This is a genomic window from Bradyrhizobium sp. USDA3010 (assembly GCF_056429065.1).
Window position 1 is genome coordinate 187,501 of record NZ_JBWJZD010000001.1, and the last position, 57,492, is coordinate 244,992.

Genomic DNA, 57,492 nt, shown 5'->3' on the forward strand with positions numbered 1-57,492 from the left:
GTTTGGTTGGGTTTGGTAAGACGGTAAGTCCCCCTAGCCCATCCAGTGCTCTACCCCCTGAGGTATTCATCCGAGGCGATACCTAAATATCTTTCGCGGAGAACCAGCTATTTCCCAGTTTGATTGGCCTTTCACCCCTAACCACAAGTCATCGGAGTCTTTTTCAACAGACACCCGTTCGGTCCTCCAGTGAGTGTTACCTCACCTTCAACCTGCTCATGGCTAGATCACTAGGTTTCGGGTCTAATACAACGAACTTGACGCCCTATTCAGACTCGCTTTCGCTGCGCCTTCGCCTATCGGCTTAAGCTTGCTCGTTAAATTAAGTCGCTGGCCCATAATACAAAAGGTACGACGTCACCCAGAACGTATCTTGGGCTCCGTCTGTTTGTAGGTGTCCGGTTTCAGGTCTATTTCACTCCCCTCGTCGGGGTGCTTTTCACCTTTCCCTCACGGTACTGGTTCACTATCGGTCGCTGAGGAGTACTTAGGCTTGGAGGGTGGTCCCCCCGTGTTCAGACAGGATTACACGTGTCCCGCCTTACTCGTGGATACATCATCGCATTACTCGTACGGGGCTATCACCCTCTGAGGCCCTGCTTTCCTGACAGGTTCCGATTGTCTTTGATGTATCACTGGCCTGGTCCGCGTTCGCTCGCCACTACTAACGGAGTCTCGATTGATGTCCTTTCCTCCAGGTACTTAGATGTTTCAGTTCCCTGGGTTCGCTTAAAACCTCCTATTTTATTCGGAAGTCTCATACCTTCTCTTGATAACCGGAAATCCAAAACCTCGCGGTCTGATTTCTTCCATTTCTGGTCGAACCCCAAAACACAAGGTCTTGGAGTTCCGGCTATCGAAGGTGGGTTTCCCCATTCGGAAATCCGTGGATCAAAGCTTCTTCGCAGCTCCCCACGGCTTATCGCAGCGTAGCACGTCCTTCATCGCCTCTCAGCGCCAAGGCATCCACCGAACACCCTTAAGGCACTTGATTGCTCTCATTATCAATGTCCACACACTCGGCAGAATGTTGTCTGCACAACTGCCATTGAAGGCGCGCATCCTCGATGAATGCGATTGCGCAGCCGGACATTGACTAGAAAGACCAGCTTGCTTCGTAAGATCGGCCCGATAGCGAGGCGGTCAAGCTTCGCTACAAAGATCGTTTTACAACTCGCTCATCTCTCACTCATCTTGCGATGGGCTGCGATGCGCGAGCGCCGAAAACGATCTGGAGATTAGGAATGGTACCCGCGAATTGCTTCGCAGATCCAAACTCGGATCGATCTCCTCTTTACGATGTCAGAAAACACGCACGTCACCGTCCATCCGGACCAATGAGTGCGAAGTGATGTTTCGCGGACGATATGAACAGAGCTTCTTGCACCAAGTGCATTGTCGAGCCTCAATTCCATCTGGTGGAGCCAGACGGGATCGAACCGACGACCTCATGCTTGCAAAGCACGCGCTCTCCCAGCTGAGCTATGGCCCCGTACCAGAAGACGAATGCTCTGCACTCGATCAAAATGGTGGGCCTGGGAAGACTTGAACTTCCGACCTCACGCTTATCAAGCGCGCGCTCTAACCAACTGAGCTACAAGCCCCTAACACGAGGGACATGCCGGCGCGCACACGACTTGTCGTCGATGCATCGCACAGCGCTCAGCCCTGGCGCGTGTTCGTCCGCGAAGAAAGAGAAACGAAGACGGCGAAATCCCGCCAATGGAGCTCAACAATCCTGAAACTGTTGGCCCCTGAATGTTTCTAAAACGGTTCGATAGTGAGCGTGAGCTCGCTGAAGAACCATCCTTAGAAAGGAGGTGATCCAGCCGCAGGTTCCCCTACGGCTACCTTGTTACGACTTCACCCCAGTCGCTGACCCTACCGTGGCCGGCTGCCTCCCTTGCGGGTTAGCGCACCGTCTTCAGGTAAAACCAACTCCCATGGTGTGACGGGCGGTGTGTACAAGGCCCGGGAACGTATTCACCGTGGCGTGCTGATCCACGATTACTAGCGATTCCAACTTCATGGGCTCGAGTTGCAGAGCCCAATCCGAACTGAGACGGCTTTTTGAGATTTGCGAAGGGTCGCCCCTTAGCATCCCATTGTCACCGCCATTGTAGCACGTGTGTAGCCCAGCCCGTAAGGGCCATGAGGACTTGACGTCATCCCCACCTTCCTCGCGGCTTATCACCGGCAGTCTCCTTAGAGTGCTCAACTAAATGGTAGCAACTAAGGACGGGGGTTGCGCTCGTTGCGGGACTTAACCCAACATCTCACGACACGAGCTGACGACAGCCATGCAGCACCTGTCTCCGGTCCAGCCGAACTGAAGAACTCCGTCTCTGGAGTCCGCGACCGGGATGTCAAGGGCTGGTAAGGTTCTGCGCGTTGCGTCGAATTAAACCACATGCTCCACCGCTTGTGCGGGCCCCCGTCAATTCCTTTGAGTTTTAATCTTGCGACCGTACTCCCCAGGCGGAATGCTTAAAGCGTTAGCTGCGCCACTAGTGAGTAAACCCACTAACGGCTGGCATTCATCGTTTACGGCGTGGACTACCAGGGTATCTAATCCTGTTTGCTCCCCACGCTTTCGTGCCTCAGCGTCAGTATCGGGCCAGTGAGCCGCCTTCGCCACTGGTGTTCTTGCGAATATCTACGAATTTCACCTCTACACTCGCAGTTCCACTCACCTCTCCCGAACTCAAGATCTTCAGTATCAAAGGCAGTTCTGGAGTTGAGCTCCAGGATTTCACCCCTGACTTAAAGACCCGCCTACGCACCCTTTACGCCCAGTGATTCCGAGCAACGCTAGCCCCCTTCGTATTACCGCGGCTGCTGGCACGAAGTTAGCCGGGGCTTATTCTTGCGGTACCGTCATTATCTTCCCGCACAAAAGAGCTTTACAACCCTAGGGCCTTCATCACTCACGCGGCATGGCTGGATCAGGCTTGCGCCCATTGTCCAATATTCCCCACTGCTGCCTCCCGTAGGAGTTTGGGCCGTGTCTCAGTCCCAATGTGGCTGATCATCCTCTCAGACCAGCTACTGATCGTCGCCTTGGTGAGCCATTACCTCACCAACTAGCTAATCAGACGCGGGCCGATCTTTCGGCGATAAATCTTTCCCCGTAAGGGCTTATCCGGTATTAGCACAAGTTTCCCTGTGTTGTTCCGAACCAAAAGGTACGTTCCCACGCGTTACTCACCCGTCTGCCGCTGACATATTGCTATGCCCGCTCGACTTGCATGTGTTAAGCCTGCCGCCAGCGTTCGCTCTGAGCCAGGATCAAACTCTCAAGTTGGACTTGAACTTTGAACCGGCTGATCACAACGTTTGACGAGGTCCCACCATTCTTCGCCGACCGAAGTCTGCGAGCTGCCTACGATTCACATCGCTGGCAACGATGGTGTAACCTTTAAACGTGTACCGCCGAAGTCTTTCGTCCACCCTCAGAAAGTCAAAAGCCGAAGCTTTCAAGTATTCCGAGAGACGCAAGGACTCCGCCGTCCACGTTTCTCTTTCTTCATCTTCACTTGTCAAACAGCCCGGGATCCAATGACCCCACACCCTTAGAGGGTGGTTCTACCCTTCAGCGACGAACAGTGAACCTCAACCGATTTATGTCGGCTGCTGTGTCACTCATCGAAGTGAGGAGCATCAGTGGCGCGTTCGCTCGCCTTGGTCAGTGACCCGGCGGCGCCGCGCTCAGTGGTTGGTTTATAGTCCCCACCCCTCGGGATTGTCAACGACCATTGTCAACAAATCGTCGCACGCCCAAATCGCGTGTGCAGTGCGAAAAAGCTCTCGTGTTTTCTATGACTTAGATCGGAGGTAAAAATTCGCAACCCAACGCGCGCCGCAAAAAACTTCAAAAAAAGTTTGTCGCCGAAGGGCTCGTGAGGCCCTCCGGAACGGGTTCCCCGGCGCTCCAGAGCGGGCGGCGGCATCGACCTGCTTCAGGAAACTTTTCCATCTCAAATGCCGCACTTGAGCCACAATCCTGCGACGTTCTGGCTATATGACATGCATTGAACCGCTCGAAACCTGTGGGGGCTCGGGTGGTTTTTCTGAGGGACCAGGCGATTTTCTCCAAGAACCCGTCGCCTCTTCCCTTCGCGGCCGAGCAACATCGAGAGATCTGCACACCATTGACGTTCGAGAGTGCGGCTAGCTAATGGCCTTCGTCTTCTCGACTTCGATGCGTGTGGCTCGCCACACTGCCGAGATTCCTCTTCAGGGGATCGAGGTGGGGACGAGGACGAGCAGAGGTCGATCGCAGTTGCTGGAATTTGGGGGGATATCGGGTTGAGCCAACGGGCGTCACGCGGAAGCGGCATTGGGCGCGAGACCGGGATGATCGATCTCGGTCACGAACCGCCGCTTTCAGTCGACGGCACCGAGGCTGCGGTGATCGATCGCCGCCGTGTCTCCGTACAATGGTTCAGCGGCACCATTCTGACCGGACTATGTGGCGCGGCCCTGATCGGCGGCGCCGTTTTTGCGTCGCTCGATGGCGAGATGACCTTCGCCAAGGTGCCGGAGCGCGTCGAAGGCGCGCTGCGCGGCGCCTTCACCGGCAATGATCGCGTCGTCAGCCTGCACAAGGGCGACCGCCTGCCGCCGCCGAGCGAATCCTCCGCCTCCCGCAGCCTGGTGCGCGTGTCGACCGTGACCCGCGTCGGCAATCGCGACGTGATGCGGGTGCGGCCCTTCATCCGGATTTCCGGCAATCTCTCGATGACCACGAGCGATCTGTCGTCCAAGATACCGGCGTTCAACGCGCAGCGTCTGTTGACCGATGTCGGCTCTGACACGCCCGCTGCGGCCGAGGATCCGAATGCGGCCGACGCCGCCGAGCCCGACGCCGAGGTCTCTTTCGTCACCAAGGATCTCGGATCCGTGCTGCCGAAAGCCAAGCTCGCCGCCGTTGTCGCGCTCGACGACGTGCTGATGCGGGTCCGCGACGCTGCCAACTGGCGCGGCTCCGGCGGTTCGGTGCGCTACGCGTCACTCGCCAATGCCGCGGCCGATGCCACCGGCGCCGGTCCCGATATCAGGATGGCCTACGCCACCGAGGGCAACACCTCCGACCCCTATGCAGGCTTCGAGACGCGCGTGGTGCCGGAGAACGTCACCCTGCTGCCGAAGACCAAGGAGCAGGTCACCGGCGGCAATCCGGTCGGCGAACGGGTTCACCTCGTCAAGAAGGGCGACAGCATCACCTCGATCCTGCGCGATCAGGGCGCAACGCCCGACGAGGCGAAGGCGATTGCCGCAACGCTCGGCCCGCGCGGCCGCGACGGCGGCCTGAAGGAAGGCCAAAAGGTGCGGATCCTGATGGCGCCGTCAGCACCGGGCGCCCGGCTGCAACCCTATCGGGTGATCGTCGCCAACGACTCCGTCGTCGAAGCGGTCGCCGCACTGTCCGATATCGGCAAATACGTTGCCGTCGACGTGCAGAGCATGAACACCACGACCGATACCGCCGACAATTCCAGCGACGATGAAGAGGATGATGGCAGCGGCGTGCGGCTCTATCAGAGCATTTACGAGACCGCGCTGCGCAACAAGGTGCCCGCGACCGTCATCGACGATATGGTCAAGATCTACTCCTATGACGTCGATTTCCAGCGCAAGGTCCAGCCCGGCGACTCGTTCGACGTGTTCTATGCCGGCGAGGATGAGGGCGTCACCAGCACCGAAAAGACCGAAGTGCTCTACGCCGCGCTGACCGTCGGCGGCGAAACCAAGAAATACTACCGCTTCCAGAGCTCCGACGACGGCGTCGTCGACTACTATGACGAGACCGGCAAGAGCGCGAAGAAGTTCCTGGTCCGCAAGCCGGTCAACAACGCGATCATGCGTTCGGGCTTCGGCGGCCGCCGCCATCCGATCCTCGGCTACGTGAAGATGCACACCGGCGTCGACTGGGCCACCGCCTACGGAACGCCGATCTTCGCCTCCGGCAACGGCATGCTCGAGAAGGTCGGGTACGAGGGCGGTTACGGCAAATATATCCGCATCAAGCATTCCAATGGCTACGAGACGGCTTACGGCCATATGTCGGCCTTCGCCAAGGGCATGGAGATCGGCAAGAAGGTGCGGCAGGGCCAGGTGATCGGGTTTGTCGGCTCGACCGGCCAGTCGACCGGCCCGCACGTCCACTACGAAATCCTGGTCAACGGCCGATTCGTCGACCCGATGCGCGTGAAACTGCCGCGCGGCCGCTCGCTCGAAGGCCCGATGCTGACGGGCTTCGAGAAGGAGCGCGACCGGATCGAAGCCCAGATGTCCAGCCGCGGCAGCTCGCGCATCGTCTCGGATGCCACCGGCAGCGCGCCGATGACGCGGACCATCAGCAACCGCTGATGATGCAAAAGGCCGGCCCGTCCGGCCGCGCAGATCCCAGGAAACGCTGCAGGCGCAGATCAGATGCGATGCCGTTTCGAGGCCATGACGCCGGCAGTTTCAACAAATTTCGGGCCCGAGGACGGGAACCCGAACGGCGATCATCCAGTTGATTCAGCAGTAAAAACCTCCAATGGAGGGTGTCATGGAGAACTGGACCAACGCAAAACTGTGCGACGTCGCAAACCTGATCCTCGGCGCGATTCTCTTCCTGTCGCCGTGGCTGCTCAAGTTCGACGCCGGCACGGTTTCCACCAACGCCCACATCGTCGGCCTCGTGATGGCGGTCCTTGCGATCGCCGCGCTCGCGGCATTCGCGGTCTGGGAAGAATGGCTGAACCTCGTCGTCGGGCTTTGGGCAATGGTCTCACCCTGGGTCCTCGGGTTCCAGGCAATGACCACCGCGACGACCGTGCACGTGGTGATCGGCATCGCCGTCGCCGTCCTTGCCGCGATCGAACTCTGGGCGATGTCCCAGCATCCGCCTCGGCTCACAACGCACAGCTGAGGCCTTGAAACGATGCGTCCCTACCCGCTGGCGCGGATCGCCGGCGGGCGGGGGTTTGGTCGTGCTCAACGAAGATATCCACAAGGATTTGCGCCATGACCCAGCTCACCCGCGACGATGTGCTTAAAGCCGTCGGCCACGCCGACGATGTCACCATCGCCAGGATCATCGCATCCGGCGCCACGATCACCGAGCTTGCGGAAGCCCAGGCCTGGCTTGCCAATGACGAGCCGCTGATGAACGCCGGCAGGCCGCTGGCCACAGGCCGCACCCGCGAGCTGGTCGATATCCTGTCCGAACTCGAACCCGCCGATGACGACGAGCCCGGTCAGCTCAGTCCACCGATCGTTCCGCAGGACTAGCCTGGACAACGAAGCCCTCCCCGCGACCGCGGGGAGGGCTTTTGCATGCGCGTGTCAGTTCAGCTTGCGTTTCGAGACCGGGGTCTCGAACTGCACGATTTCGGCGGTTTTGGGCACCTGACCGTTGAAGGTCAGCACGTTGCCCTTCTCCGAGATCACCACGCGATCGCCGTCCTTGACGTCGCCGGCGAGGATCATCTCGGCCAGTGGGTCATGCACGCTGCGCTGGATCACCCGCTTCAACGGGCGGGCGCCATAAGCCGGATCCCAGCCCTTTTCCGCGAGCCAATTCCGCGCCTTCGCGTCGAGCGTGAGCTCGATCTTGCGATCCTCGAGCAGCTTGGTCAGCCGCGCGAACTGGATCTCGACGATGCGGCCCATCTCGTTCCGCTGCAGCCGGTGGAACAGGATGATCTCGTCGATGCGGTTCAGGAATTCCGGCCTGAAATGCGCCCGCACCACGCCCATCACCTGATCGCGGACCGCCGCGGTGTCCTCGCCTTCCGGCTGATTCACCAGGAATTCCGAACCGAGGTTCGAAGTCATGATGATCAGCGTGTTGCGGAAGTCGACGGTGCGGCCCTGACCATCGGTCAGGCGGCCGTCATCGAGCACCTGCAACAACACGTTGAAGACGTCGGGATGCGCCTTCTCGATCTCGTCGAACAGCACGACCTGGTAGGGCCGGCGCCGCACGGCTTCGGTCAGTGCGCCGCCCTCGTCGTAGCCGACATAGCCCGGAGGCGCGCCGATCAGCCGCGAGACCGAGTGCTTCTCCATGAACTCGGACATGTCGAGGCGAACCATCGCGGTCTCATCGTTGAACAGGTCAGCGGCGAGCGCCTTGGTCAGCTCGGTCTTGCCGACGCCGGTGGGGCCCAAGAACATGAACGAGCCGGTCGGCCGGTTCGGATCCTGCAGGCCTGCGCGGGCACGGCGCACCGCGGTTGCCACCGCACGCACCGCTTCGGCCTGGCCGACGACGCGCTTGGCGAGTGCGTCCTCCATTTTCAGGAGCTTGTCCTTTTCGCCCTCGAGCATCTTGTCGACCGGCACGCCGGTCCAGCGCGAGACGACCTGCGCGATGTGGTTGGCGGTGACCGCCTCCTCCATCATCTCACTGCCGTTCTGCTTACCGCTTTCGCTGGCCTCGATCTCGGCGAGCTTCTTTTCCAGCTCGGGAATCCGGCCGTAGGCCAGCTCGCCCGCCTTCTGGAATTCGCCGCGACGCTGCGCATTGGCAAGCTCGACGCGGAGCGCATCGAGTTCGCTCTTCAGCTTCTGGGCATTGGAGAGCTTGTTCTTCTCCGCGCTCCAGCGCGCCGTCAGCGCCGCCGACCTCTCCTCGAGCCCGGCGAGCTCCTTCTCCAGGGTCTGCAAGCGGCTCTTCGAGCCGGCATCGTTCTCCTTCTTCAGCGCCTCCTGCTCGATCTTCAGGCGGATGATGTCGCGATCCAGCGAATCGAGCTCTTCCGGTTTGGAATCGACCTGCATCTTCAGCCGCGCCGCCGCCTCGTCCATCAGGTCGATGGCCTTGTCGGGCAGGAAGCGGTCGGTGATGTAGCGGTTCGACAGCGTGGTCGCGGCCACCAACGCGGAGTCGGTGATGCGCACGCCGTGATGCTGCTCGTATTTGTCCTTGAGGCCGCGCAGGATCGAGATGGTATCCTCGACCGTCGGCTCGCTGACATAGATCGGCTGAAACCGGCGGGCCAGCGCCGCATCCTTTTCGACATGCTTGCGGTACTCGTCGAGCGTGGTCGCACCGATACAATGCAGCTCACCGCGCGCGAGCGCAGGCTTCAGGAGGTTGGACGCGTCCATCGCGCCGTCGGTCTTGCCGGCGCCGATCAGGGTGTGCATCTCGTCGATGAACAGGATGATGCCGCCCTCCGCGGACGAGACCTCCTGCAGGACGGACTTCAGCCGCTCCTCGAACTCGCCGCGATATTTCGCGCCGGCGATCAAGGCGCCCATGTCGAGCGACAAGAGCTTCTTGTCCTTCAGGCTCTCCGGCACGTCGCCGTTCAGAATGCGCAGCGCCAGCCCCTCGACTATCGCGGTCTTGCCGACGCCGGGTTCGCCGATCAGGACGGGATTGTTCTTGGTCCGCCGCGACAGCACCTGGATGGTACGGCGGATCTCCTCGTCACGGCCGATCACCGGGTCGAGCTTGCCGTCGCGCGCAGCCTGGGTCAGGTCGCGGGCATATTTCTTCAGCGCGTCGTAGGCGTTTTCGGCCGTCGCGGAATCAGCGGTGCGGCCCTTGCGCAGCGCTTCGATCGCCGCATTCAGGTTCTGCGCCGTGACGCCGCCCTTGCTCAGGATGGAGGCCGCCTCGCTGCCCTTCTCGAGCGTGAGCCCGAGCAGCAGCCGCTCGACGGTGACAAAGCTGTCGCCGGTCTTGTCGGCGGCCTTTTCCGCCGCATCGAAGGCGCGCGCCAGCTCCGGCGACAGGTAGACCTGTCCGGCACCATTGCCCGAGACCTTCGGCAGCTTGTTCAGCGCCTCTTCGGTCGCTTTCAGGATCGCCCTGGAATTGCCGCCTGCACGGTCGATCAGACCGCCGGCGAGCCCCTCATTGTCGTCCAGCAGCACCTTCAACAGATGCAAGGGCGAGAACTGCTGGTGACCGTCGCGCATTGCGAGCGACTGGGCAGACTGGATGAATCCGCGCGAGCGCTCGGTGTACTTCTCAATGTTCATTCGTTTTCCCTCGGCCTGCCATTGTCACCCATTCAGGCATGACAACGGCATCTTCATTGGGTTTCCGCGGGCCGCGTTGACGTTCCTCAACCAGCCTCTGGTCGTCGCCATCATTTTTCAGGCTTGCCGCAGATGTGGGCACTTGGTTCCAAAACGGAAGAGCCACAGTCGGCGATTTCACCCGACGAATCTCAGCGCCGCACAATGGCGACAAGGTAGCGGCAGGGCTGAGCAGTTTCGTTACGGAAGACGATGTCGGACGGCGGCCCTAGCTCGATGCGGTCACCCGCGGCGAGCTCGTGGCGCTCCGCCCCTTCCATCAAGGTGAGGCGGCCGCTGATGACCCAGACCACCTGACGGACTAGGTGATAGGCGCTGGCCGGGAAGCCGGCTTCCTGCCCGGCAGGCAGCTCGACCTCCACCAGCTCCAGCGGATTGGCCGGATGCAGGAACACCTGCCGCCGCAGATAGGCCGCCTTCGGGTCGCGCCACACCGGCTGATCCTTGGCCCGCTGCAGGCGGGAACTGTGTGAGGCAACCTCGAACAGCGCGGCCATGGTCAGGCCATAGGCCGTGGCAATCCGCGACAGCGTCGCCGCTGTCGGGCTGGCCTCCGCCCGCTCGATCTTGCTCAGCATGGCCTTGGACACGCCGGCCCGCCCGGCGAGTTCCGCCAGCGACCAGCCGCGGCCCTCCCGCTCGGCGCGAACCCGCCGCCCGAGAGCCTCATCCGCGTTGTCTTCTATAATTGACATTACGTCTTATATAGTGGACGATCGGGTTTGTGCAAGAGGCCCGTCGAGGAACGACCGAATGATGATCCGCCCCGCCACCGAGCAGGACATCCCTGCGATCACCGCGATCTTCAACGAGGCGGTCGCCAACTCGAACGCGATCTGGACCGAGAAGCAGGATTCCGACGCCGAACGGCTGACCTGGATGCAGGCCCGGCTGGCACTGGGCTACCCGGTGCTGGTCGCAGCCGAAGGGCCGGTGGTGCTTGGGTATGGCGCGTTCGGCGATTTCCGCGCCTTCCCGGGTTACCGCTACAGCGTCGAGCACAGCGTCTACATCCATGCCGACCATCGCGGCCGCGGCCTTGGCCGTGTCATCGTCGATGAGCTCGTGTCCACGGCAACGGCGCTCGGCAAGCACGTCATGATCGCCGGCATCGACGGCGGCAATCCCGCTTCGCTGCGGCTGCACGCGCGGGCCGGCTTTGTCGAGGTCGCGCGGATGCCGGAGGTCGGGCGCAAGTTCGGCCGCTGGCTCGATCTCGTGTTCATGCAGCGCCTGCTGGATGCCGCAGGCGCGGCGCGGCCCGACTAGCTGCCTTACTCTCGGCGGCGGTTCTCCTCGCGCGCCAAACAGGCTAGAGCGGGAGCATGGACAGCACGCACACCTCCTCCGCCCGGATCACCGGCATCTACCGCTATCCCGTCAAGGGTCTGACGCCCGAGCCCCTGCCCCGCGCCGAGCTCAAGGTCGGCGAGACGCTCCGCTCCGATCGCCGCTACGCGATCGAGAACGGTCCGAGCGGTTTCGATCCCTCGGCGCCGAAATGGCTGCCGAAGCCGCATTTCCTGATGCTGCAGCGGGACGAGTGGCTGGCGCCGCTGCGCGCCCATTTCGACGATGACAGCCATGTGCTGACCTTGCGCCGGGACGGCGCGATGGTGGCCCAGGGCGATCTCGAGACGGCAGCCGGGCGCGCGGCGATCGAGCGCTATTTCGCCGATCGTCATGCCGGCCAGATCAAGGGACCGCCCAAGGTGCTGGTGAGTCCCGGGCACAGTTTTTCCGACGTGCCGCGCAAGGTGGTCTCGATCATCAATCTGGCGAGCCTGCGGGCGATCGAGGACATGGTGCAGGCGCCGGTCCATCCGTTGCGCTTCCGCGCCAATCTCTATGTCGAGGGTTGGCCGGCCTGGCATGAGGCCAGCCTGCTCGACCAGACCATTGCGATCGGCAGCGCACGGGCCAAGGTGGTGAAGCGCATCACCCGCTGCGCCGCGGTCAATGTCGATCCCGACACCGGCGCGCGCAACCTCTCGGTCCCGAACACGCTGATGCAGCGCTTCGGCAACAACGAATGCGGCATCTACGCCGAGATCATCAGCGACGGCGGCGCGGCCGTCGGCGACACGATTGCCGCCGAATAGCCTGTAGTGTCGCAAGCGGGCAAGACGCGCGTGCGCCCTGCCCAGCTTTCGACAGCTCAGTTCGTCGGCATCACATAGGCATAGATCCGGCCGCGCGAGACCGGGGTCTCGCGGACGCGATGACCGCTATTGCCCGAGATCATGATCGGATTGCCCTTGGCGTCGACGCCGGTGATGATCCCGACATGACCGCCGCCGCGACGGCCCATCACGGCGATGGCGCCGACCTGCGGCCCGGAGACGCGCTGGCCGTATTTGGCGAACGAACTCGCCATGTCGGAGCCGGTGCCGCGATGGCCGGTCTGCTGCAGCACCATGTTCATGAAGCGCGCGCACCACAGGCTGGAGCGGCCGGTCGGGTTGCCGCCGAGATAGCGGCGCGCCGTGTCGACGATGCCGGAGGAGCCGAAGCCACCTGCCGCGTTCACATCGGTGTTGGACGCGGCCTCAGCGCTGCCCGGTAACACGGCCGCATTGGCCTCGCCAAAGCCGCCCGCCTGCATCTGGGCGCGACGCTCGGTGCGAGACGGCCGCGCTGCGTGCCGATGGTGATGATGGGAATAGTGCCGCGCGTGATGGCCGACATGGGCCGAATGCGCGTGACGCGAATGATGCGGACGGGCGGACGCCGGAGCGGCGGAGATCACGGCGAGCGTGAGCGAACACAGAGCCAACGCCAAAACTCGAAGCGACCGGCGAAACGCAAGCAACTGAACCATACTTCACGAGATCCTCTGAAACGCCCCCCAACTCCCCGTCGCATTCCCTCGGAAACGCGGCGGTGGTTTTGAAGATCGGGATGTGGCGAGAGGAAGATTTCATGCGGCGTTGCGAAAACGATTTCGGGGTCATTCCGCGCAAATTCCTTGACGAAAATAGCCAGAATAGCCGCATTGCAGCCGCGGAAATTAATTGCAAATCTGGGAGCGGCCAACGAGAGGAGAATTTCAATGCCCCATGCCATCACGAAAGATAATGTCCGCCTCCATTTCGAAGAGGCGGGCAGTGGCACCCCGATCATCTTTCTGCACGAATTCGCAGCTGATCACACCAACTGGGAACCGCAGATGCGCTACTTCTCGCGCGGACACCGCTGCATCGCCTATTCCGCGCGCGGCTACACGCCGTCGGACGTGCCGCCGAGCGCCGACGTCTACACCTACACGCATTTCTACACCGACGCGCTCGCGGTGCTCGACCACCTCGGCATCGCGAAGGCCCACTTCATCGGGCTCTCGATGGGCTCCTATTCCTCGCTGCAGGTCGCGCTCAACGCGCCGGAGCGCGCGCTGTCGATGACACTGGCCGCTGTCGGCTCCGGCTCAAGCCTCGAGCATCTCGATGCCTTCCGCGCGCAGTGCCGCGCCAATGCCGAGCAGCTCGAGTCCATCGGCTCCGCCGAGGTCGCCAAGGTGACGCGCGAGGCGCCGAGCCGGATTCCGTTCCTGGTCAAGGACCCGCGCGGCCATGCCGATTTCTACGCCGCGCTCGCCCGCCACGACGCCAAGGGCTCAGCCAACACGATGCGCAGCTTCCAGGGCGGCAGGCCCTCGATCTACACCATGACCGACGCCATCAAGCGCGCGGCGACGCCGGCGCTGATCCTGTGCGGCGACGAGGACGACAATTGCATCGCGCCGAGCATGTTCCTGAAGCAGCATCTGCCGGCCGCCGGCCTTTCCTTCTTCCCGAAATCGGGTCACGTGCTCAATCTCGAGGAGCCGGCGCTGTTCAACGAGATGGTCGAGCGCTTCATCGCGCTGGTGGAAGCCGGCCGCTGGCCGGCGCGCGATCCGAAGTCGCTGGTGGCGGCGCCGGTGTGACCCGTCATTCCGGGGCTCGCGAAGCGAGAACCCGGCATCCATTGGGCCGCAGGCTTCGTGGACTAAATGGATTCCGGGCTCGATGCTGCGCATCGCCCCGGAATGACGAGCGTACATTGCTGCGCAGCTACTACTTCCCCTTCCCACCCCGGCTGAGCAGGAACACGCCTTGCTCGCCGAACATGTTCCACACCCACCAGGGCAGGTTGAGCGGCACCGGGCGACCGTAGAGATCGAGCGCCACCGCGCGCTCCATCTTGACGTTGATCTCCTCGCAGAGCTGCACGAAATCCTTGATGGTGCAGAAATGGATGTTCGCGGTGTCGTACCAGCTCGCCGGCAGATTCTCGGTGCGCGGCATGTGACCGCCGACCAGCAGCTGCAGCCGCATCTTCCAGAACCCGAAATTCGGGAACGAGACGATCGCGCGATGGCCGATCCGCAGCAGGTTCTCCAGCACCACTTTGGGCTGCCGCGTCGCCTGCAAGGTCTGCGACAGGATCACATAGTCGAACGCATCATCGGGATAGTTGACGAGGTCGGTGTCGGCGTCGCCCTGCACCACCGCGAGGCCCTTGGCGACGCAGCCATTGACGCCCTCGCGCGACAGCTCGATGCCGCGGCCGTCGATGCCGCGGCTCTCCAGCAATTGCAGCAGTTCGCCGTCGCCGCAGCCGACGTCGAGCACGCGCGAGCCCGGCCGCACCATGTCGGCGACCAGCAGATGATCGGTGCGATAGCCGCCGGTCCGCTCCGGCGCGACGCCCGGCAAGGGCAATGTCTGCTGCATGCTCATGACTGGCCGTCGTCCTTCAGTCCGCGCGCCTTGCCCGCGGCCTGCAGGAAGGCGCGGGAGATCTCCAGGAATTCCGGCACGTCGAGCAGGAACGCGTCATGGCCGCGATCGGTCTCGATCTCGGCGAACGACACCCGTGCGCTCGACGCGTTCAGTGCATGCACCAAGGCACGCGATTCCGAGGTCGGAAACAGCCAGTCGCTGGTGAACGACACCACGCAGAACCGCGTCTTGATGCCGGTGAACGCTTTCGCAAGTACGCCGTTGTGGTCGGCGGCGATGTCGAAATAGTCCATCGCGCGCGTGAGATACAGATAGCTGTTGGCGTCGAAGCGCTCGACAAAGGACGAGCCCTGGTAGCGCAGATAGCTCTCGACCTGGAAATCCGCATCGAACGAGAAGGTCGGCAGCTCGCGATCCTGCATCCGCCGTCCGAACTTGCGGTGCAGCGCGGCGTCCGAGAGATAGGTGATGTGCGCCGCCATCCGCGCCACCGCCAGTCCGCGATGCGGATGGGTGTCCTCGTCGACATAGCGGCCGCCGCGCCAGTCCGGATCGGCCATCACCGCCTGACGGCCGAGCTCGTGGAACGCGATGTTCTGCGCCGAGTGGCGCGTCGAGCACGCGATCGCGAGCGTCGAGAACACGCGCTCGGGATAGGCCGCGGTCCATTGCAGCACCTGCATGCCGCCCATCGAGCCGCCGACCACGCAGAACAGTGTCGCAATGCCGAGGCGATCGATCAGCATCGCCTGCGCGCGCACCATGTCGGGGATCGTAATGATCGGGAAATCGAGCCCCCATACCTTGCCGGTCGCAGGGTTCAGCGACGCCGGGCCAGTCGAGCCCATGCAGCCGCCGATCACGTTGGAGCAGATGATGAAATATTGTTCGGGATCGATCGGCTTGCCGGCGCCGACCATGGTGTCCCACCAGCCGGGCTTGCCGGTGACGGGATGGATGTTGTTGACGTGCTGATCGCCGGTCAGCGCGTGGCAGATCAGGATCGCGTTGGACCTGTCAGCATTGAGCTGGCCATAGGTCTGATAGGCGATCTGGAACGGCGCGAGATCGACGCCGCAATCGAGCTTGAGCGGCTGATCCATGCCGAACTTCGCCACCAATGACGACGGGTGATCGGCCTCATGGGCGCGATCATCGCTCTGAGTTTGCGGGCTCGGTATCGGACGCACGTTGCTCATCTAGGCGACCCTGCCCTCGCACGGGAGGGCTCGAACAGAAATCAGGCCATAAAAAACCCGGCCTGAACAAGGTTCGGCCGGGAGCTGATCTGTCCCCGGCCTGTTTAGCGAGTTGTTTAACGTGGCTGCAAGCCGGCCGGCTCAAATGACCACGGAGTGCAGCGAACCTAGTCCTCAGGCCTGCCGTCGTCAAGGCGGCCAGCGAACCTCCCCTTGCCGGGCGCCGATGGTTAACCGAATGCGCAAGGCACGCCTGCGACGTTTCTCTTTGCTTTCGCTGGCCGTCTTTCCTAATCAGGGACCCTGTCCGGCACGGCATCGGGCCGCCCGGACGACAAGGTTTGAGAGCATGTCCAACCCACCCCCGTCGCCGCCCTCGCTGCAGGAGCTGCGCAAGGAAATCGATGCGATCGACGAGCAGGTTCACCGCCTGCTGATGGCGCGCGGCGACATCATCGACCGCCTGATCCAGGTCAAGAAGACCCAGGAGGTCGGCTCGGCGTTCCGCCCGGCGCGCGAGGCCAGCATGATGCGCGAGCTGGTGAGGCGCCATCGCGGCATCCTGCCGCTCGACACCATCGAGAGCATCTGGCGCGTCATCATCTCGACCTTCACCTATGTGCAGGCGCCGTTCGCCGTGCATGCCGATGTTTCCGTGGGCGAGTCCGCCATGCGCGACTCGGCGCGGTTTCACTTCGGCTTCGTGGTGCCTTACGTGTCGCATTTCAGCGCCCAGGCCGCGGTCGAGGCGGCGGCGAAGTCGAAGGGCGACCTCGCGCTGGTCTCCGCGATCGCGAGCCGCACGCCGTGGTGGAATGCGCTCGAAGCCGATGGCGCGCCGAAGATCATCGCACGGCTGCCGTTCCTCGAACGCGCCGACCATCCCGCCGCGCTGCCGGTGTTCGTGATCTCGCGGGTCGCCGACGACGCCATGGTGACCGAGGTGCAGACCTGGAGCGTGCGCGTCTCCGGCTGGAACGCCGATGTCGCCCGCGCGCTGGCCCCGCTCGCCGAGATCGTCGCGGTCCCCGACACCGCGTTCGACGGCGCGGCGCTCTTGGTCTCGGTCACCGGGCAAGACCTGACCAACAAGGGTTTCGAGAAGATCAAGCTCGCCTTGATCGAGGCCGGCGCCTCGGTGCGCTCTTCGGCCCTCGTCGGCAGCCACGCAACGCGCTATACGGTGCCCTCTAACGGATCGGCCAAGAGCTAGAATAAGAGCCAGGCTAAGCCCATCCGCCCATCGGAGTTGATGATGTCCCGCCCCGTGCCGAATCCCGGCATCCTCGATATTGCGCCCTACACGCCCGGCAAGAGCCCGGTGCCGGAACCGGGCCGCAAGGTGTTCAAGCTGTCCGCCAACGAGACGCCGTTCGGTCCGTCGCCGAAGGCGATCGCGGCCTACAAGGCCGCGGCTGACCATCTCGAGGACTATCCGGAAGGCACCTCGCGGGTGCTGCGCGAGGCGATCGGCCGCGCCTATGGGCTCGACCCCGACCGCATCATCTGCGGCGCCGGCTCCGATGAGATCCTCAATCTCCTGGCGCACACCTATCTCGCGCCGGGCGACGAGGCGATCTCGACCACCCATGGCTTCCTGGTCTACCCGATCGCCACCATGGCGAACGGCGCCAAGAACGTCATCGCGGCCGAGACCGACTTCACCGCTGACGTCGACGCCATCCTCAAGGTGGTGACGCCGCGCACGAAACTGGTCTGGCTCGCCAACCCGAACAATCCGACCGGCACCTATATCCCGTTCGACGAGGTCAAGCGGCTGCGCGCCGAACTCCCGTCGCATGTGCTGCTGGTGCTCGACGCCGCCTATGCCGACTACGTCTCGCGCAACGACTACGAGCTCGGCATCGAGCTGGTCGCGACCACGGACAACACGGTGGTGACGCACACCTTCTCGAAGATCCACGGCCTTGCCGCGCTGCGGGTCGGCTGGATGTTCGGGCCGGCGCATATCGTCGATGCCTGCAACCGCATCCGCGGTCCGTTCAACGTCACGACGCCGGCGATGCTGGCGGCGGTGGCGGCGATCGAGGACTCTGCCCATGTGCAGATGTCGCGGACGCACACCGAACAGTGGCGCAACTGGCTGACCGAGGAGATCCGCAAGCTCGGGCTCAAGGTGACGCCGAGCGTCGCCAACTTCGTGCTGATCCACTTCCCGGTCGACAAGGGCAAGACCGCGGCGGAAGCCGACGCCTATCTCACGCGGCGCGGCCTCGTGCTGCGCGCGCTCAACAATTACAAGCTGCCGCATGCGCTGCGCATGACCATTGGCACCGAGGAAGCCAACCGCCTCGTGGTCGAGGGCCTGCGCGACTTCCTGGCCGGAAAGTGAAAACCGACGTGACCACGGCTCCGCTCTTCAATCGCATCGCGCTGATCGGCTTCGGCCTGATCGGCGGCTCGATCGCGCGCGGCGCGCGCGCGCAAGGCCTGGTCGGCGAGATCGTGACCACCGCGCGCTCGGAGAAGACGCGCGCGCGCGTCGCCGAGCTCGGCATCGTCGATCGCGTCGTCGAGACCAATATCGAGGCGGTGAAGGATGCCGATCTCGTCATCCTCTGTATTCCCGTCGGCGCCTGCGGCCCGGTCGCGGCCGAGATCGCGGCCCACCTCAAGCCCGGCGCGATCATCTCCGACGTCGGCTCGGTGAAGGGCGCCGTCGTCAAGGACATGGCGCCGCATCTGCCCGACGGCGTGCACTTCGTGCCGGCGCATCCGGTGGCCGGCACCGAGCATTCGGGACCGGATTCCGGCTTCGCCGAGCTCTTCATCAACCGCTGGTGCATCCTGACGCCGCCCGAAGGCACCGATCCTGCGGCGACCGACCGGCTGCGCGCGTTCTGGGCCGCGCTCGGCGCCAAGGTCGAGATCATGACGCCGGATCATCATGACCTCGTGCTCGCGATCACCAGCCATCTGCCGCATCTGATCGCCTACACCATCGTCGGCACCGCCGACGAGCTGGCGCAGGTGACGGAATCCGAGGTCATCAAATTCTCCGCCGGCGGCTTCCGCGACTTCACCAGGATCGCGGCGTCCGACCCGACGATGTGGCGCGACGTGTTCCTCGCCAACAAGGACGCCGTGCTCGAAATGCTCGGCACATTCACCGAGGATCTGTCGAAGCTCACCCGCGCGATCCGGCGCGGCGACGGCGAAGCGCTGTTCGACCACTTCACCCGCACCCGCGCCATCCGCCGCGGCATCGTCGAGATCGGCCAGGATTCGGCTGCGCCCGATTTCGGCCGGCCGCATGCGAATTTGAAGAAGTAGCCGGGGCTCGGTCCACACACTCTCCGTCGTCCCTGCGAAAGCAGGGCCATACTCCGCGGCGGATATTGCGGAAGGGACTCGTCAACCCAGTATCGCTATGACAAACTGGCATTCGTGGTTATGGGTCCCTGCTTTCGCAGGGACGACACTGGGTGTGTCGCGCTGTTTGCGGTCATAACTTCGTATTCTCGCGACACGATTTGCCCGAGCTTTGCCCTTCGTTTCGCGGCCCTGAGATCAGAGGGCGCAGGGAAAGCCGGGTGCCGATAGGCAGCGCCGCTTCATCGCGTCTGGTCAAGGTAGCGACCGAAGCAACACGCCATCGATCTTTCCGTCGGATGCCAAAATGATCCGCCATTCCATGTCGACATTGGCGAAGTTGACGTCATAGACATCCCAACCGTCTCGCCCGACGCCCTTGAAGCGAATCGTTTGCATGCTCCCGGCCAGATCCAGCGCGGCGATGATCGCCGGAGCCTGCTCGCGGGCCACTGCCGCCATGAGGTCGCTCATGCCGGCGTAGTCGACGGCACCTTGCTGGTGCTGGACGATCAGGCGGCGGATCGCCTCCTCGGTTCCCGGCGACGGCGTCTTGTTATCTATCTTCTTTGCCAACGCGGCCGCCGCATCTTGGGCCTGCCGGTCGTCGATCCGGGTCGCATTATGCTTCAACCCGCCTTGATGAAGCGTGAGGGCGTTCGCGATTCCATCCGGCTCGACGGCGAAGGTAATCTGCGCCGCCGTGGTCTTGAGAAAAAACGTGTGCTCGCTTTCGGGATATATTTCCGAGGCGAACTGTCCGAGCGGCTTCGCGAACAGATGACCGCCATCGCGCGTGATCGTCACCACCTGCCCGCCGGTCTGAAACCGAAAATGACCGACGTAGCGCTCCATCACGCCGGGATCGATCTGAATCGCAGCGCGGGGCCGGGCCTGTTCGTAGCGCCGTTGCGCGACGGCATCGAACGATGCTTCGGCCATGTTGGTCTCTTTGGCCAGCGCAATGAGGTCGGCGATCGAGAGCGATCCGCCGGCAGAAAGCTTCAAACGCGCCACATTCACCAGCGCAAGGCCTTCATCGGCGCGGTTGCGCAGTTGAAGGATCGACGATTGTTGCATGGCCAGGATTCGGTCGAGGTCGATCGCGCGGCCTTCGAGAAGCTTGGCGATCTGCGCCAGGCTGAGCCCCATTCGCTTTAGCGCGAGGATCTCGTGCAGCCGGCTGATCTCCGCAGCCCCATAGAGCCGCCAACTCTTCGCCGTGCGGCGCGGCGAAATCAGGCCGCGGCTCTCATAGAGCCGAAGTCCGCGTACCGTGAGACCGATGCGGGCGGCGCACTCTGCCGCGGTCAGCAAAACGTCCTTGTCGGCTTTGTCTCTCGGCTCGTTCATCGACGGAGGCCCTTTCGCCCGTACCTTACGGTGTGACCTTAGGTCCGGCTCAAGGCCTTTTTCGGCGCGGCTGGCGATAAACCGCTTGAGCCGGCCCCAAGGTCATAGGTCAGAAGCGGGGCAGGACGACCCTTCAATGCGCAAGTCGCCCACAAGACACGCGCGCATGAACGACGGTCCACCGGATTCGCCACACAACCACAACAACGAGAAACCAACCTCATGAAAAAGCTTCTGCTCGGTGCGGTCGCTGGTATCGCCTGCGCGGCTCCCGCGTTCGCGGCCGATCTTCCGGCGCGAACCTATCCGAAGGCGCCGGCCTATACGGCGCCGGAGGCGGTCTATAACTGGACCGGCTTCTATATCGGCGGCCACGTCGGTGGTGCCTTCGCGGGCAACAACAGCTTGGACGGGGACAAGGTCCGGTTCCTGGGCGGCTTGCAGGGTGGCTTCGACTACCAGTTCGCATCGAACTGGGTGATCGGTGCCGAGGTTCAGTTTAGCGGGCTCACCGGCAACGGTGGCAAAGGCTCGACCCTTCCGGCAGGCACCCTGGTAACGAGCAATCAGCTTGGCTCGATCACCGGCCGGCTCGGCTACGCCTGGGGCCCGGCGCTCCTCTACACCAAGGGCGGTTACGCCGTCCGCGACAACCTCAATATCGGCGCCGGCTCCAGCGGAATTCCGGTGGTCGTTGCAACCAATGGCAGTCACCGGAGCGGCTTCACCCTCGGCGGCGGTCTCGAATACATGTTCGCGCGGAACTGGTCCGCGAAGGCCGAATATCAGTACTACAACTTCGGCAACACCACCTTCGCCGGCGGCCCCGCCACGATCGTCGGCGTCCGGTTCAGGGACGACGAGCATACCGTCAAGGTGGGCTTCAACTACCGCTTCGGCTGGGGCGGCTAGAGCGTTTTCGATTCCTGGCCGTCATGGCCGGGCTTAGCCGTTCGAAGAACAGCGTCGCTTCCGCTCGCCTATGCCCGGCCATCCACGTCTTTCTTCACGTTGGAAACCCAAGACGTGGATGCCCGGGACAAGCCCGGGCATGACGATCAAACAACCACCGCGCCGAACCTCACCGTCGCAACCGTTGATCCCGGATCGGCCCCGCCGCCGATATCGGCGCAATCTTCTGGGTCAGCCGCTGGCGGCCGACGAGGCCGGCGGTTGCCAGCATGACGTCGCCGCCGAACCACCACGAGCCGATCACGAACTCCCAGGCGCGCGGCGGAATCTCGTCGAATACGATGCCATAGACCGACACCAGCGCAGCCAGCGCGGCGAGGAAGACGCCGCCGGCGCTCATGACCTCGACGGCATCGATGCGCCCCGTGGCGCGCAAGGCCGGCCTTGGAATATCGATGCCGAGATAGAAGCCGACGGCACCGATCACGATCGTCGTCACGATGAAGGCAAGTGTACCGAAGAAAGCGATGTGCCCCTTCGCGAGCTGGGCGGCGACGAAGGTGCCGGCCATCGCACCGGCCATCGCCAGACCGGTTCGCTGCAACACATGCGCGGCGCGGCTGACCATCATCAGTTCGCGGGCGATCACGGCCCTCTCCTTTCTGCTCACGATCCTCATTTGTAGTGTCCTTTCCAGCTCGATGGCCCGAGGCGCTCCAGAACGTGATGAGATTAGGTCGAATAGCGACGGCGCTACGCTCCGCCCCCTCTCCCCGTTCTTGCGGGGAGAGGGTTGCGGTAAGGGGCCGTCACCGCACATACGGTGATAGCTGCGCTTGCGGAGGCTCCCCCTCACCTGGATTGCATCGCCGATGCAATCCGACCTCTCCCCGCACGCGGGGCGAGGTGGAACGGCGTCCGCGGCTCGACCCGGAGTAAAGTCACATCACATCCTAGAACGGGTAGTAGCGGATCTGGGTCATGATGATGTGGTCGTCGGTCTTCGGCGCGCCGCCGACACCTTGGAAGGCGAAGCGCTGGTTATAGGAATACTGCACGCCGGCCTTGATCGCTCCGTAATCACCCTTGAAGATCGTGTCGTAGAAGCCGGCGGTGTACTGCCTGACCTCCGAGGTGTTGCCGTTGCAGGTCGCCGCCGGCGAGTTCTCGATGTTGCAGCCGAGATTGTTGTAGAGCGGGTTGCCGTAGCCGAACGGCACCGTGCCGACATTGGAGAACGTCGCCTTGGTCTTCTCGAGGCCGGCATAGGCATAGAGATCGAGCGACGGCGTCGTGTGCCAGACCGTGCCGAGCAGGAACGCCGTGATCGGCAGTGGCTGGATCGAGCCGTCCTGGCGCACCGTCGCATCCGGGAACGGCGCGGCGGTGAAGCGGCCGAGCGCGCCGTGCGACGCGGAGCCCTGCAACTCCAGCAGCTTCGGCACGATCTCCGCCGAGAAATGCCCGCCGAAGCTCACCGTGTTGACGTCGTGATTGGCGAAGTTGAAGCGATCGTAGAAGTCGCGATACATCGCCCAGCCCTCGACATGCAGCTTGTAGGGCCCAAGCCGCGGATCCCACGCACCCTTCACGGTGAAATCAGGCACGTGATTGAGGCTGACATTGTTGGCATTGTTGAAGAAGCTGCCGCCCGGCCCGGTGAGGTTGACCAGGAGGTTCGGGTTGAGCACGCCCTGCGGACCGGCCGCGGGCGTGCCGACCAGCGGCGTGTTGCCGCCGAAGAACGACGTCTGCGGATTTTCCGCCGACACCGCGAGCTTGAATTCGGGCCCGATGTCCTGCCAGACGCGAATGCCGGGCTGCCGCGCCGCGAGGAAGCCGGGCACCGATTCGAAATCGATCACGCCGGGCGCATCGACCCCGCGCGGATCGATGCCGGACTTGCTCGGCGCATTCAGCGACCAGCTCTGACCGGCAAGCACGTGCAGGCCGAGATCGGTGCGGCTGACCTCGACGCTGGCCTGACGCAGCCGCGGGTTGAACGAGTTGGTGGCGACCGAGTTCGCGGTCTGCGCCGCGCCTTCGAAATCCATTTCGCCGTAGCCGGCGACGCGGGTGTTGGCGAATATTTCGGCTTCCGCAAGCACCGAGAAGCGGGTCTGCCGCGCCGAGAAGCGCGACTCGCCGGTGTTGAAGTTCTTGCTCTGCGGGAACGGAATGAAGGCGTAGACGGAGCCGGTGTCGGAGGCGAGATTGCGGGTCCGATAGATGCCGGTGAGATCGACCCAGCCGCCGAAGGTGAAGGTGACGCCCTTGTAGCAGAGCTTGCCCGACGCGCAGGGATCGAACGGCACCGGCGCCTTGGCCGCCATGTGCGTGTTCTGCATTGCGCTCTGTCTTGCCGCCAGCGCCTCCTCCTTGCGCGCCTGCACTTCCATTTTCTGTTCGAGCTGCTTGAGGCGTGCCTTCAACGCCTTCAGCTCCGACGCATCGTCTTCCGCAAACGCAGAACCAGTCGACAGCAGCATGCTGCCGAGCAGAATTCCCCCGAGAATTCGCATCGCTTCTCTCCCACGCGAGGTTGTTTCCTCAGGCCAGAGAGAGCGGTATTCGGGGACTGATATTCGCGGCGGCCCGCAATATTCCGGTCACGTTTTTCTCATCGCGGCGGCAGGAATGTTTTGCCGCGACGGACGATATCGCGCGCGAGGGATTAAGGTGTCGATGCAGTGCGGCGGGTGGATTTTGCGCAGCACAATTCGCCTCTCAACCCGCGGAGAATGATGGCGGACGTGTAACAACACCGGTCGCGAGATCGAATTGTCGTTCGGGGCCTGCTTCAGGCTGCCATGGACATTCGAAGGACGAAGGACAGCAACATGATCGGTGAAGTCATTGTGGTCGGCGACCTGAAGTTGCGGGATGACGCCTCGCTCGACGAATACGGCCGGCTGGGCGAACGCATGTACGAGATCGTCAGCCGCCTTCCGGGATTCCTGTCGGTGAAATCGTTCAAGGCGGCGGACGGCGAGAAGCTCACCCTGTTTCGCTTCACCTCGGAAGAGGCGCTTGAGACCTGGCGCCATCATCCGGACCATGTCGAAACCATGCAGCGCGGACATGCCGAATTCTATGCCAGTGGCTTCCTGCAGATCTGCAAGGTGATTCGCGAAGTCGGCCCGTTTGAGCATTCCTAACGATGCGCAGGTGCGTAGGGCGGATTAGCGTGGCGTAATCCGCCGCACAGCGGGGCGATGAACAACGGCGGGTTACGGCTTCGTCTAACCCGCCCTACGAAACACCGCTCAGAACAGCGGCGGAATCTGCGCGACTTTCAGCGGTCCCAAAAACACAGCGCCGTCGGCGAAGCGCAGCGGGAAGCTACGCGCCTTCTTGCCTTCGAGCGTCGCCTCGGTGCCGAGCGAATTGATGCCGGCGGAGATGCCGGCATTGGCGTTCTGCTTGATCACCTTGCCGAGGCCGGGGATGGCGCGATCCAGCGCGCCGAACAGATTGCTGAGGTCCTGGCTCTTCACGCCCGGTGCGACGCGGTCGAGCGTGGACTGCGGCACGCCCTCCTCCAGCATCTTGTCGATGCCGAGCGCAGGGATGACGCGCTCGAGGCCGGCGACCGTCATCTGCAGCTCGCCCTCGATGCGACCTTGGGCGTTGAGGCGGAGCGTGCCGGCCGCGACCGACAGGACGTCGCCCTGCTCGATCCGCGACTGCTGGATCTCGACGCTGCCGCCGGCCGCCTGGATCTCGCGGAAACGATCCGGCCACGGCTTGGGTGAAAAATCCTTCAGGCCGTTCAGCCGCGCATGGATGTCGGCGTTGAACGGCTGGGTGAGCAGCGGATGCACGTCCTGCAGGGTGCCGCCGGCGATCTGCAGCACTGTCTCGATCGCGGGGCTGTCCGGCGCCGAGCCGTCGACCTGCCTGCCGTGCAGTTCGATGTGATTGACGCGCATCAGCGGTGTCGGCGCGGGACCGCCGGTGCGGTCGATGGCGAGATTGTCGAATACCAGCGAGGCGCGCTGCGGCACCGCCGGCAGGCCGACCACGCTCGAGCGTCCAAGGCTCCAGTTCACCGACAATGTCGGCTGCGCGTTGCGCTCGGCGATCGTGGCCGGACCCTTGAACTCCGCGATCACGAGCTTGGGATCATAGATCTGCGCCACGACCAGGATCTCGGCGAGCCGCGCCACGAACGACATTTGCGGCGAGGCGGTCTGCGACACCAGCATCACGCTGGGCTGCTCGCAGCGGATTTCGAGCCGGAACGGATAACCCGCGACCGAGCGCTTGTCGCAATCATAGACCCGGCCGGCCTTCGCCTCCTGCCCACGCCAGGCATCCGCCTGCACGCCGACCTGCGAGGCGGCAAAGAACCAGAAGCCGCTCCAGAGCACCGCGGCGATCAGGACCACGACAGGGACGGCATAAAGGCCGAAGCGCGAGCGACGGCGGGGGGCGGAGGTCAAATCGGACATGCGGCGTCCTTTGGCGGTCGAATTTGTCAAAATCGAAGCGGCAGCAAGCCGCGGGCAACCCTTACGCACCGCTTGCGCAACCTTTGCGTAACTCTTGCGTAACCCGTGGAAACATCACGGAATCTGCTTCGCTTCGACGGCGTGTTCTGCTAGCCCATCTGCGCGATGTCAGCAAATCCTCCCCATTCCGAAACCGACGGCGACCTCTGGGTGTTCGGCTACGGCTCGCTGATGTGGAAACCGGGCTTCGAGTTCCTGGAGCAGGTGCCGGCGCGGCTGATCGGCGAGCATCGCGCGCTCTGCGTCTATTCGTTCGACCACCGCGGCACGCCGGAGAAGCCGGGCCTGGTGCTCGGCCTCGACCGTGGCGGGGCCTGCCGCGGCATCGCCTTCCGCGTCGCCGCCCGGCTGCGCCACGACACCATCGCTTATCTGCGGGCGCGCGAGCAGACCACCAACGTCTATCGCGAGGTGATGCGCTCGGTGTGGCTGGAGAATGCGGCGCGCGATCGCGTCTCCGCGCTGGCCTATGTGGTCGATCGCGGCCATGTGCAATATGCCGGACGGCTGTCGCTCTCCGAACAACTGCGCCTGGTGCAGCAGGGCCACGGCCGCTCCGGCAACAACCGCGACTATGTGCTCTCGACCGTCGCGGCGATCGAGAAGCAGGGCTTTCGCGATCAGCCGCTGCATCAGCTGGCGGTGATGCTGCATGATGCGGGCACGACGCTGCATCGCGATGCGCGTGCGGCGGACGGGCACGATTCGGCTTGAGCGCGGACGCGCCATTGGCGTCGATCTTGCGCATCGAGGAACCGGTTCGCGGAATTTTGCCACGGCGCGAACAATATTGTGGTCTCAATTTCCGGTCGCTGGAATGGAATGACCGGAATGCGCCCCTCATTGCTGAAGCTCGCCGCACTCGGCCTGCTGTTGCTGCTGAACTCACCATCTCATGCCGGTCTGAGAGAGGATGGTGCGGCGTGCGACGCCAAGGATCCGCACCCGGAGCTCGCGATTCCCGCCTGCACCCGCCTGATCGCGGCCAATCCGAGGGGACGCGACCTCGCGATCACCTATTACAACCGGGCGCTGGCCTGGCATAACAAGGGCGATCTGGAGAAAGCCAAGGCGGACTACGACCAGTCGATCGCGATCAATCCGTCGTTTGCGCCTTCCTACGGCCAGCGTGCGAAGGTCTATCTGCAGAACCAGGCCTATGACCGCGCGCTGAGCGACTTCGATCAGGCTATCCGGCTCAAGCCTGCCGGTCCGTTCAGCGCCGGCTGGTTCAACAATCGCGCCGAGCTGTTCGTCGCCATCGGGGACTATGATCGCGCGTTGGCCGATTACGGCAAGTCCATCGAGCTCGATCCCAACTCGTGGTACGCCTATGTCAATCGCGCGCTGGTCTATGATTTCAGCGGCAAGGACCGGCTCGCGGCGCTGCATTGCCAGGATGCGATCAAGCTCGCGCCGCGCGCAGCCGGCCCCTATTATTGCCGGGCGGTGGTCGAGATCAGCGCCGGCGATCTCGACAATGCGGCGCGCGACATCGAACGCGCGATCGGCATCCAGGACGGGCAAGCCGAGTTCTACTCGCTCCGTGGCCTCACGCTCGCCAGCAGAGGCGAGCTCGACCAGGCCATGCGCGACTACGACCACGCCACGCAGCTGAATGCACAGGGTGCGCTGAATTACGCACGGCGAGGTCTCGCCGACGAGAAGAAGGGCGATATCGAGGGTGCGCGCGCCGACTTCCGGCACGCGCTCGATGTCATCGGCCTCGATCAGCTCGATCGCACCCAGGGCCAGCGCGTCGCCAGGGAAGGCCTGCAACGGTTGAATCAGGTCGCCACCATGGAGAAGAGCGTCGTCGCCGATCACGGCGCGGCCAAACCTGGCCCGGCCAATCCTGCCCCCGCGCCCGCCGCGGCCGTTCCGGTCCCGCCGATCGGCGCAGGCCCGAAGGCAACGAGCGAACGGCGCGTCGCCTTGGTCGTGGGCAATTCGAAATATCGCTCCGTCCCGGTGCTGCCGAATCCCGGCCAGGACGCCGCGGCGATTGCCGACACGCTGCGCGCGGTGGGCTTTCAGGATGTCCGTCTCGTCACAGACGCCTCGCGGGACAGCCTGGTCGAAGCCCTCAAATCATTCGCCAACGCGGCTGACGGCGCCGACTGGGCCGTGATCTACTATGCCGGGCACGGCATGGAGATGGCGGGCGAGAACTATCTGGTGCCGGTCGACGCCAAACTCGCAACCGACCGCGACGTGTCGTTCGAGGCCGTCGCCCTGACCCAGGTGATGGGCGCCACCGAAGGCGCGCGCAAGCTGCATCTCGTCATTCTCGATGCCTGCCGCGACAATCCGTTCGCCAACCAGATCAAGCGAACCGTCGCGTCACGCTCGATCGGCAGGGGGTTGGCCCAGGTCGAGCCCGACAGCGGCACGCTCGTGGTCTACGCCGCCAAGCACGGCCAGGTCGCGCTCGACGGCGACGGCGGCCACAGCCCGTTCGTGACCGCCCTGATCAAGCGCATGCAGACGCCGCGGATCGAGATCCGCAAACTGTTCGACCTCGTGCGCGACGACGTCATGGCGGCCACGGATCGGCGCCAGCAGCCCTTCAGCTACGGTTCGGTTCCGGGAAGCGAGGATTTCTACTTTGTCAGCGCGAGCCAGAATGCGGCGAAGTAGTCCGCGTCCGCCTGGTCGAGAACGATACGACCAAGAATACGGCCGTCGTTGGGCCTCTGTTGCGAGCCGATCAATCGCGGCGGGCGCATGGCGGCGGCCTGTGACATTTAAGCTTTTGCATCGCGGCACGGACAGATAGAAGCTGATCCGCGAACATCGACACTGATGCAATGAACCTCTCCGCCCCCTTTATCCGCCGGCCGGTCGGCACCACGCTGCTGTCCCTTGGACTGGTGGTGGCGGGGATCATTGCGTTCTTCAAGCTGCCGGTGTCGCCGCTGCCCGACGTCGACATCCCGACCATCATGGTGCAGGCGACCCTGCCCGGCGCCAGCCCGGCCGACGTCGCTTCCACCGTGGCGAGCCCGCTCGAGCGTCATCTGGGCCAGATCGCGAGCGTCACCGAAATGACGTCGACGTCTTCGCTCGGCTCTGCCCGCGTCACGCTGCAGTTCGACATCGACCGCGACATCAACGGCGCCGCGCGCGACGTGCAGGCGGCGATCAACGCCGCGCGCGCCGACCTGCCGACCAACCTGCGCGCCAACCCCACCTACCGCAAGTTCAACCCGGCCTCGGCGCCGATCCTGATCTACACCCTGACCTCGGACACGCTGACGCCGGCCGAGCTCTATGACGCCGCCTCGACCGTGCTGGCCCAGAAGCTGTCGCAGGTCGAGGGCGTCGGCGAAGTCTCGGTCGGCGGCGGCTCGCTGCCCGCGGTGCGCGTCGAGCTGATCCCGCCGGCGCTCTACAAATACGGCATCGGGCTCGAGGACGTCCGCGCCGCGCTGTCGAGCGCCAACGCGCACAGCCCGAAGGGCGGCATCGACGTCGGCGACCAGCGCTACCAGATCTACGCCAACGACCAGGCGCGGAAGGCCGCCGACTACAAGCCGCTCGTCGTCGCCTATCGCAACGGCGCGGCGGTACGCCTGACCGATGTCGGCGACGTCATCGATTCCGTGGAGAATGTGCGCACGCTCGGCCTGTCCAACGGCAAGCCGGCCGTCGTGATGATCGTGTACCGGCAATCGGGCGCCAACATCATCAAGATGGTCGACAGCGTGAAAGGGCTGATGCCGCAGCTCAGGGCCTCGGTTTCGCCCGCGATCGACATCACCCTGGCGATGGACCGCTCGAAGACGATCCGGGCCTCGCTGCACGACGTCGAGATCACGCTCCTGATCGCCGTCGCCCTGGTGATCCTGGTCGTGTTCGCCTTCCTGCGCAATGCGCGGGCGACACTGGTGCCTGTGGTGGCGGTCGGCGTGTCGCTGATCGCGACCTTTGCCGTGATGTATTTGCTGGGCTACACGCTCGACATCTTCTCGCTGATGGCGCTGACGGTGGCGACCGGTTTCGTGGTCGATGACGCCATCGTGGTGCTGGAGAACATCGCCCGTCACTTGGATGCCGGGATGTCGCGGCTGGAGGCGACGCTGGTCGGCACCCGCGAGGTCGGCTTCACCGTGCTGTCGATGAGCGTGTCGCTGATCGCGGTGTTCGTGCCGATCCTGCTGATGGGCGGCCTGGTCGGCCGCCTGTTCCGCGAATTCGCCATGACCATCACCATCGCGATCGTGATCTCGCTGGTGGTCTCGCTGACGACGACGCCGATGATGTGCGCGGTGCTGCTGCGCAAGGAGGAAGGCCAGCCGCATGGCTGGATCTACCGGATCAACGAGCGCGCCTTCGAGCTGATGCTGAGCGGCTACCGCACGACGCTCGGCCTCGCGCTGCGGCATCCGCTGCTGGTGATGCTGATCCTGGGCTGCACGCTCTATCTGAACGTGCACCTCTACACGGTGGTGCCCAAGGGCTTCGTTCCGCAACAGGATACCGGCCTGCTGATCGGCTCGATCCAGGCCGACCAGAGCACCTCGTTCCAGCTGATGCAGCAGAAGCTGACCCAGTTCATCGACATCGTGAAATCGGATCCGGCGGTCGATACCGCCGTCGGCTTCACCGGCGGCGGCGGCGTGGGTCCGGGCGGCACCAACACCGGCACCGTGTTCGCGTCGCTGAAGCCGATGGACGAACGCAAGCTGCGCGCCGACAAGGTGATCGAGCGGCTGCGCGATCCCTTGGCAAAGGTGGCGGGCGCCACCCTGTTCCTGCAATCGATCGGCGATCTCGGCGCCGGAGGGCGCTCGGGCAATGCGGCCTATCAATACACGCTGAAGGGCTCGACCTTCGAGGAGCTGAACGAGTGGACGCCCAAGCTCGTCGCCGCGCTGCAGAAAGAGCCGACGCTCGCCGACGTCAACACCGACCAGCAGAACAAGGCGCTGCAAGCCAATCTGGTCATCGATCGCGACGCCGCCTCGCGGCTCGGGATCACGGTCAGCCAGCTCGACAACACGCTCTATGACGCGTTCGGGCAGCGCCAAGTCTCGACCATCTTCGTCGCGCGCAACCAGTATCACGTGATCATGGAGGTCGCGCCGCGCTTCTCGCAGGACCCGCAGACCCTGAAGGAGGTCTACATCTCGACTGCGGGCGGATCGGCGACCGGCACGCAGAGCACCAATGCGGTGGCCGGCACGGTGGCCTCGTCGTCGCAGAAGAGCTCGATCAGCGCGGTCGCCGCCAATGTGGTGCGCAATCAGGCGACCAACTCGATCGGCGCCACCGGCAAGGGCGTCGCCTCGACCGGAACCGCGGTCTCGACCAGCGCCGAGACGATGATCCCGCTGTCGAGCGTCGCCCGCTTCGAGCATGGCGAGACGCCGCTTGCGGTGAATCACCAGGATTTGCTGGTCGCCAGCACCATCTCGTTCAACCTGCCGCCGGGCGTCTCGCTCAGCACCGCAACCACCACGATCGAGAACGCAATGCACACGCTCGGCATGCCGGCGGGCATTTCCGGCGGATTCGCCGGCTCCGCAAAGATCTTCCAGCAGGCGCTGGCGAACGAGCTGTTCCTGATTCTCGCAGCACTCGCGACGATCTACATCTCGCTCGGCATGCTCTACGAGAGCTACGTCCACCCGCTGACCATCCTCTCCACTTTGCCCTCGGCCGGCGTCGGCGCAGTGGCGGCACTGATGCTGTCGCACACCGATTTCGACATCATCGGCATGATCGGCGTGATCCTCCTGGTCGGCATCGTCAAGAAGAACGCGATCATGATGATCGACTTCGCGCTCGATGCCGAACGCCAGCGCGGGCTGTCGTCGCGCGATGCGATCTACCAAGCCTGCCTGATGCGGTTCCGCCCGATCATGATGACGACGCTCGCTGCGCTGTTCGGCGCGGTGCCGCTGATGATCGGCCTCGGCGAAGGCAGCGAGCTGCGCCAGCCGCTCGGCATCGCGATCTTCGGCGGCCTGATCCTGAGCCAGATCCTGACGCTCTACACCACCCCGGTGGTCTATCTCTATCTCGACCGCGCGAGACTCTGGACCCAGCGCCGCCGCGCCGCGCGCCGTGCACGGCGGGCCGCGGCACGCGCGTCCTGACTAGCCCTCGTTGACAGGCCGGCGCCAGTCTTGCCAACCTCGCGATCACCGCAGCCGAGCGCGCCGCGCGGCTGACGCGCCCTGCCCGACTGCAACCCATTCACGCGGCTGCGTTATGACGGCCTCGCGAAATGCGTGATACGGTTTCACCAACCAGACCCATCGCCTTGCGGGAGGATCTCATGAAGACCTATCAGCTCTACATCAACGGCCAGTATGTCGACCCCGCCAATGGCGAGTGGTTCGACAGCATCGATCCCTATCGCGGCGAGGCCTGGGCCAAAATTCCGCGCGGCTCGGCGGCCGATGCCGACAAGGCGGTGAAAGCCGCCAATGAGGCGATGTGGCGCGGCCCATGGGCGAAGATGACGGCGTCCGCGCGCGGCAAGGTGATGCGCAAGCTCGGCGACCTCGTCGCGGCCCACGCGGAGCGTCTCGCCGAGATCGAGGTGCGCGACAACGGCAAGCTGATGGCCGAGATGCTGGGCCAGCTGCGCTACCATCCGGAGTGGTGGTGGTATTTCGGCGGCCTGGTCGACAAGCTCGAGGGCGGCCTGGTGCCGATCGACAAGGCGGACACCTTCGCCTACACGACGCATGAGCCGGTCGGCGTCGTCGCGGCGCTGACCGCCTGGAATTCGCCGCTGCTGTTCGTCGCCTGGAAATGCGCCGCAGCGCTCGCCGCCGGCTGCGCCGTGGTCGTGAAGCCCTCGGAATTCACCTCGGCCAGCACGCTGGAGTTCGCGGCGCTGACCAAGGAAGCCGGAATTCCCGACGGCATCTTCAACGTGGTGACCGGCTTCGGGCCCGAGGCAGGCTCCGCGCTGATCGCCCATCCCGGCGTCGCCAAGATCACCTTCACCGGATCGGACACCACCGGTGCAAAGGTCTACGAGACCGCGGCCAAGAGCCTGAAGCGGGTCTCGCTCGAGCTCGGCGGCAAGTCCCCCAACATCGTGTTCGAGGATGCCGACCTGACCGCGGCTGCGGCCGGCGCGATCTCCGGCATCTTCGCCGCCACCGGCCAGACCTGCATCGCCGGATCGCGCCTGCTGGTGCAGAGCTCGATCAAGGAGAAGTTCGTCGCGCGCGTGCTGGAGCTGGCAAAATCCGCCAAGATCGGCGATCCCATGCAAGCCGACACCAATGTCGGCCCGATCACGACGCCCGCGCAGTACAAGAAGGTGCTCGACTACATCGATATCGCGAAAGCCGAAGGCGCGCGCTGCCTGCTCGGCGGCAAGCCGGCCTCCGGCGAGGGCATCAAGGGCGGCCAGTTCGTCGAACCGACCATCTTCACCGATGTCGACAACACCATGCGGATCGCCCGCGAGGAGGTGTTCGGGCCGGTGCTGTCGATCATCTCCTTCGACACCGAGGAAGACGCCATCCGCATCGCCAACGACACGATCTACGGCCTTGCCGCCGGCATCTGGACCAAGGATCTGGCGCGCGCCATCCGCGTGCCTAAGCAGCTGCGCGCCGGCACGGTGTGGGTGAACACCTACCGCGCCATCAGCTACATGATGCCGTTCGGCGGCATGAAGTTCTCCGGCGTCGGCCGCGAGAGCGGCATCGACGCGGTGCGCGAATATCAGGAGACGAAAAGCGTCTGGATCTCGACCGCGACGGACGTGCCGGCGAATCCGTTCGTGATGCGGTAACTCTCCGCCTACCCCTTCGCGGCACCCGGCACCCCGCCGAACAACTGCGCCTGCTCGGCGCGGCCGGCTTCGACGATGCGGGTGGTGGCGGTTTCGATCTGATCGCGCAGGCGGGTCATGAACTCGTCGCGCGGCAGGCCCGGCGGCAATGGATCGAGGAATTCGACCACCAGCGTTCCGGGATAGCGCATGAAGGTGCGGCGCGGCCAGAACAGCCCGGAATTGAGCGCGACCGGCAGGCACGGCACGCCGCTCTCGGCATAGATCTGCGCGACGCCGGCCTTGTAGTTCGGCGCAGCGCCGGGCGCGGTGCGGGTGCCTTCCGGGAAGATCACGAGTTGCCGGCCGAGCTTCACTTCGGCCGCCGCACGCTTCAGCGTCTTGACTAGCGAGCGCGGGCCGCCGCCGCGCTCGACCGAGATCATGCCGACCTTCTTCAGGTACAAGCCGAACACCGGGATCATCATCAGCTCGCGCTTGAGGATGAACAGCGGATGCTCGAAGAAGCGCACCAGCGCAAACGTCTCCCAGAACGACTGGTGCTTGGAGGCGACGATGAGCGGCCCGCTTGGAATCTTCTCGACGCCGCGGAACTCGATCCTGATGTTGCAGATCACGCGCATCAGGAACAGGCTGGCGTTGGCCCACGCGGCCTCGATCGCCATCATCGCGCCGCGCGGCAGCAGCAGCGCCGGCAGCGCGACGATGCAGAGCAGCACCAGCACCAGGTAGAACAGCACGTTGAAGATCAGCGAGCGCAGGAAAATCATTTCAGTCCTTGTTTGAGCATGATCTCCACGCAAACGCGTTCCGCGTCTGTCGCGAAGGAAAATCGCTCCGCACCTTTCCGGATCATGCCTAGTCCCTATTCGCCTGCGCCGTCGCCGGGCGGCGTGGCACGGCTGCCGGCTCGGCGAGATCGGAGGTCAGGTCGAGGCCGATGTCGGCCAGCCGCACCCGCATCTCCGCGGCGACATATTTGGCGTATTCCGATAGCAAGAGACGAAACGTTCCGCCACTCGTCCACCACGGCTCGTCGCGCCATTTGTCGCCGACGACCGCGAACGGGATCAGCGTGATATCCGGCATCGCGTGTGACAGTTCCACGATCGCGCGCGGCATGTGGTAGTTCGAGGTCACCACGATCAGCGACTTGAAGCCGCGCTCGTGCGCCCAGCGCCGCGTCTCCGCCGCATTGCTGCGGGTGTTCACCGCCGAACGGTCGAGATCGACGCAGCACCGCATCAGCCCCTGGCTGTCCGGAACCGAGCGCGAAATGTCGTTGGCGTCATTGGTCGGATGCACGCCGGAAATCAGCAGGCGCTTGCCGTAGCCCGCCGCCAACAGCTCCATGGCGTCGGACACCCGCGACGAGCCGCCGGTCAGCACCACGATGCCGTCGGCATTGTGCGGCGGATCGGTCTCGACGCCGCGCAATTGCGACAGGAAGCCGATGAAGCCGACCGCGGCGGCAACGAAGGCGAGCGCCAGCGGCACGACGATGACGACGCGCAGCCAGCCGCGCGGCTGCGCGGCATGGCCTTTCGGCGACGTATCGTCGGGCTGCAAACTCATGTGATGCTGATATCCTTCCCCCCGGGGATTTTAGAGCATGATCCGGAAAAGTGGAAACCGGTTTTGCCCGGCCAGGGCCGTGCGGATGCGCGCGAAATCACACTCTGGCGACGACCCGCGATCACGAAACCGGCCCCATGATTGCGACGCCGCGGGCCGTCAGTCGATGTCGTCGAGCGTGGCAAACAGGGTGCGCCGCGACGCCCAAGCGGTGATCGCCGCGATCAGCACCGCCTGCAACGCCAGGACGAGGTAGCCCGACGGACGCAGCGAGAACGTGCCGAGCAGCGCCGCGAACTGGTCGCCCACCGGCGTGCCGGAGAACCAGTTGGCGATCGACTCGGAGAAGCCGAACGCCAGCATGGCCGCGCCGCCGCCGATCAGCCCGCCCTCGAGACCGAGCCGGAGGAAATGCCGCAGGAAGCGGTTGGCGATGAAGCTGTCGCCGGCGCCGACGAAATGCAGCACCTCGACGATCGGACGGTTGGCGGCCATCGCGCCGCGGGTCGCGAACGACACCGAGATGATGGTGGCGATGATCACGAGGATCAGGATGCCGACGCCGGCAAACACCGTGGCGCCGGTCATCGAGCGCATGCGCTCGATCCAGGCGCGATGATCGTCGACACTTGCGGTCGGCGCCACCTGCGTCACCCGCGCGCGCAACGCGGCGAGATCGAGCGTGGTGCCGGGCTGCACCCGCGCCACGATCACGCGCGGCACCGGCAGTTCGTCGATCGAAAGCCCGCTGCCGAGCCACGGCTCCAGCAGCTTGGCGGATTCCTCCTTGCTGAACGGACGCACCTCGAGAATGCCGGACCGCGACCGCATCGCCTCCACGGCGGCCTGCGCGTCGCGATCGAGGTCGCGGCCCGGCGCGGGGCGCACCTGGATGGTGATCTCGCTTGACACCTCCGACTGCCATTCGGCCGCGGATGCGCTGACCAGGAGCACGGTGCCCGTCGTCAGCGAGGCGAGGAAGGTCATGATCGCGACCACCGCGACCAGCGCGCGGCCCGAGATCGAGGCGCGCGGCACGATCGGCGACATGTTGCGCGCGGTGGCCGGGACCTGCGGGCGCTCGCGCCCGAGATCGACCAACGACACTTTCTCGTCGCCGCTCCTACTCATAGATGTGCAGCCGTCCCTGATGCAGCACCAGCCGCCGCGCCTCGTATTGATCCATCAATGTGATGTCGTGGGTCGCGATGATAACGGCGGTACCCGATTTGTTGAGCTCGATGAACAGCCGCAACAGGCGGCGCCCGAGGGTCGGGTCGACGCTGCCGGTCGGCTCGTCCGCCAGCAGCAATTGCGGCCGCGAGATCACCGCGCGCGCGATCGCCGCGCGCTGCTTCTCGCCGCCCGACAGGATCGGCGGCAGCGCATCCATGCGCTCGCCGAGGCCGACCCATTTCAAGAGGTCGATCACCTCGCGGCGATAGGTCGATTCCTCGCGGCCCATCACGCGGAACGGCAGCGCGACGTTCTCATAGGTCGTCATATGGTCGAGCAGGCGAAAATCCTGCAGCACGATGCCGATCCGCTTGCGCAGGTCGGCGACCTGGTCCTTGCTCAGCAGGGAGACGTCCTTGCCGAACAAATTGACCAGCCCGCGGGTCGGCCGCAGCGACAGGAACAACAGCCGCAGCAGCGAGGTCTTGCCCGCGCCCGACGGCCCGGTGAGGAACTGGAACGAATGCGCCGGGATCATGAAGGAGAGGTCGCGCAAAATCTCCGGGCCGAGCCCGTAGCGCAGACCGACATTTTCGAACCGAACCAATGCGCTAGCTCCGTTCGAGAGGGCCTGTGGCCCAATACCCAACTCCAGAGCCTTTTCGGTTCCGATGAAATCGGAACGGGGCTCTGGATTCTTGTTTGGACGCGTTTTCTTCACGCGAACCGGTACCCACTTCGCTCGAAAACGCTTTCGCGGCCCGAACATCCGCCGAGCGGCCGCGAACCGCACAGAAAGCTTGTGCGTCGGTTATGGTTTCCGATTCGTTAACGGTCGCTCGGTAGCATCCGGGCATACCACACGGTGGAGATTCGGCTCCATATGCATATCGTTTGCCCGCATTGTACAACATCTTACGCCATCAATCCGGCCACCCTGGGCGAGGCCGGACGCACGGTCCGTTGTTCCCGCTGCCGCGAGGTCTGGCTGGCCCGACCGGAGGACGCGATCGGGGCGACCGCACCCGGTTTGGCCTACGAGGCCGCCGGCTCCAATCTCGCCGCCGAATGGGAGGCGATGGGCCGCGAGGAGGCTGACACGACCCCGATGGTCGACAGCCCCTCGATTTCGGCCGATTTACCCGCCGACGGGGACGCCGCCACGGAATGGCCGGCGGTGGCCGAGGCGGATGCCGCCGCCCATGCCGGCACCCAGGACGCCGGAAAGCGCCGCTTCCGCCTGCCGCGGCTTCCCCGCCTGTTCCGCCTGCCCTCGCTGCCCCGCATTCCCTTCATGCCCATGATCGGCGCCCTGCCGACCACCTGCGCCGCGATGGGCGCGCTGATCATTGCGCTGTTCGTCTGGCGCAACGACGTGGTGCGGCTGCTGCCGCAGACCGCGCTGTTCTACAAGATGGTCGGGCTCGACGTGAATTTGCGCGGCCTCGCCTTCAAGGACCTCAAGATCACCAACGAGACCGTGGACGGCAAGCCGGTGCTGGTGATCGAAGGCATGATCGTCGGCCAGACCCGGAAGCCGGTCGAATTGCCGCGGCTGCGCTTCTCGGTGCGCGACGCGCAGGGCGCCGAAATCTATGCCTGGAACGCGGTGCTGGAGCAGCCGGTGCTCAATCCCGGCGAGCGCGCCTTCTTCAAGTCGCGCCTCGCCTCGCCGCCGCCCGAAGGCCGCAATATCGACGTACGCTTCTTCAACAAGCATGATCTCACCGGCGGCCGCGCCTGAGGCTAGCGGCCACCACTTTCGGAAACCGACCATCACCATGACGCGTGTTCTGATCGCCGACGACGAAGACTCGATGCGCTCGCTGGTCGCGCGCGCCATCGCCATGGACGGCCACGAGACCGTGACCGCGCAGGACGGCGCCGAGGCGCTGGAGATGCTGACGCGCGATGAAGGCGCGTTCGACCTGCTGCTGACCGACATCCAGATGCCCATCATGGATGGCATCGCGCTGGCGCTGACCGCGGCCCGCGATTTCCCCGATCTGAAGATCCTGCTGATGACCGGCTTCGCCCATCAGCGCGAACGCGCCTCAGGCCTCGAGGCGATCGTGCACGACGTGGTCACCAAGCCGTTCTCGGTGGCCGATATCCGCACTGCGGTCGCGGATGCGCTGGCGGCGCGGAAGGCGAGCTAGGGCGGGTAGTCATGAAGTCCCGATGGGCTGCGGGAAGGCCCGATCCTCGAACGCCGAACGTCCGGTGCGTCGGTCGAGCAAACGCGGCACGCGACTGCTATCGCTCCTTCAACGCCTCGGATGCAACCTTGGCAAGCGGCGAGAGCAGGTAGTCGATTACGCGGCGGCTGTCGGTCTTGATTTCCACGGTCACGGTCATGCCCGGAGTCAGACCGATCATCGTGCCGTCGACATTGATCGCCTGATCTTCGAGCGCGATGGTAACCGGAAAGACGAAGCTCGGGGACTGTCCGGCCTGGCTGGCAGGCTGGGCGCCGGACGTATTGGCGGTGGCGGGCGCGTTGGCGAGACCGCGCTTGGCCTCCTGTTCCTCGACCGCCTCGGACGCGATGCGCATGACCGTTCCGTGCAGAACGCCGAAACGGGTGAAGGGGAAGGCATCGACCTTGATCGCCGCAGTCTGACCGGGCTTGATGAAGCCGATGTCGAGATTGGCGACCAGCGCCTCGATTTGCAGCGCTCCTTCGGCCGGCGCCACGACCAGCAGCTGCTGCCCGGTGGTGACGACTTGACCGACGGTGGTCACTGCCATCTGCTGCGCGACGCCGTCCACCGGCGAATGGAGCCTGGTACGCGCCAGACGCACCGACGCCTTGACCTGCGCCTGTTTGGCTCCATCCGCCTTGCGCTCGGCGTCCGCCTGCTTGTTTCCATTGTCAGCGGCGAATTGCGACAGCGTCTTGATCTTCTCGCTCGCGAGCTCGATCAGCGCAGCCTCGGTTTCGATCAGCTCGCCCTGGTCGGAGGCTCGCGACGATTGCGACTTCTCCAGCTCCCCCCTGGCGTCGTACAGATTGATCTTGGTCCCGACCTTGAGATCGAACGAGGCCTGGCGCACGCCGAGGAGGTCGGTCAGCGTCTGGATCAGTTTGTCCTGATAGGCGATCCTCATGTCCAGGCGCTGGCGCGTCGCCTCCTTCTGGGCCATCTGCTTGTCGATGCTTTGCAAGGCGCCGATGAGGTGGTTGACGTCGGCCGTCAACACCGCGGTCTCGCGCAAGCGGATCGCCTCGGGGAGGTCGGCGCCCCAGACGATGCGCGGCGCCGGGTCCGCGGCGGCTTGCTCGAGTTCCGCGATAACGGCTTCCCGCGCGCCCGCTTCCCTTGATTTCGCCGGACCGTCGAGCACGGCGCGCACAACCGCGGTGGCGAAACGCCGGCGGGCGATTTCGGCGAGATTGGCATCGAGCGCATCGCGCTGGGCATTTTCCTCCGCGGCCGCTTCCGCGGGATCGAGTTCGAGCAGCAATTCGCCCGCCCTGACGCGCTGGCCATTCTCGACGTGGAGGGCGGCGATCTTGCCGGGGTCGAGCGGCTGGATCACTTTGGCGCGTCCGGCCGTGTCGATTTTGCCGGGCGCCACCGCATGCACGTCGAGTCGCCCGTAGAACGACCAGGCAAGTGCGACCGCGAAGAACAGGCAGATCGTCAGCATCGTCACGACGGGCAGGGGCGGCGCCGGAGTCTCCAGGATCTCGATCGCGGCCGGCAGAAATTCGCGGTCACGGCCGCTGACGATCGCGGCGGGCGAAGGAACCGGCTGACGGGGCGCCGGCGCGGGCGGCGCAGCTCTTTGGTTCATGCCCGCGCCCTCGCCTGGTCCGACTGCAACGCCCAGAGCCGTGCGTAGAGACCGCCCGGACGCGCCAGCAGTTCCTCGTGAGTTCCGATCTCGACGATCTCCCCCTTGTCCATTCCGACAATGCGCGTGCACGGGCGCACCGCCGCCAGCCGATGGGCGATGATCAGCACCGTGCGGCCGCGCACGATCGCACGCATGTTCTCCTGGATGATGCGCTCGCTTTCGTAATCCAGCGACGAGGTCGCCTCGTCGAGAATGAGGATGCGCGGATTGGTGGCGAGCGCGCGGGCGATGGCGATGCGCTGGCGCTGGCCGCCGGAGAGATTGGCGCCGCGCTCCTCGATGACCGTGTCATAGCCCTGCGGCATCTGCGCGATGAACTCGTCGGCGCCGGCGAGCCTCGCCGCCTGGATCACCCATGCCCGGGGTGCGGCGGGATCGCCGAGCGCGATGTTCTCGTGGATCGACCGGTTGAACAGGATGTTCTCCTGCAGCACCACGCCGATCTGGCGGCGAAGCCAGCCTGGATCGAGCTGCGCGATGTCGACCCCGTCAAGCATCACCTGGCCTGCCTGCGGCGCGTAAAGCCTCTGCACCAGCTTGACGAGGGTCGACTTGCCCGAGCCCGACGCCCCGACGAACCCGATGACTTCGCCGGAGGCGATCGACAGGGTGACGTTGCGCAGCGCTTCGGCCGCATCTGCCCGGTAGCGCAACGACACGCCGCGCAGTTCGATCGCGCCCCTCGGCGGCGGCAGGGTCAACAGGTTCTGCGGCGTGGGTTCCGGCGGCGTATTCAGGATGTCGCCGAGCCGCGCCACCGAAACCTGGACCTGCTGGAAGTCCTGCCAGAGCTGCGCGAGACGCAGAATCGGTGCCACGACCTGGGAGGCGATCATGTTGAACGCGATCAGCTCGCCGACGGTCATTGCACCCTCGATCACCGCCTGCGCGCCGAACAGCAGAATGAGCGCCGTCGTTGCTTTGCTCACATACTGCACGAGATTCTGGCCGAGCGTGCCGGTGACGCCGGCGTCGAACGAGGTGCGGACATAAGACGCCAGCCGCTCCTCCCACTGTGCTTGCATCATCGGCTCGACGCTCGCCGCCTTCAACGTCGGCGCCCCGACGATCGACTCGACGAGAAACTGCTGCGATCGCGCGCCACGGTTGAACTTCTCGTTGATCTGTTCGCGCAGAACCGGGCGGATCAGCACCGCGATCAGAAGATAGACGGGGATCGTGCCGAGCACGACCAGCGTCAGCCTGGTCGAGTAGATGAACATCACCACGAAGAAGACGAGGGTAAAGACGAGATCGAGCAGCGAAGTCAGTCCTTGTCCGGTCAGGAAGCTGCGGATCGTCTCGAGCTCGCGCACGCGCGCGACGGTCTGGCCGGCCGCTCGCGTCTCGAAATAGGCCAGCGGCAGGCGAAAGAGGTGGTGGAACAGACGCCGGCCGAGCTCCACGTCGATCCGGTTGGTGGTGTGACTCAGTGTATAGGCGCGCAGGAATTGCAGGACCGATTCGAACAGTCCGAGCGTCAACATGCCGACGATCAGGACGGTCAGCGTTGAGAGGCCCTTGTGCACCAGCACCTTGTCGACGACGAGCTGGAAAAAAATCGGCGTGACGAGTGCGAACAGCTGCACGAAAAGCGATGCGACCGCGACCTGGGCAAGGGGCCGCCGGTAGCGCAGGATCGACGGCAGAAACCAGCGGAATCCGAATGTCGTCGGGCTTGTTCCGGCCCCGCCCAGGCGGCGCGTGATCAGCACCACCTCACCCGATGACAGCGCCACGATCTCATCGATCGGCAGCTCCCGCGCAATGCGGGCGATCGGATCGAGCAGCCGCGCGAATCCCGTTGTAGGTGAGGCCGCCAGCACGCTGAAGGTGCCGTCCTTGAGACCGATCAGCGCGGGATAGGGTATGCTCGCAAGGCGTTTGGCGGTGACGCCGCGCAGGACGCGCGAGCGCAGTTCCAGTTGATTGGCGCCGCGGATGATGTCGTTCGCCCCTGCAAACCTTCCGGTCAGCGCGAGTTGATGGCGCAATTGCGCCGGGTCGGCTGCGATCCGGTAGTACCCCGCGACCACGGCGAGCCCGGCGAGCCCGGAGTCCATCGGCGTGAACGGCGTGGACGACGGCTCGATCGTGGGCGGCTCGGCCGGCGCCGGCCCGACCACGACGGATTCCGCGATTTGCGCCGTGACGTCGCTCATCTCGCGCTCCGCACGGTTCAGTCCCGCGCCAGGCCCGGGCCGGGCTCCTCGCCCGCCCCGGGATTGCTGACGTATTGCGCTCGTCCGGATGCCATCACGCGTGCGTCGGCGCGGTCAGGTTGATGTTGAGCGTGCCTGTCCCCACTTCCGTGAGATTGCCGGTCCCTCCCATTGCGCTATTGGACGCATCAAAATCCTGCAGCGCCAGGTTGAAGGACATGCTGACGGGTTGACCGACGTTGAAGGTCGAGACCGACACCGCGCCCATGTCGAACGAGTTCTTGTTGCTGTAGACACTGCCGATATTGGTCGCCAGCAAGCGATCGAACCCGGTCGCCGTGCTCACCAGAACGAACTCTCCGGGGGCCAATTTAAGGCCTTGCAGGTCCACGCCATTACTGTCGCCTGTTGGTGCGAAGTCCGCTGTCACGGTTTGGCTGACGCCGCCACCGGTGAACGTCTTCGTCCCGTCTGCCGTGAAGTCCGCAAGCGTGCCAGTGATATTGCCGCTAGCGTCCTCGGTCACGATCTTGACCTCGGTGATCGCCTCATGCGTGCCGCTCGAGTCGGCCGGGAACGCCCCGCCGGGGGAGAGCGACGTCGCTTCCGGCATCTCGTAGGCGTCGAGACGGATGTCGACGGCCTTTCCATTCGGATTGACCTGCGAGAGCGTGAAGCCGCTGTTGTTGACCTCGTAGTGATCAAGATAGCCAAGGGTACTGAGCGACTTCAGGTCGGTCGTGCTGGTGATCGAGTGGACGTTGTCGACGAAGTCGATGCGGATGGCTTTACCCGGGGCCACCGCCTGCTTGTCGGTGCCGACGCCGATGTTGCTGGGGTTGACGGTGTCGACGCCGGGGCTCAGCCCGGTGAAGACCACCGACTTGCCCGGGCTGACGGGCTCCTTCGTCGTCGGATTGAAGGGCAGTGAGAACCACGCGTAGTCGCCGGCCGGTACGTCGGCGAAGTCGCTGAACGTGAAACTCGAGCCGTTGCCGATCGGCTGGAGCATATGGAAGCTATATTGGCCGTTCGCCGGATCGAGCGTGATCGTGAACACGTCGTCCGCCGCGTTGGTTCCGTTCGGGTCGGTGGTCGCCGTCAGCGTACCCGTGCCGAACCCGAACAGGTAGATGTCGCTCCCGTTCGCTTGCAGGGTCTGGGACGAGCCTCCGTCGAGCTTGCCCGTGAGCTTCGAGCCGTTCGTGCCGGTGAAGAATGCGGCGCCAAAGCCATCAGCACCGCTGTGGTGCTCGAAGGTGAGTGTCGAATTGGGATCGATGGTTCCATCGGCCGCATCCGTGTTGACCAGGTTCCCGGTGAAGGTCGAGCCGGCAGCATCTTGCACGTTATCCGCGCTTACGATCGCCTCCGGGTTGAAGTTCGCCGGCACGTCGTCGATAACCGTCACCGTCAGCGCTCCGGCACCGGCAGTGGCGGTATCGCCGGCAGCGAAATTGCCGTCGGCGTCGGTCGCCAGAACTAGCGCGCCGAAGTCGATCGAGGTCTGGCTCGCGTCGTTCGCGCCGGACGCTTGATCGACTGGCGCCGAGAGCGTGAATGTCCAGTTTCCGCTTGTATCCAATGTCAGCGTGAACACTGTCGCGCCGCCCGAGCCCGCGGTCGCGGTCAGCGTGCCACCGTCGATCGAGACGCTGTAGGCGAGCGCCGTTCCGCCGGAGACGAGGTTTTGGCTGGTCAGGCTGGAGAAATCGCTCGACAGCTTATAGGAGAGCGGCGTGTCGACACCCGGATTGAACAGGGTCGACACCGAGCCGTTGGCCGTCGCGCTGCCGTCCTTGTCTGGAAGGAGATTGGTCGACAACTGGTCTTCGTCGACGGTCCCCGTCACGGTCTTGCCGCTCGCGGTCGGCACGCTGTCCTCGAAGATGATGTGCGAGCCGACTTCCGTGTGGTCGGTGTTCGTCTGCGTCTGTGTTTCCGTGACGTTGAGAATATCGAATCCCGGTGTATTGCCCGGAGGGTTGATGTTCTTGACCACGAACTGGTCAAACTGCGCGCTGCTCAGGGAGGTGAACTGGATGGTTTCTCCCGCTGTAAGGCCATTGACGGTGCCGTCGGGAGCGCTTGTGCTGCCGCCGAAGGTGATGCCGTTGTTACCGGTCGTCCGCGCAGAGTCGGCGAGCAGGGTCCCGCCAATACCGCCGGTCCAGACCTTGATGTCTCCGAGCGCGACCGTGTTTGTGGAAATGTTGGTCTGCGTGGCGCCGAACGTGGTGCTGGACTCGTTCTGGGCGATAATCTTCACGTTGACCAGGCTGTGCGTGGGGGTCACCTGGCTGATGTCGAAGGTCGCTCCCGTTCCTTCGGTATAGACGAGGGTATTCAGCGAACCGTCGGTGAGGAAGGTCTTGTCCTTGGTCGAGCCGCCCGTGAAGCTCGAGACGAAATCGAAGCGCAGCGCCTGGCCGGGGGTGATCGCCTGACTGTCGCTGCCGTCGCCGACCGAACTGGTATTGACGGTGTCGGGATTGGACGTGCTCGCGTCGAGCCCGGTCACGAGGACAGTCTGGGTGCCGGTGCTGTTGGCGAACGGCAACCAGTAGTTCTGTCCGGGCTGCTTGGTGCCGATGCTGAACGACGAAGTGGAGGTGGACGAGCCGCTGACGTAGACCAGATTGGAGAGATCGAGGGTGTTGGCGTCCTCGCCTGCGGCCGGATTCGTGTTGAAGAGCGCCTCGTACTGCACGACCCAGATCGTCGCGCCGCCGGTCGTCGGCTGCAGAAGCAGCGCGAAGGCGACTTTGCCGCTGGGGTTCGCAGTCGTGCCAGTCCCCTCGAGGCCAAGCACGATGTCGGGATTGCTCGAATCGGAATAGAGGAAGATCTCGTTGCCATCGAGGGCATCGAAGTTAGTCGGGACGGCACTTAGCGTCCCACCGGTGCTGTTGCTGAAGATCAAATTCATGTCGGTGCTAGTGACGATCGCGTTCTCGGCGATCCCGATCGTGTTCGTCAAGGTGGGATAGATGTTCAGGGCGTTGAGCCGTTGTCCGATGCCCCCATCCGTGGTCGAAAAATTGCTGTTGAAAGAAGTGGGCGAACCGGAGAGCGTGACGTTGTTGTCGGGATCGGTTGCATCGTTGCTATCGATCGCGAGCGTGCCGATTCCTAGATTCTCGTCCTCAATGACTTTGCCGGTGATGGTGAGTGACATAGCGTGCTCCTCGGAAAATTTGAGAAAGATTCAGCTATTGCGCCGCGCGATTCCGCACGCCGCGTCGCTCTCCGGGCGTGCGCCGCCGCGGGGAGCCGTCAGTGTTGGCAATCAGAAGACTTGACCAAAGCGAAACGCGGCCGCGTGAGAGCTGTTGCTAACCCTCGTTCAGCCGGCTGACGTTGCTCGAAGCGCCGCTTGAGAAAAGCAGCTCCGATAATTGCATGATGCACTGCTGCTGTTGCTGCATGCTCCTCCTATCCGCGGCAAATCCCGCGAGGGCAAGCAAACCAAGAAAACACTTTCGTCAAAATTCACCGCGGTCTGCGAATCGATTGGCGTGAGCGCGGCCCGCGATTATGCAATAGGGAACCAAGTAAACAGGTTTTGACGAGTTATTCAATCACCTTTTAGTGAAAAGCACGGCAGGTGGATTTTCCCGCATCGCAATAGTCGTTCCGGCGAACCACGCCTCGGCACATCTGGCTCAGCGTCAGCAGTTGCTGCGGGGCTCGTGCACAACTTCAAAACCCAAGCACGCGACCGATGCCGCTTAAGAGTCGGACCGGCAGTGCTATGATCGACGAAGAGGCCTCTGCCTAGCTTAAGAAGCCGACGTACATCTGCCGCTTCACGACCGTGCTGGTCGCCGTCGCACACATCCTCGTCATGCCCGCGTGGACGCATCCAGCACGCTGCGGCTTTTGGATTTATCCCGTGATGCCTCTGGGGTACCGGGTCATCCGCCTCGCGGATGACGACAATTGTGACCGCTGCGCGGACCTCAATAATCCTTCAGCAGCCGCTCGATGTAGTCGAGCTCGATCTGCGGCCGTGACGGATCGGCGAGGCGGCGGCGCAGCTCTTCGAGGATGCGGCGGACGCGCTGGACGTCGATCTCGCCGGGGATCTTCACGGTGTAGTCGTCGCCGAATTCGCGGCCGTGCAGCGGACGGCCGAGCGGATCGGTCTGGTTGCCGCCGCTCTGCTGGCGGCCGGCGCGGTTGCCGGGGCCGTCGCCGGGCTGGTCGCCATCGCCCTGCTGCATCGCATCGGCGAGGCTCTGGGCGCCCTTGCGCAGCGCATCCAGCGCGCGGCCCTGCGAATCGACCGCACCGTCGGCATTGCCCTCGCCGAGCCGCCCGGAGGCATCGCCCATCGCGGAGTCCGCCTGGTCGAGCCCGTCGCCGTCGTCATCACCCTGATCGCCGCCCTGGTCGCCCTGCTGCGCCTGATCGCCCTTCTGGCCTTGCCCCTTCTGGCCCTTCTGGCCGCGCTGCTCCGGACCCATGCCGCGCTTGGCGAGCTCTTCCTGCAGCTTCTTCAGCCGGTCGCGCAGCGCCTGCTGATCCTGCTGCAGGTCGCCCATCGACTGGTCGCCCTGCTTGCCGCGCATGCGGTCGCGGCGGGAATCCTGGCCCTGCTTGAAGGTCTTGTCGCGCAACTGCTGTTGCTTGCGGATCATGTCGCCGAGCTCGTTGAGCGACTGCTGCATGTCGTCGTCGCCCTGGTTGGGCTGCGCCATCTGCAGGTTTTCCAGCATCTGCTGCATCTGTTCCAGCAACTGCCGCGCCGCATCCTTGTCGCCGGAGCGCGACAGCCGCTCCATGCGATCGAGCATGTTCTTGAGATCCTGCTGGCTCAGCACCTTGGCATTGGGATCGAGCGGGCGCGCGAGCTGCTGCGGATTGTTGCGGAATTGCTCGACCATCTGGCGCAGGAAATTGTCCAGCGCCGCGCGCAGATTGTCGGTGAGCTTCTTGATCTCCTCGTCGCTCGCGCCGCGCTCCAATGCCTGCTTGAGCGCGTCCTGCGCCGCGCGCAGCGCCTTGTCGACGTCACTGATGTTGCCGTCCTCGATGGTGACGGCGAGCGCCCACAGGCTGGCGACGACCTCGCGCAGCTGGTCGTCGGTGCGCGCCGCCTCGAGCTGGCGGCTCACGGTGTGGAGGCCGAGATAATAGCCGGTTTCCGGCATGAACATTTCCGGCGCGATCATCAGCGCGTCGAGCGCGGCATAGACCTGGCCGTTCTGGTTGGCATCGAGCGCGAGGATGCGGCGCTGCTCGATCAGCGCGCGCGCCAGGGGCTTGGTGAACAGCCGCTCGGGCAGCCGCATATTGAACGGCTCGCTCTTGCCCTCATTGCCGGCCTCATCCTTCGCCGTCAGCGTCAGCGTCACGTCGGCGCCGGCATAAGGGTCCTCGCTGAGGTCCTTGACGGTCTGACCGACGCCGTTTCGAGTGCGCGCATTCGGCAGCACCAGTGCGAATTGCGGCGGCTCGAACAGCGGACGCGGCTGTGCCGCCTTGCCGTCGGCATCCTTCTTGCCGTCAGCGTCCTTCGGCGCATCGGTCGGCCGCGCCGCGAACTGCGCGCGCGCTTCGGTGACGCCGTAATCGTCCTCGAGCCTGTACGACATCTGCAAGGCGCCGCGCGCCTGCCGCTCCGGATCCTTGGCGAGCGCAATCGACGGCGGGCGGTCCGGCGTCGCGGTGAACTTCCACTGCGGCTGGCCGGCCGGGGCGCGGACATGCGCGGTGCCGTCGCCGGTGATCTTGAAATGCCGCTCATTGGTGCCCTTGGGCGCCTGCCCCTGCGGCGCGACCTCGGCGACGCCGCCACCGACCACGACGTCGATGGTGCCGCCGCTGGAGCGCACCAAGAGCGTGCTGCCGGCCGGAACCGCGAGCGGAGTGGAGTCCGCCGCGTTGGCGTCCTTGTTGGCGTTGGACAGGATGATCGGCGGCTTGCCGGTGTAGTTCGGCGGCGTCACCCAGGCGTCGACCCGGACATTGGCCGGCGCCATGATGCCGTTCCAGTCGAACGCGGAGGCGACCCGCAGGCCGCGCTCGTCTCCGGCGGCGACATAGGTCGCGACCAGCATCACGATGACCAGCGCGCGCAGCGCCCAGGGGTCGTGCAGCGAGAGGTGCGGCCGCGGCAGGCCGGCGCGGATGCGCTTGATCGAGGCCAGTGTGCGCTCGCGCTGCGCCTGCCACAGCGCCAGCGCGAACGGATCCTTGTTGGTGAGCGTGTCGGAGAGCGTGGTCGCGGGGCGATGGCGGACGCCGGCACCGCGGTCGAGCCGGCTCAGGCCCTCCTCGCGGCTCGGCCAGCGGAAGCGCAGCAGCGGCGCCAGCGCCGCGAGCGCGGCAATGCCGAACAGGGCGGCGCCGGCCACGCGTGCGGCAAACGGCAGCAGCAGCCACAGCCCGGCCCAGGACGCGACCAGGAACAGACCGGCGACCGTCAGGAACCGCGCCAGATGCGGCCACGCCCGTTCCCACGCAATCGCGAATTTCGCCCGCTGCAGAGCCTCGGTCAGCTTCAGTTGCGTCAGCTTCAGCCGCGCGTCCGCATCGCTGTCGCGGGCGGCGCGTGACGGGTTCTCAGACGGGTCGATGTTGGCTCCGCTCAATAACATCTCCGGGGTAGCCGGCAGGTCACCCTAGCACAGCGGCGGCTTTGAGGCACCCGTTCCGGGACGTAACCCACACCGGGAAATACGCATAACACGAAGGCGTGACTGCGGCGGTTCGACCCCGTAACGTCCCGGCCGAACCAACGCCTTACGCATGAGGAAACGACATGGACCAAAAGACGCACGACAAGGGGCTCGAGATCCGCAAGGCGGTGCTCGGCGAGGCCTATGTCAACAATGCGCTGAAGAATTCGGACAGCTTCAACAAGCCGTTCCAGGAACTCGTCACGGAATATTGCTGGGGCGCGGTCTGGGGCCGCGAGGAATTGCCGCGCAAGACGCGCAGCATGCTCAACCTCGCCATGATCTCGATCCTGAACCGGCCGCACGAGCTGAAGGCGCACATCAAGGGCGCGCTGACCAACGGCGTGTCGCGCGACGAGATCCGCGAGATCTTCATGCAGGTCTCGATCTATGCCGGCATTCCCGCCGGCGTCGACAGCTTCCGCATCGCGCGCGAAGTGTTTGCCGAGCTCGACAACAAGGCGTGAGGCGCTGCTGCCTTCGCATGGTCGTCCCGGCGAAAGCAGGGACGACCTCGAATGTGGGGCGCGCGGCTCGGCACATAACGACGTAGAGGAAACAACCTATGGAAATCGGATTCATCGGCCTCGGGAAGATGGGCTTCCCGATGGCGCGCCGGCTGATCGAGGCTGGCCACAAGCTCACCGCGTTCGACACAAGCAAGGACGCACGCGACAGGCTTGTTGCGCTCGGCGCCGCGGCTGCGACATCGCCCCAAGATATCGCCGACCGCGTCGAGACCGTGATGGCGAGCCTGCCCTCGCTGCAGGCCTCGCTCGAGGTTGCGACCGGCGCTGGCGGCGTGATCGAGGGCAAGCGCGTCAAGCGCTTCATCGATCTCTCCACCGTCGGCTCGCAGATGGCGGTGAAGATCCACGACCTGCTGGCCAAGAAGAACATCGTGCAGATCGACAGCCCGGTCTCCGGCGGCGTCTCCGGCGCCGAGAAGGGCACGCTGGCGGTGATGGTGTCGGGCCCGCGCGCCGATTTCGAGCTGGTGAAAGGCGTGCTCGGCGTCATCGGCAAGGTGTTCTTCATCGGCACCAAGCCGGGCTCCGGCCAGACCATGAAACTCGCCAACAACTTCCTGTCGGCGACGGCGATGGTCGCGACTTCGGAAGCGGTGGTGATGGGCGTGAAGTCCGGGCTCGATCCGGCCGTGATGATCGACGTCATCAACGCGGGCTCGGGGCTGAACACCGCGAGCCGCGACAAGTTTCCGCGTTCGGTGCTGCCGCGCAGCTTCGACTTCGGTTTCGCCACCGGCCTGATGGTCAAGGACGTGCGGCTCGCGGTCGAGGAGATGCGCTCGCTCGGGCTGTCGATGGAAGTTGCCGAAGCGGTCGGCCGGCTCTGGGAAGTCATCATCCGCGAGGAGGGACCGGACTCGGATTTCACCGCGGCGATCAAGCCGATCGAGAAGGCCGCGGGCGTGATCGTGGGTGGTAGCAAGGGCGGCAGTCACGCCGCGAAGTAGACGCTGTCGCCGAAATAAATGCTGTCGTCCCGAGCAAGCGAAGCGCGACCCGGGACCAATAACCACAGGCGCTTGTGGTTTGAGGGGCTGGGGCCCCAGCCAACTGCAACAACAACAAGCGGTGGTTATGGGCCCCTGCTTTCGCAGGGACGACACCGAGCATGAGGGGCTATCGGTGGCTCACAGCCACGGCGCGGGCTTGTCCATCGCGATCAGCGCGTCGACGTCGATGCGCGGGCGGACCACGGCGTACTGGTCGTCCTTGACCAGCACTTCCGGCACCAAGGGCCGCGTGTTGTAGGTGCCGGCCTGCACCGCGCCATAGGCGCCGGCGGTCATGACGGCCAGCAGATCGCCGGCCTTCGGCTGCGGCAGCGAACGGTCGAGCGCGAGATAGTCGCCGGTCTCGCAGACCGGGCCGACCACGTCGGCGACCATGGTCGGCGTACCCGGCGCGGGCTGGCGCACCGGCAGGATATCGTGATGCGCTTCATACAGCGTCGGCCGGATCAGGTCGTTCATCGCGGCATCGATGATCACGAAGTTCTTGGCATCGCCCGGCTTCACATGGATCACGCGGCTGACGAGGATGCCGGCATTGCCGACGATCAGGCGGCCGGGCTCGAACATCAGCGTGCAGCCGAGATTATGCGTGACGCGCTTGACCATCGCGGCATAGGCGGCCGGCGCCGGCGGCGCGGCGCGATCCATGTAGTAGGGAATGCCGAGGCCGCCGCCGAAATCGATATGCGAGATGTTATGGCCATCGGCGCGCAGCGTCTGCACGAATTCGGCGAGCAGCCGGAACGCTGCCTCCAGCGGACCGAGATCGGTGATCTGGCTGCCGATATGCACGTCGGTGCCGGTGACCTGGATGCCCGGCAGCTTCGCCGCGCGGGCATAGACCTCGCGGGCGCGCGCGATCGGAATGCCGAACTTGTTCTCCGACTTGCCGGTCGATATCTTGGCGTGGGTGCCGGCATCGACGTCGGGATTGACCCGCACCGAGATGCGCGCGGTCGTCTTCATCTCGACCGCAAGGCGCGACAGCATCTCGAGCTCCGGCTCGGACTCGATATTGATGCAGAGGATGTCGGCGGCGAGCGCGGCGCGCAGTTCGCCTTCGGTCTTGCCGACGCCGGAGAACAGGATCTTCGACGGCGGGATGCCGGCCGCGAGTGCCCGCTTCAACTCACCGCCGGACACCACGTCGGCGCCGGCGCCGAGCTTGGCCAGCGTGCGCAGCACCGACTGGTTGGAGTTGGCCTTCATCGCGTAGCAGACCAGCGCCTTCTCGCCGGCAAAGGCCTCGGTGAAGACGCGGTAGTGGCGCTCCAGCGTCGCGGTCGAATAGCAATAGAACGGCGTGCCGACGGCCTCCGCCAGCTCGATGAGATTGACCGCCTCGGCATGCAGCACGCCGTTGCGATAGTCGAAATGGTTCATGACAGGCTTGATTGTTCGAGCATGATCTCCGCGCAAACGCGTTCCGCGTTTGTCGCGAGGGAAAACCGGTTTCCACTTTTCCGGATCATGCTCCAGATACTAGTTGCCGAGCAGCGGATCGAGGACGAAAGACCGTTTATTGCCTTTCGACGCGGCCGGCGCGGCATCCGAGCCATAGGTCGGATTGAACACGCTGGGCTGTGCCGCCCGCTCGCTCTCGGTGTCGCCCGGTGCTGTGGCCGGCGCGCCGTTCGCGGTCGGCGGCAGGTCGAGCGGTCCCTTGCGGCCGCAGCCGCCGAGCGCAAGCGTTGCAGCGCTCAGCACAATGATGGCCCATCCCGAGGGGGTCAGGCGGTTCTTGCTAATCACGACGAATTCCCCAATTCGGGCGGCACCATACAAACATTGACGTGCTCTGGCGAGAGGCGGAGGCCTGAGAAATCACGACCAAATTTTCCGGATCAGCCCAATTTTCGCTCTTTTTCCAGCCGCTTGGCCCAGGCTTTGGCCTGCGCCATCACATTCTTCGGCGCCGTGCCGCCAAACGAGGTCCGGCTCTTGACCGAGGATTCGACGCTGAGCACCCTCAGCGCCTCCGCCGTAATCTTCGGCTCGACCTCCTGCATGGCCTTGAGCGGCAGCTCGTGCAGCGCCACGCCTTGGGCCGAGGCCAGGCCGACGATGCGCCCGGTCACGTGGTGGGCGTCGCGGAACGGCATCTTCAGGGTGCGCACCAGCCAGTCGGCCAGGTCGGTCGCGGTGGCATAGCCCTCGCCGGCCGCGGCCTTCATCTTGGCTTCGTCCGGCACCAGGTCCTCGACCATGCCGGTCATGGCGCGGATCGCGAGCGACAGCGCCTCGAACGCCTCCATCGCGCCCTGCTTGTCCTCCTGCATGTCCTTTTGATAGGCGAGCGGCAGGCCCTTCATCACGATCAGGAGCGCGGTCAGCGCACCGATCACGCGGCCGGTCTTGGCGCGCACGAGCTCGGCCGCGTCCGGGTTGCGCTTCTGCGGCATGATCGACGAGCCGGTGGTGAACTTGTCACTGAGCTTGACGAGACCGACCAAGGGCGAGGTCCAGATCACAATTTCCTCGGCAAAGCGTGACATGTGCACCGCGCAGATCGAGGCCGCCGACAGCGTTTCCAGCACGAAATCGCGATCGGACACCGCGTCGAGCGAATTGGCCATCGGCCGGTCGAAGCCGAGCGCCCTGGCGGTAGCAGTGCGGTCGATCGGAAACGAGGTGCCGGCGAGCGCGGCGGCGCCGAGCGGCGATTCGTTCAGCCGCTTGCGCGCGTCGATAAAGCGGCCGCGGTCGCGGCCGGCCATCTCGACATAGGCCAAGAGATGATGACCGAAGGTCACGGGCTGCGCGGTCTGCAGATGGGTAAAGCCCGGCATCACGGTTCCGGCATGCTCCAGCGCGCGGGTGACCAGCGCCTGCTGGAACGCGGCGAGCGCGGCATTTGTCTCGTCGATGGTGTCGCGGACATAGAGCCGGAAATCGGTCGCGACCTGGTCGTTGCGCGAGCGCGCGGTGTGCAGCCGGCCCGCAGCGGGCCCGATCAATTCGGACAGCCGCGACTCGACATTCATATGGATGTCCTCGAGCGCACGCTTGAAATCGAAATCGCCCTTGCCGATTTCTGACAAAATCGTGTCTAGACCTTTGCCGATATTTTTCGCATCAGCTGAGGTGATGATGCCCTGCGCGGCGAGCATCGCGGCGTGGGCCTTGGACGCTGCAATGTCCTGGGCATAAAGGTGACGGTCGACGTCGATGGAGACGTTGATTTCCTCCATGATGGCGTCGGGGCGCTCCGAGAACCGGCCGCCCCACATCTTGTTGCTCATGACATCTCGCTCACGAATTCGTATTTCAGGCCTTGCGGTTTCATCGCCGGAGCGGCGAAACAGCGTGGCGGTTCCGATCGTATTCCTAGCCACTGCATAGCCATATCTGACCCAGGATGACAAACGATATGCCCGAGACGACCCCATCCGAACCGACCGCCAAGCCGACTGCCAAATGGCGCATCCCGCTGGTGATCGGCGCCGTGCTGGCCGGGGCCGTGATCGGCTATGTCGGGGTCTCCGGCCTCAGGCATCCCGCCGGCGGCGACGTCGCCTGCAACAGCGCGGTGAATCTGGCGAAGAAGATCGCCCCGCTCGCCCATGGCGAGGTCGCCGCGCTGACCATGGCGACCACCCCCTTGCGGCTTCCCGACCTGACCTTCGAGGACGCCAACGGCCAGCCGAAGAAACTGTCGGATTGGCGCGGCAAGACCGTGCTGGTCAATTTGTGGGCGACCTGGTGCGTGCCCTGCCGCAAGGAAATGCCGGCCCTCGACAGCCTGCAGACCAAGCTCGGCGGCAAGGATTTCGAGGTGGTCGCGATCAACATCGACACCCGCGATCCGGACAAGCCGAAGAACTTCCTGAAGGAAGCCAATCTGACCAATCTCGGCTATTTCAGCGATCAGAAAGCCAAGGTCTTTCAGGACCTTAAGAACATAGGCAAGGCGCTGGGTATGCCGACTTCGGTGCTGGTCGACGGCAAGGGCTGCGAAATTGCCAATATCGCCGGTCCCGCCGAATGGGCGAGCGACGATGCGATCAAGCTGGTGAAGGCGGCGCTAGCCCCGGCCGCGGCGGGGTTCTGATCAGGCGACGGCGTCGAGGTTGCCACCGACGCCGGGACCGAGATTGGCAGTCGACGGCGTACCGAGCAGGGTCTGAACCGCGAACTTTTCCGCGTCGAGGTTCTGCTTGGTCACGCGAGTCGCGATCTGACCCTGCAAATTGCCCTGCTGCATCGACAAGATGCTCGACACCATGCTCATCATGTCCATACGCGGCACTCCCAAACTTGCTCTTGCGTAGCGCGCGAAAGTTAATGCTTGGGTAACGGATGGCCGCGTCAGGCTGACGCATCGTCCTCTTCGTGGCGCAGCAAGTCGCCGGGCTGGCACTTCAGATAGGTGCAGATCCGTTCCAGCGTATCGAACCTGACGCCCTTCACCTTGCCCTGCTTGAGCAAGGACAGATTGGCCTCGGTGATTCCGACATATTCGGCGAGCTCCTTCGATTTCACATTGCGCTCGGCGAGCATCACGTTGAGCCGGACCCGGATCGGCATTGCAAAGGCCTCAGACGAATTGCGCGTGCTCGTCGGCGATCGCATTGGCTTCGGCCATCACCCAGGCCGTCACCGCAACCAGACCCGCGAACAGCAGCGCCAGCAGCGTGTCGGAGCCGAGCACGATGACGACGGACTTGCCCTGCGCGTAGGTTTGCCAGCTCAGCAGGATTGAAAGCAACGCGCCGATCACCGGCTTCAGCAAGGTCGAGAGCAGCATCGCGATCGCGAGGTCACGCAACCCGGCGACGTTTGCCGCCGTGAAGAAGCGGCCTGCCGCGAACGACGTGAAAGCGCGGCGCACGCGCGACAAGCCCCAGATCAGACAGGCGAGCGGCAACGCCGAGACCACGAGACCCATCAGGCGGACGAGCCAGCCGATCGGATGGAACGCAATGCTGGTCAGCCCTGCATCGCGCAGGATCGCCTCATCCGGGCTCGCCAGCCAATAGGCCAGCAAGCCAACCGCGAGCACGAACGAGATGCCAGTGCAGGCGTAGGCAAGCACGCGGCTGACCGCGCGGATGCGTTCGAGGCGGCCCGGCCGCGGGGTGGGGGAAAGCTCTGACGAGAGGGACGCGGACATGGCTCGACCTCGGGATTGCTGATCTGATATTATCGTTTTACGATAATTAATATCTGCAAGTCAACCTGTCTCAGGAGATGAAGTCATGCTCGTCCGTCCCGCTCACGCCATCTGCGCCGTCCTTCTATTGACGACCGCGGCTCACGCGCAGCCCTCGACATCGCGCGGGCAGATCTCGGTCGCACAAGTCAGGGCCATGCTGGACCAGGCCGCGACCAATCCGACCGCGCGACAGACGCTGACGGCCTATCTGGCCGGTACCGGCGAAACCGTCGGCTGGCTGCTCGATGCCGCACGCGGCCTGCCGCCCTGCGCGCGGCGGCTGACACTCGACGCGCGTCAGGCGCGTGACGCGATCGCAAGCGCGGCTGCCACGGCGGCAACCGAGACACCGGCCACGCCGCTGATCATCCGCGACATGCTCAAGCGCGCGGGATGCCGCGTGACAGAATGAGGAGCGGCCAATGCTTCCGAGGTCAGGCCGCCTTTGCGGCAAAGGCCGCACCGAGCGTGCGCAGCGCCTGCGACGCTTGCACGGCGCGGACGCTGATATCTGACCAGAGCGCGTGGATTACCGCGTCGGGACCGGCTTGTCGCCGCGGTAGTCATAGAAGCCGCGCTGGCTCTTGCGTCCGAGCCAGCCGGCCTCGACATATTTCACCAGCAGCGGGCACGGCCGGTACTTGGAATCGGCGAGCCCCTCGTGCAGCACCTGCATGATCGACAGGCAGGTGTCGAGGCCGATGAAATCGGCGAGCTCGAGCGGGCCCATCGGATGGTGCGCGCCGAGCTTCATCGCGGCATCGATCGCCTCGACGTTACCGACGCCCTCATACAGCGTGTAGATCGCCTCGTTGATCATCGGCAGCAGAATGCGGTTGACGATGAAGGCGGGGAAATCTTCCGACACCGCGACCTGCTTGCCGAGCTTGGCGACGAACGCCTTGGCGGTGTCGAAGGTCGTGTCGTCGGTGGCGATGCCGCGGATCAGCTCGACCAACTCCATCGCCGGCACCGGATTCATGAAGTGAATGCCGATGAATTTCTCCGGGCGGTCGGTCGAGGCCGCGAGCCGTGTGATCGAGATCGACGACGAGTTGGTCGCGACGATCGCTTCCGGCTTCAGCACCGCACAGACGTCGTGGAAAATCTTGCGCTTGGTCTCTTCCTTTTCGACCGCGGTCTCGATCACGAGATCGCAATCGGCCAGCGCATCGATCGCCTCGGCGGAGGTGATGCGGTCGAGCGCCTGCTTGCGCTCGCCCTCGCTGATCGCCTTCTTGGCGACCTGGCGGGTCAGATTGCCGTTGATGGTCGCCAGCGCCGACTTCAGCCGGTCCGCGGAGACGTCATTGAGCACCACGTCGAAACCGGCCAGCGCCGCCACATGGGCAATACCATTGCCCATCTGGCCCGAACCGATCACGCCGACCTTTTTGATTGCCACCGTCATCTTGTCATCCACCGGAACGGCGCGCATGTCGCGCCTGCCCAATTCCAACGATACCCGAAGTGAAGCCTTCCGG

At 64.4% G+C, this 57,492-nt stretch carries 45 protein-coding genes, 2 tRNA genes, 2 rRNA genes and 1 riboswitch (1 of these 50 only partly in view); of the genes, 21 read left to right on the forward strand and 28 right to left on the reverse strand.

Annotated features, from left to right (window positions below; genetic code table 11):
- From AC066Y_RS00790 to AC066Y_RS00805, 4 genes are all read right to left on the reverse strand, one after another.
- Positions 1 to 994 (reverse strand): 23S ribosomal RNA (locus tag AC066Y_RS00790); it reaches 1,852 nt to the left of the window's first position.
- 422 nt (positions 995 to 1,416) lie between these two features.
- Positions 1,417 to 1,492 (reverse strand) — tRNA-Ala (locus tag AC066Y_RS00795).
- A gap of 35 nt (positions 1,493 to 1,527) precedes the next feature.
- A tRNA-Ile gene (locus tag AC066Y_RS00800) sits at positions 1,528 to 1,604 on the reverse strand.
- Positions 1,605 to 1,813: 209 nt separating this feature from the next.
- Positions 1,814 to 3,304, reverse strand: a 16S ribosomal RNA gene (locus tag AC066Y_RS00805).
- Together the 16S and 23S rRNA genes with 2 tRNA genes alongside form the textbook arrangement of a ribosomal RNA operon.
- Positions 3,305 to 4,308: 1,004 nt before the next feature.
- Between AC066Y_RS00805 and AC066Y_RS00810 the strand changes: the two genes are divergently transcribed.
- From AC066Y_RS00810 to AC066Y_RS00820, 3 genes are all read left to right on the forward strand, one after another.
- Positions 4,309 to 6,372, forward strand: coding sequence for a M23 family metallopeptidase (locus AC066Y_RS00810; protein ID WP_478272237.1), 2,064 nt, complete (start codon positions 4,309 to 4,311; stop codon positions 6,370 to 6,372).
- Between the two features lie 184 nt (positions 6,373 to 6,556).
- Complete coding sequence (locus tag AC066Y_RS00815; RefSeq protein ID WP_478272238.1) at positions 6,557 to 6,919, forward strand: SPW repeat protein; 363 nt, start codon at positions 6,557 to 6,559, stop codon at positions 6,917 to 6,919.
- A gap of 95 nt (positions 6,920 to 7,014) precedes the next feature.
- Positions 7,015 to 7,281: a hypothetical protein gene (locus AC066Y_RS00820; RefSeq protein ID WP_420966928.1), complete on the forward strand. Its 267-nt coding sequence runs from the start codon at positions 7,015 to 7,017 to the stop codon at positions 7,279 to 7,281.
- Between the two features lie 54 nt (positions 7,282 to 7,335).
- Here AC066Y_RS00820 and clpB read toward each other — a convergent pair whose 3' ends face one another.
- Positions 7,336 to 9,987 carry an ATP-dependent chaperone ClpB gene (gene clpB / locus AC066Y_RS00825; protein ID WP_478272239.1) on the reverse strand — a complete coding sequence of 884 codons (2,652 nt, stop codon included), beginning with the start codon at positions 9,985 to 9,987 and terminating at the stop codon, positions 7,336 to 7,338.
- A 191-nt stretch (positions 9,988 to 10,178) separates the two neighbouring features.
- A complete protein-coding gene (locus AC066Y_RS00830) occupies positions 10,179 to 10,742 on the reverse strand; it encodes a helix-turn-helix domain-containing protein (RefSeq protein ID WP_478272240.1) in 564 nt (187 codons plus the stop codon).
- Between the two features lie 58 nt (positions 10,743 to 10,800).
- On the opposite strand from AC066Y_RS00830, the gene AC066Y_RS00835 reads away from it, so the two are divergent.
- A complete protein-coding gene (locus AC066Y_RS00835) occupies positions 10,801 to 11,316 on the forward strand; it encodes an N-acetyltransferase family protein (RefSeq protein WP_478272241.1) in 516 nt (171 codons plus the stop codon).
- A gap of 56 nt (positions 11,317 to 11,372) precedes the next feature.
- Complete coding sequence (locus tag AC066Y_RS00840; protein ID WP_478272242.1) at positions 11,373 to 12,149, forward strand: MOSC domain-containing protein; 777 nt, start codon at positions 11,373 to 11,375, stop codon at positions 12,147 to 12,149.
- 56 nt (positions 12,150 to 12,205) lie between these two features.
- Here the strand turns inward: AC066Y_RS00840 and AC066Y_RS00845 are convergent, their stop codons facing one another.
- Positions 12,206 to 12,868 (reverse strand): TIGR02594 family protein, encoded by a 663-nt coding sequence (locus AC066Y_RS00845; protein WP_478272243.1) that lies wholly within the window; start codon positions 12,866 to 12,868, stop codon positions 12,206 to 12,208.
- A gap of 231 nt (positions 12,869 to 13,099) precedes the next feature.
- Here AC066Y_RS00845 and AC066Y_RS00850 point away from each other — a divergent pair, with 231 nt between their 5' ends.
- On the forward strand, positions 13,100 to 13,972 hold the full coding sequence (locus AC066Y_RS00850) for an alpha/beta fold hydrolase (RefSeq protein WP_478272244.1): 873 nt from the start codon (positions 13,100 to 13,102) through the stop codon (positions 13,970 to 13,972).
- A 130-nt stretch (positions 13,973 to 14,102) separates the two neighbouring features.
- On the opposite strand, the gene metW is transcribed toward AC066Y_RS00850, so the two are convergent.
- A complete protein-coding gene (gene metW / locus AC066Y_RS00855; protein ID WP_478272245.1) occupies positions 14,103 to 14,768 on the reverse strand; it encodes a methionine biosynthesis protein MetW in 666 nt (221 codons plus the stop codon).
- Complete coding sequence (gene metX / locus AC066Y_RS00860) at positions 14,765 to 15,970, reverse strand: homoserine O-acetyltransferase MetX (protein WP_478272246.1); 1,206 nt, start codon at positions 15,968 to 15,970, stop codon at positions 14,765 to 14,767. The genes metW and metX overlap by 4 nt, the downstream gene beginning before the upstream one ends.
- An 83-nt stretch (positions 15,971 to 16,053) precedes the next feature.
- Positions 16,054 to 16,133: riboswitch (SAM riboswitch) on the reverse strand.
- 186 nt (positions 16,134 to 16,319) lie between these two features.
- Here metX and AC066Y_RS00865 point away from each other — a divergent pair.
- The 3 genes from AC066Y_RS00865 to AC066Y_RS00875 are packed head-to-tail and all read left to right on the forward strand — an operon-like array spanning position 16,320 to position 19,264.
- Positions 16,320 to 17,183: a chorismate mutase gene (locus tag AC066Y_RS00865; protein WP_478272247.1), complete on the forward strand. Its 864-nt coding sequence runs from the start codon at positions 16,320 to 16,322 to the stop codon at positions 17,181 to 17,183.
- Positions 17,184 to 17,225: 42 nt separating this feature from the next.
- On the forward strand, positions 17,226 to 18,323 hold the full coding sequence (hisC, locus tag AC066Y_RS00870; RefSeq protein WP_478272248.1) for a histidinol-phosphate transaminase: 1,098 nt from the start codon (positions 17,226 to 17,228) through the stop codon (positions 18,321 to 18,323).
- A gap of 8 nt (positions 18,324 to 18,331) precedes the next feature.
- The gene (locus AC066Y_RS00875; protein ID WP_478272249.1) at positions 18,332 to 19,264 is read left to right on the forward strand and encodes a prephenate/arogenate dehydrogenase family protein; all 933 of its coding nucleotides are present in this window, start codon (positions 18,332 to 18,334) and stop codon (positions 19,262 to 19,264) included.
- 294 nt (positions 19,265 to 19,558) lie between these two features.
- Here AC066Y_RS00875 and AC066Y_RS00880 read toward each other — a convergent pair whose 3' ends face one another.
- A complete protein-coding gene (locus AC066Y_RS00880) occupies positions 19,559 to 20,656 on the reverse strand; it encodes a MerR family transcriptional regulator (RefSeq protein WP_478272250.1) in 1,098 nt (365 codons plus the stop codon).
- Positions 20,657 to 20,878: 222 nt separating this feature from the next.
- Between AC066Y_RS00880 and AC066Y_RS00885 the strand changes: the two genes are divergently transcribed.
- Positions 20,879 to 21,568 (forward strand): outer membrane protein, encoded by a 690-nt coding sequence (locus AC066Y_RS00885; protein ID WP_478272251.1) that lies wholly within the window; start codon positions 20,879 to 20,881, stop codon positions 21,566 to 21,568.
- A gap of 169 nt (positions 21,569 to 21,737) precedes the next feature.
- Here the strand turns inward: AC066Y_RS00885 and AC066Y_RS00890 are convergent, their stop codons facing one another.
- Both AC066Y_RS00890 and AC066Y_RS00895 read right to left on the reverse strand, forming a co-directional pair.
- Positions 21,738 to 22,217 (reverse strand): hypothetical protein, encoded by a 480-nt coding sequence (locus tag AC066Y_RS00890; protein ID WP_478272252.1) that lies wholly within the window; start codon positions 22,215 to 22,217, stop codon positions 21,738 to 21,740.
- Positions 22,218 to 22,521: 304 nt separating this feature from the next.
- Positions 22,522 to 24,090, reverse strand: a complete 1,569-nt coding sequence (locus tag AC066Y_RS00895) for a hypothetical protein (RefSeq protein ID WP_478272253.1) — start codon at positions 24,088 to 24,090, stop codon at positions 22,522 to 22,524.
- A 318-nt stretch (positions 24,091 to 24,408) separates the two neighbouring features.
- Here AC066Y_RS00895 and AC066Y_RS00900 point away from each other — a divergent pair, with 318 nt between their 5' ends.
- Positions 24,409 to 24,726, forward strand: coding sequence for an antibiotic biosynthesis monooxygenase family protein (locus AC066Y_RS00900; protein WP_478272254.1), 318 nt, complete (start codon positions 24,409 to 24,411; stop codon positions 24,724 to 24,726).
- Positions 24,727 to 24,834: 108 nt separating this feature from the next.
- Here the strand turns inward: AC066Y_RS00900 and AC066Y_RS00905 are convergent, their stop codons facing one another.
- Entirely contained in the window at positions 24,835 to 26,022 is a 1,188-nt protein-coding gene (locus AC066Y_RS00905; protein ID WP_478272255.1) for a DUF2125 domain-containing protein, read from the reverse strand.
- Between the two features lie 165 nt (positions 26,023 to 26,187).
- Between AC066Y_RS00905 and AC066Y_RS00910 the strand changes: the two genes are divergently transcribed.
- The 4 genes from AC066Y_RS00910 (at position 26,188) to AC066Y_RS00925 (ending at position 33,850) form a co-directional block, all read left to right on the forward strand.
- Positions 26,188 to 26,796 (forward strand): gamma-glutamylcyclotransferase, encoded by a 609-nt coding sequence (locus AC066Y_RS00910; protein ID WP_478272256.1) that lies wholly within the window; start codon positions 26,188 to 26,190, stop codon positions 26,794 to 26,796.
- 117 nt (positions 26,797 to 26,913) lie between these two features.
- Positions 26,914 to 28,722, forward strand: a complete 1,809-nt coding sequence (locus tag AC066Y_RS00915) for a caspase family protein (protein ID WP_478272257.1) — start codon at positions 26,914 to 26,916, stop codon at positions 28,720 to 28,722.
- A gap of 170 nt (positions 28,723 to 28,892) precedes the next feature.
- Complete coding sequence (locus AC066Y_RS00920; RefSeq protein WP_478272258.1) at positions 28,893 to 32,186, forward strand: efflux RND transporter permease subunit; 3,294 nt, start codon at positions 28,893 to 28,895, stop codon at positions 32,184 to 32,186.
- A gap of 182 nt (positions 32,187 to 32,368) precedes the next feature.
- On the forward strand, positions 32,369 to 33,850 hold the full coding sequence (locus AC066Y_RS00925) for an aldehyde dehydrogenase (RefSeq protein WP_478272259.1): 1,482 nt from the start codon (positions 32,369 to 32,371) through the stop codon (positions 33,848 to 33,850).
- A gap of 8 nt (positions 33,851 to 33,858) precedes the next feature.
- Here AC066Y_RS00925 and AC066Y_RS00930 read toward each other — a convergent pair whose 3' ends face one another.
- The 4 genes from AC066Y_RS00930 to ftsE all read right to left on the reverse strand — a co-directional run bounded on the left by AC066Y_RS00930 (position 33,859) and on the right by ftsE (position 37,208).
- Positions 33,859 to 34,620, reverse strand: coding sequence for a lysophospholipid acyltransferase family protein (locus AC066Y_RS00930; RefSeq protein WP_478272260.1), 762 nt, complete (start codon positions 34,618 to 34,620; stop codon positions 33,859 to 33,861).
- 88 nt (positions 34,621 to 34,708) lie between these two features.
- Positions 34,709 to 35,425 (reverse strand): YdcF family protein, encoded by a 717-nt coding sequence (locus tag AC066Y_RS00935; protein WP_092123286.1) that lies wholly within the window; start codon positions 35,423 to 35,425, stop codon positions 34,709 to 34,711.
- Between the two features lie 159 nt (positions 35,426 to 35,584).
- A complete protein-coding gene (locus AC066Y_RS00940; protein ID WP_478272261.1) occupies positions 35,585 to 36,556 on the reverse strand; it encodes a cell division protein FtsX in 972 nt (323 codons plus the stop codon).
- Positions 36,549 to 37,208, reverse strand: coding sequence for a cell division ATP-binding protein FtsE (gene ftsE, locus AC066Y_RS00945; protein WP_021079468.1), 660 nt, complete (start codon positions 37,206 to 37,208; stop codon positions 36,549 to 36,551). The genes AC066Y_RS00940 and ftsE overlap by 8 nt, the downstream gene beginning before the upstream one ends.
- Before the next feature lie 276 nt (positions 37,209 to 37,484).
- On the opposite strand from ftsE, the gene AC066Y_RS00950 reads away from it, so the two are divergent.
- Both AC066Y_RS00950 and AC066Y_RS00955 read left to right on the forward strand, forming a co-directional pair.
- Entirely contained in the window at positions 37,485 to 38,345 is an 861-nt protein-coding gene (locus AC066Y_RS00950; protein WP_478272262.1) for an MJ0042-type zinc finger domain-containing protein, read from the forward strand.
- 37 nt (positions 38,346 to 38,382) lie between these two features.
- Entirely contained in the window at positions 38,383 to 38,760 is a 378-nt protein-coding gene (locus tag AC066Y_RS00955) for a response regulator (protein WP_478272263.1), read from the forward strand.
- A gap of 97 nt (positions 38,761 to 38,857) precedes the next feature.
- On the opposite strand, the gene AC066Y_RS00960 is transcribed toward AC066Y_RS00955, so the two are convergent.
- The 4 genes from AC066Y_RS00960 to AC066Y_RS00975 form a co-directional block, all read right to left on the reverse strand.
- The gene (locus AC066Y_RS00960; protein WP_478272264.1) at positions 38,858 to 40,402 is read right to left on the reverse strand and encodes an HlyD family type I secretion periplasmic adaptor subunit; all 1,545 of its coding nucleotides are present in this window, start codon (positions 40,400 to 40,402) and stop codon (positions 38,858 to 38,860) included.
- Complete coding sequence (locus AC066Y_RS00965) at positions 40,399 to 42,528, reverse strand: type I secretion system permease/ATPase (RefSeq protein ID WP_478272562.1); 2,130 nt, start codon at positions 42,526 to 42,528, stop codon at positions 40,399 to 40,401. Before AC066Y_RS00965 ends, AC066Y_RS00960 begins: the two co-directional genes overlap by 4 nt.
- A gap of 193 nt (positions 42,529 to 42,721) precedes the next feature.
- The gene (locus AC066Y_RS00970; protein WP_478272265.1) at positions 42,722 to 45,805 is read right to left on the reverse strand and encodes a hypothetical protein; all 3,084 of its coding nucleotides are present in this window, start codon (positions 45,803 to 45,805) and stop codon (positions 42,722 to 42,724) included.
- 784 nt (positions 45,806 to 46,589) lie between these two features.
- Complete coding sequence (locus AC066Y_RS00975; RefSeq protein WP_478272266.1) at positions 46,590 to 49,226, reverse strand: TIGR02302 family protein; 2,637 nt, start codon at positions 49,224 to 49,226, stop codon at positions 46,590 to 46,592.
- Between the two features lie 170 nt (positions 49,227 to 49,396).
- Here AC066Y_RS00975 and AC066Y_RS00980 point away from each other — a divergent pair, with 170 nt between their 5' ends.
- Positions 49,397 to 49,780, forward strand: coding sequence for a carboxymuconolactone decarboxylase family protein (locus AC066Y_RS00980; RefSeq protein ID WP_018268955.1), 384 nt, complete (start codon positions 49,397 to 49,399; stop codon positions 49,778 to 49,780).
- A 98-nt stretch (positions 49,781 to 49,878) separates the two neighbouring features.
- Positions 49,879 to 50,790: an NAD(P)-dependent oxidoreductase gene (locus tag AC066Y_RS00985; RefSeq protein ID WP_478272267.1), complete on the forward strand. Its 912-nt coding sequence runs from the start codon at positions 49,879 to 49,881 to the stop codon at positions 50,788 to 50,790.
- A 180-nt stretch (positions 50,791 to 50,970) separates the two neighbouring features.
- Here AC066Y_RS00985 and lysA read toward each other — a convergent pair whose 3' ends face one another.
- From lysA to argH, 3 genes are all read right to left on the reverse strand, one after another.
- Positions 50,971 to 52,236 carry a diaminopimelate decarboxylase gene (gene lysA, locus AC066Y_RS00990; RefSeq protein WP_478272268.1) on the reverse strand — a complete coding sequence of 422 codons (1,266 nt, stop codon included), beginning with the start codon at positions 52,234 to 52,236 and terminating at the stop codon, positions 50,971 to 50,973.
- A 99-nt stretch (positions 52,237 to 52,335) separates the two neighbouring features.
- A complete protein-coding gene (gene lptM, locus AC066Y_RS00995) occupies positions 52,336 to 52,605 on the reverse strand; it encodes an LPS translocon maturation chaperone LptM (protein ID WP_092123274.1) in 270 nt (89 codons plus the stop codon).
- Between the two features lie 92 nt (positions 52,606 to 52,697).
- Positions 52,698 to 54,095, reverse strand: a complete 1,398-nt coding sequence (argH, locus tag AC066Y_RS01000) for an argininosuccinate lyase (RefSeq protein WP_478272269.1) — start codon at positions 54,093 to 54,095, stop codon at positions 52,698 to 52,700.
- A 128-nt stretch (positions 54,096 to 54,223) separates the two neighbouring features.
- Here argH and tlpA point away from each other — a divergent pair, with 128 nt between their 5' ends.
- Positions 54,224 to 54,904, forward strand: a complete 681-nt coding sequence (tlpA, locus tag AC066Y_RS01005; protein ID WP_478272270.1) for a thiol:disulfide interchange protein TlpA — start codon at positions 54,224 to 54,226, stop codon at positions 54,902 to 54,904.
- Here the strand turns inward: tlpA and AC066Y_RS01010 are convergent, their stop codons facing one another.
- The 3 genes from AC066Y_RS01010 to AC066Y_RS01020 all read right to left on the reverse strand — a co-directional run bounded on the left by AC066Y_RS01010 (position 54,905) and on the right by AC066Y_RS01020 (position 55,966).
- Positions 54,905 to 55,093 (reverse strand): putative motility protein, encoded by a 189-nt coding sequence (locus AC066Y_RS01010; protein WP_478272271.1) that lies wholly within the window; start codon positions 55,091 to 55,093, stop codon positions 54,905 to 54,907.
- Positions 55,094 to 55,161: 68 nt separating this feature from the next.
- On the reverse strand, positions 55,162 to 55,380 hold the full coding sequence (locus AC066Y_RS01015; RefSeq protein ID WP_137478883.1) for a helix-turn-helix domain-containing protein: 219 nt from the start codon (positions 55,378 to 55,380) through the stop codon (positions 55,162 to 55,164).
- A 10-nt stretch (positions 55,381 to 55,390) separates the two neighbouring features.
- A complete protein-coding gene (locus tag AC066Y_RS01020; RefSeq protein ID WP_478272272.1) occupies positions 55,391 to 55,966 on the reverse strand; it encodes a DUF2975 domain-containing protein in 576 nt (191 codons plus the stop codon).
- Between the two features lie 85 nt (positions 55,967 to 56,051).
- Here AC066Y_RS01020 and AC066Y_RS01025 point away from each other — a divergent pair, with 85 nt between their 5' ends.
- Positions 56,052 to 56,420, forward strand: a complete 369-nt coding sequence (locus AC066Y_RS01025) for a chlorophyllide reductase (protein ID WP_478272273.1) — start codon at positions 56,052 to 56,054, stop codon at positions 56,418 to 56,420.
- A 117-nt stretch (positions 56,421 to 56,537) separates the two neighbouring features.
- Here AC066Y_RS01025 and AC066Y_RS01030 read toward each other — a convergent pair whose 3' ends face one another.
- Positions 56,538 to 57,419, reverse strand: a complete 882-nt coding sequence (locus tag AC066Y_RS01030; protein WP_229170623.1) for a 3-hydroxybutyryl-CoA dehydrogenase — start codon at positions 57,417 to 57,419, stop codon at positions 56,538 to 56,540.
- Between the last annotated feature and the right edge of the window lie 73 nt (positions 57,420 to 57,492).

Excerpts from the sequence above, each read along its gene's own strand:
- AC066Y_RS00815 (WP_478272238.1), top strand. The coding sequence starts at position 6,557 with ATGGAGAACTGGACCAACGCAAAACTGTGCGACGTCGCAAACCTGATC.
- AC066Y_RS00820 (WP_420966928.1), top strand. The coding sequence starts at position 7,015 with ATGACCCAGCTCACCCGCGACGATGTGCTTAAAGCCGTCGGCCACGCC.
- clpB (WP_478272239.1), bottom strand. The coding sequence starts at position 9,987 with ATGAACATTGAGAAGTACACCGAGCGCTCGCGCGGATTCATCCAGTCT.
- AC066Y_RS00830 (WP_478272240.1), bottom strand. The coding sequence starts at position 10,742 with ATGTCAATTATAGAAGACAACGCGGATGAGGCTCTCGGGCGGCGGGTT.
- AC066Y_RS00835 (WP_478272241.1), top strand. The coding sequence starts at position 10,801 with ATGATGATCCGCCCCGCCACCGAGCAGGACATCCCTGCGATCACCGCG.
- AC066Y_RS00840 (WP_478272242.1), top strand. The coding sequence starts at position 11,373 with ATGGACAGCACGCACACCTCCTCCGCCCGGATCACCGGCATCTACCGC.
- AC066Y_RS00845 (WP_478272243.1), bottom strand. The coding sequence starts at position 12,868 with ATGGTTCAGTTGCTTGCGTTTCGCCGGTCGCTTCGAGTTTTGGCGTTG.
- AC066Y_RS00850 (WP_478272244.1), top strand. The coding sequence starts at position 13,100 with ATGCCCCATGCCATCACGAAAGATAATGTCCGCCTCCATTTCGAAGAG.
- metW (WP_478272245.1), bottom strand. The coding sequence starts at position 14,768 with ATGAGCATGCAGCAGACATTGCCCTTGCCGGGCGTCGCGCCGGAGCGG.
- metX (WP_478272246.1), bottom strand. The coding sequence starts at position 15,970 with ATGAGCAACGTGCGTCCGATACCGAGCCCGCAAACTCAGAGCGATGAT.
- AC066Y_RS00865 (WP_478272247.1), top strand. The coding sequence starts at position 16,320 with ATGTCCAACCCACCCCCGTCGCCGCCCTCGCTGCAGGAGCTGCGCAAG.
- hisC (WP_478272248.1), top strand. The coding sequence starts at position 17,226 with ATGTCCCGCCCCGTGCCGAATCCCGGCATCCTCGATATTGCGCCCTAC.
- AC066Y_RS00880 (WP_478272250.1), bottom strand. The coding sequence starts at position 20,656 with ATGAACGAGCCGAGAGACAAAGCCGACAAGGACGTTTTGCTGACCGCG.
- AC066Y_RS00885 (WP_478272251.1), top strand. The coding sequence starts at position 20,879 with ATGAAAAAGCTTCTGCTCGGTGCGGTCGCTGGTATCGCCTGCGCGGCT.
- AC066Y_RS00895 (WP_478272253.1), bottom strand. The coding sequence starts at position 24,090 with ATGCGAATTCTCGGGGGAATTCTGCTCGGCAGCATGCTGCTGTCGACT.
- AC066Y_RS00900 (WP_478272254.1), top strand. The coding sequence starts at position 24,409 with ATGATCGGTGAAGTCATTGTGGTCGGCGACCTGAAGTTGCGGGATGAC.
- AC066Y_RS00905 (WP_478272255.1), bottom strand. The coding sequence starts at position 26,022 with ATGTCCGATTTGACCTCCGCCCCCCGCCGTCGCTCGCGCTTCGGCCTT.
- AC066Y_RS00910 (WP_478272256.1), top strand. The coding sequence starts at position 26,188 with ATGTCAGCAAATCCTCCCCATTCCGAAACCGACGGCGACCTCTGGGTG.
- AC066Y_RS00915 (WP_478272257.1), top strand. The coding sequence starts at position 26,914 with ATGCGCCCCTCATTGCTGAAGCTCGCCGCACTCGGCCTGCTGTTGCTG.
- AC066Y_RS00920 (WP_478272258.1), top strand. The coding sequence starts at position 28,893 with ATGAACCTCTCCGCCCCCTTTATCCGCCGGCCGGTCGGCACCACGCTG.
- AC066Y_RS00925 (WP_478272259.1), top strand. The coding sequence starts at position 32,369 with ATGAAGACCTATCAGCTCTACATCAACGGCCAGTATGTCGACCCCGCC.
- AC066Y_RS00930 (WP_478272260.1), bottom strand. The coding sequence starts at position 34,620 with ATGATTTTCCTGCGCTCGCTGATCTTCAACGTGCTGTTCTACCTGGTG.
- AC066Y_RS00935 (WP_092123286.1), bottom strand. The coding sequence starts at position 35,425 with ATGAGTTTGCAGCCCGACGATACGTCGCCGAAAGGCCATGCCGCGCAG.
- AC066Y_RS00940 (WP_478272261.1), bottom strand. The coding sequence starts at position 36,556 with ATGAGTAGGAGCGGCGACGAGAAAGTGTCGTTGGTCGATCTCGGGCGC.
- AC066Y_RS00950 (WP_478272262.1), top strand. The coding sequence starts at position 37,485 with ATGCATATCGTTTGCCCGCATTGTACAACATCTTACGCCATCAATCCG.
- AC066Y_RS00955 (WP_478272263.1), top strand. The coding sequence starts at position 38,383 with ATGACGCGTGTTCTGATCGCCGACGACGAAGACTCGATGCGCTCGCTG.
- AC066Y_RS00960 (WP_478272264.1), bottom strand. The coding sequence starts at position 40,402 with ATGAACCAAAGAGCTGCGCCGCCCGCGCCGGCGCCCCGTCAGCCGGTT.
- AC066Y_RS00965 (WP_478272562.1), bottom strand. The coding sequence starts at position 42,528 with ATGGACTCCGGGCTCGCCGGGCTCGCCGTGGTCGCGGGGTACTACCGG.
- AC066Y_RS00970 (WP_478272265.1), bottom strand. The coding sequence starts at position 45,805 with ATGTCACTCACCATCACCGGCAAAGTCATTGAGGACGAGAATCTAGGA.
- AC066Y_RS00980 (WP_018268955.1), top strand. The coding sequence starts at position 49,397 with ATGGACCAAAAGACGCACGACAAGGGGCTCGAGATCCGCAAGGCGGTG.
- AC066Y_RS00985 (WP_478272267.1), top strand. The coding sequence starts at position 49,879 with ATGGAAATCGGATTCATCGGCCTCGGGAAGATGGGCTTCCCGATGGCG.
- lysA (WP_478272268.1), bottom strand. The coding sequence starts at position 52,236 with ATGAACCATTTCGACTATCGCAACGGCGTGCTGCATGCCGAGGCGGTC.
- argH (WP_478272269.1), bottom strand. The coding sequence starts at position 54,095 with ATGAGCAACAAGATGTGGGGCGGCCGGTTCTCGGAGCGCCCCGACGCC.
- tlpA (WP_478272270.1), top strand. The coding sequence starts at position 54,224 with ATGCCCGAGACGACCCCATCCGAACCGACCGCCAAGCCGACTGCCAAA.
- AC066Y_RS01010 (WP_478272271.1), bottom strand. The coding sequence starts at position 55,093 with ATGGACATGATGAGCATGGTGTCGAGCATCTTGTCGATGCAGCAGGGC.
- AC066Y_RS01015 (WP_137478883.1), bottom strand. The coding sequence starts at position 55,380 with ATGCCGATCCGGGTCCGGCTCAACGTGATGCTCGCCGAGCGCAATGTG.
- AC066Y_RS01020 (WP_478272272.1), bottom strand. The coding sequence starts at position 55,966 with ATGTCCGCGTCCCTCTCGTCAGAGCTTTCCCCCACCCCGCGGCCGGGC.
- AC066Y_RS01025 (WP_478272273.1), top strand. The coding sequence starts at position 56,052 with ATGCTCGTCCGTCCCGCTCACGCCATCTGCGCCGTCCTTCTATTGACG.
- AC066Y_RS01030 (WP_229170623.1), bottom strand. The coding sequence starts at position 57,419 with ATGACGGTGGCAATCAAAAAGGTCGGCGTGATCGGTTCGGGCCAGATG.